The 57,671-nt window shown below is 51.5% G+C and carries 56 protein-coding genes and 2 pseudogenes (2 of these 58 only partly in view); 22 read left to right on the forward strand and 36 right to left on the reverse strand.

Going from position 1 to position 57,671, the window contains the following annotated elements:
- The 12 genes and pseudogenes from JQN59_RS25965 to JQN59_RS26015 form a co-directional block, all read left to right on the forward strand.
- On the forward strand, positions 1-48 hold the final stretch of the coding sequence (locus JQN59_RS25965; protein WP_048227667.1) for a hypothetical protein. 141 nt of this gene lie to the left of the window's left edge; the window shows 48 of its 189 coding nt (coding positions 142-189); its start codon lies off the left edge, out of view; the stop codon is at positions 46-48.
- Between the two features lie 804 nt (positions 49-852).
- Positions 853-1,185 carry a DUF905 family protein gene (locus JQN59_RS25970; protein ID WP_077223967.1) on the forward strand — a complete coding sequence of 111 codons (333 nt, stop codon included), beginning with the start codon at positions 853-855 and terminating at the stop codon, positions 1,183-1,185.
- A gap of 67 nt (positions 1,186-1,252) precedes the next feature.
- Complete coding sequence (locus JQN59_RS25975) at positions 1,253-3,241, forward strand: ParB/RepB/Spo0J family partition protein (protein WP_099530128.1); 1,989 nt, start codon at positions 1,253-1,255, stop codon at positions 3,239-3,241.
- A 43-nt stretch (positions 3,242-3,284) separates the two neighbouring features.
- Complete coding sequence (gene psiB / locus JQN59_RS25980; RefSeq protein ID WP_204528234.1) at positions 3,285-3,710, forward strand: conjugation system SOS inhibitor PsiB; 426 nt, start codon at positions 3,285-3,287, stop codon at positions 3,708-3,710.
- Positions 3,707-4,441: a plasmid SOS inhibition protein A gene (locus JQN59_RS25985; protein ID WP_048227664.1), complete on the forward strand. Its 735-nt coding sequence runs from the start codon at positions 3,707-3,709 to the stop codon at positions 4,439-4,441. Before psiB ends, JQN59_RS25985 begins: the two co-directional genes overlap by 4 nt.
- Positions 4,438-4,674 (forward strand): hypothetical protein, encoded by a 237-nt coding sequence (locus JQN59_RS25990; RefSeq protein WP_048227663.1) that lies wholly within the window; start codon positions 4,438-4,440, stop codon positions 4,672-4,674. Before JQN59_RS25985 ends, JQN59_RS25990 begins: the two co-directional genes overlap by 4 nt.
- A gap of 173 nt (positions 4,675-4,847) precedes the next feature.
- Positions 4,848-4,997 (forward strand): annotated as a pseudogene (locus JQN59_RS27140) (DUF5431 family protein); the annotation flags it as partial.
- Positions 4,939-5,064: a type I toxin-antitoxin system Hok family toxin gene (locus tag JQN59_RS25995; RefSeq protein ID WP_228719026.1), complete on the forward strand. Its 126-nt coding sequence runs from the start codon at positions 4,939-4,941 to the stop codon at positions 5,062-5,064. The pseudogene JQN59_RS27140 and the gene JQN59_RS25995, both read left to right, overlap by 59 nt.
- A gap of 906 nt (positions 5,065-5,970) precedes the next feature.
- Positions 5,971-6,327: a hypothetical protein gene (locus JQN59_RS26000; protein WP_040231230.1), complete on the forward strand. Its 357-nt coding sequence runs from the start codon at positions 5,971-5,973 to the stop codon at positions 6,325-6,327.
- A 42-nt stretch (positions 6,328-6,369) separates the two neighbouring features.
- The gene (locus JQN59_RS26005; RefSeq protein WP_053389747.1) at positions 6,370-7,188 is read left to right on the forward strand and encodes an N-6 DNA methylase; all 819 of its coding nucleotides are present in this window, start codon (positions 6,370-6,372) and stop codon (positions 7,186-7,188) included.
- A gap of 79 nt (positions 7,189-7,267) precedes the next feature.
- Complete coding sequence (locus JQN59_RS26010) at positions 7,268-7,759, forward strand: antirestriction protein (RefSeq protein WP_053389748.1); 492 nt, start codon at positions 7,268-7,270, stop codon at positions 7,757-7,759.
- 44 nt (positions 7,760-7,803) lie between these two features.
- Positions 7,804-8,106, forward strand: a complete 303-nt coding sequence (locus tag JQN59_RS26015; RefSeq protein ID WP_099530126.1) for a DUF957 domain-containing protein — start codon at positions 7,804-7,806, stop codon at positions 8,104-8,106.
- Here the strand turns inward: JQN59_RS26015 and JQN59_RS26020 are convergent.
- Positions 8,103-8,360 (reverse strand): helix-turn-helix domain-containing protein, encoded by a 258-nt coding sequence (locus JQN59_RS26020; RefSeq protein WP_040231225.1) that lies wholly within the window; start codon positions 8,358-8,360, stop codon positions 8,103-8,105. The two genes, JQN59_RS26015 and JQN59_RS26020, sit on opposite strands and share 4 nt — an antisense overlap.
- A 523-nt stretch (positions 8,361-8,883) precedes the next feature.
- Between JQN59_RS26020 and JQN59_RS26025 the strand changes: the two genes are divergently transcribed.
- The 3 genes from JQN59_RS26025 (at position 8,884) to JQN59_RS26035 (ending at position 10,893) form a co-directional block, all read left to right on the forward strand.
- Positions 8,884-9,030 carry a hypothetical protein gene (locus JQN59_RS26025; protein WP_048227658.1) on the forward strand — a complete coding sequence of 49 codons (147 nt, stop codon included), beginning with the start codon at positions 8,884-8,886 and terminating at the stop codon, positions 9,028-9,030.
- Positions 9,031-9,084: 54 nt separating this feature from the next.
- Positions 9,085-9,654 (forward strand): DUF5983 family protein, encoded by a 570-nt coding sequence (locus JQN59_RS26030; RefSeq protein ID WP_053069312.1) that lies wholly within the window; start codon positions 9,085-9,087, stop codon positions 9,652-9,654.
- 405 nt (positions 9,655-10,059) lie between these two features.
- Positions 10,060-10,893, forward strand: a complete 834-nt coding sequence (locus tag JQN59_RS26035) for a DUF932 domain-containing protein (protein ID WP_204528232.1) — start codon at positions 10,060-10,062, stop codon at positions 10,891-10,893.
- 163 nt (positions 10,894-11,056) lie between these two features.
- Here JQN59_RS26035 and JQN59_RS26040 read toward each other — a convergent pair whose 3' ends face one another.
- The gene (locus JQN59_RS26040) at positions 11,057-11,380 is read right to left on the reverse strand and encodes a molybdopterin-guanine dinucleotide biosynthesis protein MobC (protein ID WP_180956651.1); all 324 of its coding nucleotides are present in this window, start codon (positions 11,378-11,380) and stop codon (positions 11,057-11,059) included.
- A 243-nt stretch (positions 11,381-11,623) separates the two neighbouring features.
- Between JQN59_RS26040 and mobA the strand changes: the two genes are divergently transcribed.
- The 4 genes from mobA to JQN59_RS26060 all read left to right on the forward strand — a co-directional run bounded on the left by mobA (position 11,624) and on the right by JQN59_RS26060 (position 16,829).
- Entirely contained in the window at positions 11,624-11,959 is a 336-nt protein-coding gene (gene mobA / locus JQN59_RS26045; protein WP_099530123.1) for a plasmid mobilization protein MobA, read from the forward strand.
- 21 nt (positions 11,960-11,980) lie between these two features.
- Positions 11,981-14,680 (forward strand): relaxase/mobilization nuclease domain-containing protein, encoded by a 2,700-nt coding sequence (locus JQN59_RS26050; RefSeq protein WP_099530120.1) that lies wholly within the window; start codon positions 11,981-11,983, stop codon positions 14,678-14,680.
- Positions 14,681-14,775: 95 nt separating this feature from the next.
- Positions 14,776-15,927: a Fic family protein gene (locus JQN59_RS26055; RefSeq protein WP_048227653.1), complete on the forward strand. Its 1,152-nt coding sequence runs from the start codon at positions 14,776-14,778 to the stop codon at positions 15,925-15,927.
- A gap of 125 nt (positions 15,928-16,052) precedes the next feature.
- Complete coding sequence (locus JQN59_RS26060; protein ID WP_121572319.1) at positions 16,053-16,829, forward strand: hypothetical protein; 777 nt, start codon at positions 16,053-16,055, stop codon at positions 16,827-16,829.
- 30 nt (positions 16,830-16,859) lie between these two features.
- Here the strand turns inward: JQN59_RS26060 and JQN59_RS26065 are convergent, their stop codons facing one another.
- On the reverse strand, positions 16,860-17,129 hold the full coding sequence (locus JQN59_RS26065; protein WP_048227650.1) for a hypothetical protein: 270 nt from the start codon (positions 17,127-17,129) through the stop codon (positions 16,860-16,862).
- Between the two features lie 72 nt (positions 17,130-17,201).
- Positions 17,202-19,502 (reverse strand): F-type conjugative transfer protein TrbC, encoded by a 2,301-nt coding sequence (trbC, locus tag JQN59_RS26070; RefSeq protein ID WP_069325145.1) that lies wholly within the window; start codon positions 19,500-19,502, stop codon positions 17,202-17,204.
- A 108-nt stretch (positions 19,503-19,610) separates the two neighbouring features.
- Here trbC and JQN59_RS26075 point away from each other — a divergent pair, with 108 nt between their 5' ends.
- Complete coding sequence (locus tag JQN59_RS26075; RefSeq protein ID WP_145996428.1) at positions 19,611-20,741, forward strand: RNA-guided endonuclease InsQ/TnpB family protein; 1,131 nt, start codon at positions 19,611-19,613, stop codon at positions 20,739-20,741.
- A 55-nt stretch (positions 20,742-20,796) separates the two neighbouring features.
- Here JQN59_RS26075 and JQN59_RS26080 read toward each other — a convergent pair whose 3' ends face one another.
- The 25 genes from JQN59_RS26080 to JQN59_RS26200 form a co-directional block, all read right to left on the reverse strand.
- Positions 20,797-21,996, reverse strand: coding sequence for a thioredoxin fold domain-containing protein (locus JQN59_RS26080; RefSeq protein WP_099530116.1), 1,200 nt, complete (start codon positions 21,994-21,996; stop codon positions 20,797-20,799).
- A gap of 52 nt (positions 21,997-22,048) precedes the next feature.
- Positions 22,049-23,257 (reverse strand): secretion/conjugation apparatus DotM-related subunit, encoded by a 1,209-nt coding sequence (locus JQN59_RS26085; RefSeq protein ID WP_048227648.1) that lies wholly within the window; start codon positions 23,255-23,257, stop codon positions 22,049-22,051.
- Positions 23,258-23,559: 302 nt separating this feature from the next.
- A complete protein-coding gene (gene excA / locus JQN59_RS26090; RefSeq protein ID WP_087879562.1) occupies positions 23,560-24,192 on the reverse strand; it encodes a plasmid IncI1-type surface exclusion protein ExcA in 633 nt (210 codons plus the stop codon).
- Positions 24,193-24,253: 61 nt separating this feature from the next.
- On the reverse strand, positions 24,254-26,413 hold the full coding sequence (locus JQN59_RS26095; protein ID WP_099530113.1) for a DotA/TraY family protein: 2,160 nt from the start codon (positions 26,411-26,413) through the stop codon (positions 24,254-24,256).
- A gap of 56 nt (positions 26,414-26,469) precedes the next feature.
- On the reverse strand, positions 26,470-27,012 hold the full coding sequence (gene traX / locus JQN59_RS26100; RefSeq protein WP_145996427.1) for a conjugal transfer protein TraX: 543 nt from the start codon (positions 27,010-27,012) through the stop codon (positions 26,470-26,472).
- Positions 27,009-28,211 (reverse strand): conjugal transfer protein TraW, encoded by a 1,203-nt coding sequence (gene traW, locus JQN59_RS26105; protein ID WP_099530111.1) that lies wholly within the window; start codon positions 28,209-28,211, stop codon positions 27,009-27,011. The genes traX and traW overlap by 4 nt, the downstream gene beginning before the upstream one ends.
- Positions 28,212-28,223: 12 nt before the next feature.
- Positions 28,224-28,796: a conjugal transfer protein TraV gene (locus tag JQN59_RS26110; protein ID WP_161556285.1), complete on the reverse strand. Its 573-nt coding sequence runs from the start codon at positions 28,794-28,796 to the stop codon at positions 28,224-28,226.
- The gene (locus tag JQN59_RS26115; RefSeq protein ID WP_048227643.1) at positions 28,793-31,846 is read right to left on the reverse strand and encodes a conjugal transfer protein; all 3,054 of its coding nucleotides are present in this window, start codon (positions 31,844-31,846) and stop codon (positions 28,793-28,795) included. The genes JQN59_RS26110 and JQN59_RS26115 overlap by 4 nt, the downstream gene beginning before the upstream one ends.
- Positions 31,847-31,917: 71 nt before the next feature.
- Positions 31,918-32,649, reverse strand: a complete 732-nt coding sequence (locus JQN59_RS26120; protein WP_069325142.1) for a hypothetical protein — start codon at positions 32,647-32,649, stop codon at positions 31,918-31,920.
- A gap of 183 nt (positions 32,650-32,832) precedes the next feature.
- The gene (locus JQN59_RS26125) at positions 32,833-33,237 is read right to left on the reverse strand and encodes a DUF6750 family protein (RefSeq protein WP_048227642.1); all 405 of its coding nucleotides are present in this window, start codon (positions 33,235-33,237) and stop codon (positions 32,833-32,835) included.
- Positions 33,238-33,271: 34 nt separating this feature from the next.
- Complete coding sequence (gene traQ / locus JQN59_RS26130; RefSeq protein ID WP_048227641.1) at positions 33,272-33,796, reverse strand: conjugal transfer protein TraQ; 525 nt, start codon at positions 33,794-33,796, stop codon at positions 33,272-33,274.
- Positions 33,796-34,569, reverse strand: a complete 774-nt coding sequence (gene traP, locus JQN59_RS26135) for a conjugal transfer protein TraP (RefSeq protein ID WP_129719564.1) — start codon at positions 34,567-34,569, stop codon at positions 33,796-33,798. The genes traQ and traP overlap by 1 nt, the downstream gene beginning before the upstream one ends.
- A complete protein-coding gene (gene traO / locus JQN59_RS26140) occupies positions 34,550-35,866 on the reverse strand; it encodes a conjugal transfer protein TraO (RefSeq protein WP_099530109.1) in 1,317 nt (438 codons plus the stop codon). Before traO ends, traP begins: the two co-directional genes overlap by 20 nt.
- Positions 35,866-36,849, reverse strand: a complete 984-nt coding sequence (locus JQN59_RS26145; RefSeq protein ID WP_048227638.1) for a DotH/IcmK family type IV secretion protein — start codon at positions 36,847-36,849, stop codon at positions 35,866-35,868. Before JQN59_RS26145 ends, traO begins: the two co-directional genes overlap by 1 nt.
- A 10-nt stretch (positions 36,850-36,859) precedes the next feature.
- Positions 36,860-37,561, reverse strand: a complete 702-nt coding sequence (locus JQN59_RS26150) for a DotI/IcmL/TraM family protein (protein WP_204528233.1) — start codon at positions 37,559-37,561, stop codon at positions 36,860-36,862.
- 5 nt (positions 37,562-37,566) lie between these two features.
- Positions 37,567-37,917 carry a hypothetical protein gene (locus JQN59_RS26155; protein ID WP_048227636.1) on the reverse strand — a complete coding sequence of 117 codons (351 nt, stop codon included), beginning with the start codon at positions 37,915-37,917 and terminating at the stop codon, positions 37,567-37,569.
- A gap of 17 nt (positions 37,918-37,934) precedes the next feature.
- Positions 37,935-42,434: an LPD7 domain-containing protein gene (locus JQN59_RS26160; protein WP_099530106.1), complete on the reverse strand. Its 4,500-nt coding sequence runs from the start codon at positions 42,432-42,434 to the stop codon at positions 37,935-37,937.
- Positions 42,435-42,505: 71 nt separating this feature from the next.
- Complete coding sequence (locus JQN59_RS26165) at positions 42,506-42,793, reverse strand: hypothetical protein (protein ID WP_048227635.1); 288 nt, start codon at positions 42,791-42,793, stop codon at positions 42,506-42,508.
- Positions 42,790-43,950 (reverse strand): plasmid transfer ATPase TraJ, encoded by a 1,161-nt coding sequence (gene traJ / locus JQN59_RS26170; protein ID WP_048227634.1) that lies wholly within the window; start codon positions 43,948-43,950, stop codon positions 42,790-42,792. The genes JQN59_RS26165 and traJ overlap by 4 nt, the downstream gene beginning before the upstream one ends.
- 11 nt (positions 43,951-43,961) lie before the next feature.
- A complete protein-coding gene (locus tag JQN59_RS26175) occupies positions 43,962-44,768 on the reverse strand; it encodes a type IV secretory system conjugative DNA transfer family protein (RefSeq protein WP_048227633.1) in 807 nt (268 codons plus the stop codon).
- Positions 44,765-45,238 (reverse strand): DotD/TraH family lipoprotein, encoded by a 474-nt coding sequence (locus JQN59_RS26180; protein ID WP_048227632.1) that lies wholly within the window; start codon positions 45,236-45,238, stop codon positions 44,765-44,767. Before JQN59_RS26180 ends, JQN59_RS26175 begins: the two co-directional genes overlap by 4 nt.
- 132 nt (positions 45,239-45,370) lie before the next feature.
- On the reverse strand, positions 45,371-46,579 hold the full coding sequence (locus JQN59_RS26185) for a conjugal transfer protein TraF (protein ID WP_099530103.1): 1,209 nt from the start codon (positions 46,577-46,579) through the stop codon (positions 45,371-45,373).
- 102 nt (positions 46,580-46,681) lie between these two features.
- Complete coding sequence (locus JQN59_RS26190; RefSeq protein WP_048227630.1) at positions 46,682-47,518, reverse strand: hypothetical protein; 837 nt, start codon at positions 47,516-47,518, stop codon at positions 46,682-46,684.
- Positions 47,519-47,663: 145 nt separating this feature from the next.
- On the reverse strand, positions 47,664-48,140 hold the full coding sequence (locus JQN59_RS26195; protein WP_145996426.1) for a hypothetical protein: 477 nt from the start codon (positions 48,138-48,140) through the stop codon (positions 47,664-47,666).
- A gap of 19 nt (positions 48,141-48,159) precedes the next feature.
- Complete coding sequence (locus JQN59_RS26200; RefSeq protein ID WP_370450876.1) at positions 48,160-49,323, reverse strand: site-specific integrase; 1,164 nt, start codon at positions 49,321-49,323, stop codon at positions 48,160-48,162.
- Positions 49,324-49,818: 495 nt separating this feature from the next.
- Between JQN59_RS26200 and JQN59_RS26205 the strand changes: the two are divergent.
- A pseudogene (locus tag JQN59_RS26205) lies at positions 49,819-50,208 on the forward strand (phage tail protein); the annotation flags it as partial.
- A 666-nt stretch (positions 50,209-50,874) separates the two neighbouring features.
- A complete protein-coding gene (locus JQN59_RS26210; RefSeq protein ID WP_077223963.1) occupies positions 50,875-51,381 on the forward strand; it encodes a sugar O-acetyltransferase in 507 nt (168 codons plus the stop codon).
- Between the two features lie 6 nt (positions 51,382-51,387).
- Here the strand turns inward: JQN59_RS26210 and pilV are convergent, their stop codons facing one another.
- The 7 genes from pilV to pilP all read right to left on the reverse strand — a co-directional run.
- Positions 51,388-52,758: a shufflon system plasmid conjugative transfer pilus tip adhesin PilV gene (gene pilV / locus JQN59_RS26215; protein ID WP_102082901.1), complete on the reverse strand. Its 1,371-nt coding sequence runs from the start codon at positions 52,756-52,758 to the stop codon at positions 51,388-51,390.
- Positions 52,755-53,429, reverse strand: coding sequence for a prepilin peptidase (locus JQN59_RS26220; RefSeq protein ID WP_053389052.1), 675 nt, complete (start codon positions 53,427-53,429; stop codon positions 52,755-52,757). Before JQN59_RS26220 ends, pilV begins: the two co-directional genes overlap by 4 nt.
- Positions 53,414-53,896: a lytic transglycosylase domain-containing protein gene (locus JQN59_RS26225; protein WP_069325157.1), complete on the reverse strand. Its 483-nt coding sequence runs from the start codon at positions 53,894-53,896 to the stop codon at positions 53,414-53,416. The genes JQN59_RS26220 and JQN59_RS26225 overlap by 16 nt, the downstream gene beginning before the upstream one ends.
- An 84-nt stretch (positions 53,897-53,980) precedes the next feature.
- Positions 53,981-54,595, reverse strand: a complete 615-nt coding sequence (locus tag JQN59_RS26230) for a type 4 pilus major pilin (RefSeq protein WP_052463753.1) — start codon at positions 54,593-54,595, stop codon at positions 53,981-53,983.
- A gap of 13 nt (positions 54,596-54,608) precedes the next feature.
- Positions 54,609-55,703: a type II secretion system F family protein gene (locus JQN59_RS26235; RefSeq protein WP_040231337.1), complete on the reverse strand. Its 1,095-nt coding sequence runs from the start codon at positions 55,701-55,703 to the stop codon at positions 54,609-54,611.
- Positions 55,696-57,255 carry a GspE/PulE family protein gene (locus JQN59_RS26240; RefSeq protein WP_048227627.1) on the reverse strand — a complete coding sequence of 520 codons (1,560 nt, stop codon included), beginning with the start codon at positions 57,253-57,255 and terminating at the stop codon, positions 55,696-55,698. Before JQN59_RS26240 ends, JQN59_RS26235 begins: the two co-directional genes overlap by 8 nt.
- Positions 57,256-57,257: 2 nt before the next feature.
- Positions 57,258-57,671, reverse strand: the 3' portion of a protein-coding gene (gene pilP, locus JQN59_RS26245) for a type IV pilus biogenesis protein PilP (protein ID WP_053069306.1). Its footprint extends 87 nt past the window's final position; the window shows 414 of its 501 coding nt (coding positions 88-501); the start codon falls outside the window, past its right edge; it ends in the stop codon at positions 57,258-57,260.

The raw sequence follows: 57,671 nt of genomic DNA on the forward strand, positions 1-57,671 counted from the left end.
CAACTTTTTATCGGCGGCCAGTTTATCCAGCAAAAAGTTAAATATTAGTCCCGGAGGCGGCCAATGAGCCGCCTGTTCGCGCGCGGGAAAACCATGTCATCCCTGCGGGATGACGGCAGGGGAAAGCGCCTGCGGCGCATTCCCTCCGCCGGTGAAGCCGGTAATGAATCAGTTCTGAAATCTGCTTTTCCTGCTGTCGTTTCTGAAACATGCTGACCTGCGTGGGCGTGGGCGTGGGCGTGGGCGTGGGCGTGGGCGTGGGCGTGGACCGCGTGGCCAGAACCATAACCAGAACGATAAAAACCGGGGCTTTCAGATACTTTTTTTCCACGGGCTGGTTTACCCGGGCGACTTCCCTTCGGGAACCGGGGCTGTCATGCTTCGCACCGAGCCAGCTGCGCTGTCTCTGCCCGGCCCTCCGGTAAACCTTCGGGCAGCGGGTTTCCATCCCAGGCTGTCGCAACGTCAAAGGCTGGCTTGCAGCGACCGTTCCGGTCGCGCCGCCCTGTCGCGCCGTTCCTGCGCTCGATGCACCCCGTTCCGGGGTGTAAGGGGCAACGTTGTTGACGTTGCCGGCTCTCTCCCGCCACTTCCTCTGCGTTCATTCCCTGCTGAGTGCCTTTCCGGTCGCTGATACCGCCACAACCCGTCTTGCTGGCCAGGACCGCCGGGGCTTTATCAGCAAATTTTTTCCGGACGAGCCGGAATAAATTTCCCGCTAATCCTGGACAGCTTCACCGGGCCGTGCCCGTTACGCTCTCGCGGAAAGGTCCTCCGCAGTGTGTGAAAACACCAGAAAGAGGACGGCAGGAGAGGCTTTGCCTCTGAAAACCAGACCAGAGGGGTTTTGTGATGTGCAAATCGTTGAAGGATTTTCTGAATCAGCCTGAGTCATTACGGCAGCCTACGGCTGAGGATCATGCGCTGGCGGCGCTGCTGAATGGCGAAGTCGTCAATGCTCCTGCGCCACTGCTTCCGTTGGGCGCTTTTACACGCGAAGACGCGAAAAACGTGTCTGCGTATTACTCCAATGTGACGTTAGAAAACGATCAGTCATCGCATTTTCAGTTAGTTATGCGTGACGAACATGAGCAGTTGATTGAACGGGTCTGGAATTTCCAGCCGGATGCCGGACAGGTACTGAACGGCTACCTGAAAAGTCACGGCAGGGCAGTACAGCAGTAAACGAAAGGTGTTCTGCGGAGATGCACCTCCGCAGAACGCGACAATCATTAAAATGGAGGAAATAACGATGTCAGTAGCAAATGTTAAAGCAAAATCAGCCAAAAAGGCCAACCCGAAGAATAAAGTTATCAGCGCAGAACTGAAAAGCGCGCTTGATTCCGCTGTTATCACATACGTTCCGCTGTCCGATCTTATTAAATCTCCGCTGAACGTGCGTACTATCCCTTACACCGCTGACAGTGTTAAACGTCTGGCTAACTCGATTGAAAACCTCGGGCTTCTGCATAACCTCGTGGTTCACGTGCTGCCGGAGGGCAAATCCGGAGTTGCTGCAGGTGGTAGACGTCTCACCGCACTGAATCTGTTGTGCGAGACGGGACGTATTGGTGCTGATTATCAGGTTCCGGTTAAGTGTGTCAGTGACGAGTTGGCTGTTGAAGCGTCTTACGCTGAGAACAATGAACTGGAGGCGATGCACCCTGCCGAGCAAATTATGGCCTTTGGTAAGCTGGCGGCGCAGGGCAAAACCGCCGCGCAGATTGGTGATGGTCTGGGCTATGGTTCCCGCCATGTTCAGCGCATGTTGAAACTGGCAAACCTTGCCCCAGCACTGCTGGATAAGCTGGCACAGGATGAAATCACTGTTGAGCAGTGTCAGGCTCTGTGCCTTGAATCCAGTCAGGAACGTCAGGTTCAGGTGTTTGACAGCGTCTACGCGCAGTGGGGATCTGTTCAGGCTCATTTACTAAAACGTGCGATCACAGAAACCGAAATTTCTGTTACCAGTTCAGCCTTTCTCTTTGTGGGTCGTGAAGCATATGAAACCGCTGGCGGTGTGGTTCGTGAAGATTTGTTTTCCAAGGAAGAGGGGGCTGGAACGGCTGACAGCGTACTGGTTCAGCGCCTTGTACAGGAAAAACTGGACACGATTGCACTGCAACACGAACTGAGCGAGGGCTGGTCGTGGAGTATGGGTCGTCCAGAAACGGTAAGTCGTTATGGTCAGGACGTGCAAGACTACCTGCTGCTGGAAAAACCAGAAACCGTCTATACCGATGAAGAACAGGCGCGTCTGGATGAACTGAAAGAGAAATTTAGTACGTTTGACAGTGCCTGTGATGAAGCTGACGAGCTTGATGCCGAAATCTGTCGTATGCAGGAAGAAGCAGGACAACGTGCCTGGACGGATGGGATGAAAGCCTCTGCGGGTGTTGTGGTCAGCTACCAGTATGGCGAACTGGTCATTCAGCGCGGTGTCTGCCGTATTGCAGACCTTCCGACAAAAGAGAACGGAGAAACGGAAAGTGGGGAGGATCCTGTACCTGCGGTGACTTCGATAAAAAAAGATATCACCGAAGGGGTTACCGCGCCGCAACTGCTGAAAATGTCGTCTGAAAGGACGCTTGCTGTTCAGGCAGCGTTGATGAACCAGCCAACCAAAGCCGTGGCGCTGCTGGCATGGCGTATGTGTGCTGAGGTCTTTACGGGGCGTGGAGAGCAGGATAATCCATTTGGTGTTCGCGTGACTGTAGGTCATTACTCACAGACCATGAATGCACCGTCGGGCAAGGAGGGTAAAGCATATACCGCAATCCGGACCGAAGGTGAGCGTCTTGAGGCGCTGTTGCCAGAGGGCTGGCGACAGGATTTAACCTCGTTCTTCTCGCTGGATGGTGGCGTGCTCATGTCTCTTATGGCGTTTTGTACGGCCTGTTCCGTTGACGGTGTTCAGACTCGCGATAACGGTCATACCTCCCGAAGTAAACTTGACGCGCTGGAGACTGCGATCGATTTCAACTTTCGCGACTGGTGGCATCCAACCAAAGACGGATATTTCAAAGGCGTTAAGCATGACCAGATTGTCGAATCCCTGAAAGAGGCTGGAATGGAAGGGGCAGCGTCCGATGCGGCGAAGATGAAGAAGGGCGATGCTGCCGAGCTTGCCGAAGATCGTCTGAAAGACAGTTGCTGGGTTCCTGCGTGGTTATGCGCTCCGCAGCCGAAAGCGATTGAAGAAAACCAGACTGAAACTGACCACTCGGCATTAGCCGCCTGATATGGAGAGCCGCCCCGATGGGGCGGCAATAAGGAGATACCCTATGAGTATTCATCATTCCCGTCTTGCCGCGATGATCGCCGAAGAGTTTGAAGCCCATCGAGCAGCGGGTTTTCAGTATCGCAGTGAACTCACTAATGCCGTCATGAATTCCTTCGCGCTTCCTGACAAATGGGACATGAACGGAGAATTTCGCAGTGAGTTCGGCGGCTTGTTTCCGGTTCAGATTCGCTTTACCCCCGAACATGAGCGCTTTGAAGTGGTGGTATGCAGCCCTGGTGAAATCAGTGATTACTGGCTTGTGCTGATTTCCATGTCTCAGGGAGAGCGTCTGGCCTGTGTTCACCAGTCCTCGTTCTTCGATGCCAGTGAAATCAGCCGCATTTTGTGCCAGATCAGTGGCCTTCACTGGGATGGATACGGACTATGCGACATCATGTCTATTCTGAAAGAGGAGATACCAGCATGAGCATTCCACGCCATCTCTCTCTTGTGACGCAACTGCCAGAACGTGAAGCTGCACTCCGTGCCATTATGCACGTTGAGGAAACAACCCAGAAGGACAGGCGGTTCGGTAATCCGCCGCACCCTTATGCCCGGGCCTTTTTCCGGTTCCTGTGTGGGAGCAGCAAAATTAGCGGTCGCGCCATTAACCAGGTACGCGGCGTGTACTGGTACAAGGACGACAAAGTCCCGCTCGCTCAGTATGAGGAAGCATTTGATACTCTGATTCGCTCGCGGGGTCGGCATTGTTATTCACCGCTTGATACCTCGATGGTGACATCGCTGTTTCCGGAGCAGGCGTTCAGTGTGGGAGAGCGTCAGGCAAGCCGTTACCAGCGTGAAGATGATCTATACAGCCGTCAGGAGGCACGCCGAGAAAGAGAGCGGGAAGAGAAGTATGACAATCTGACCGGGCAGGCCGAAATTGACCTGGCATTTCACACACCGGAGACTATCCGCACCTGGTATGCCCACTGGTCACAACAGGATATCCGGGACTACGATCTGGAAAAAATGCTGTGGGCGTGGACAGAACGTTGTCCGTCACTGGCATCTCTGGTTCGCGGGTATAACCTGTCGGCGCTGGAGGTTGTGCTGGATGTTCACGACGTTGCGGGAGCCAGTTCGCCTGAAGAACGCGAGCTTGAACGCTGGATGGTACCGAACAAGATCACTCTTCGGGAGGTCTGGCCGTGAGAAAACGAAACCCGTTCCGCGAGGAACTGAAACTCGCACGCAGTCAGCGTAAGAAGCTGCAGACCATCGTCGACAAACTGAATGATATGTCTGCCGAATGGGCCGACTGGCATGGCGGACTGGAGACAGATTTTTATCTGTTGGCTGAGGCGGTATACCCGCAACTTGCCGTGCTGGATGAGCAGATTACTGAGTGGGCCAGAGGGGAGGGCGATCCCCGGGAAGACGGATAAGCAGGATAAATTAAGACAGTTAGCTGCCTATTCCTGGGCAGAAAGAGGGATGAACGGTATAATGGCGGTGGCGCTTGAGGCTTTTTGCCTCAGGATGTTCCGGTGGTTTGTACCTGTGTCGTGAGGCAGAAAGACAAAAGCCCCAGTTAATTTTCATTAACCGAGGCCCCTGCATGAATCGACACCATCAGGATAGCCTCTTAGATGCCGTAAGGCAAGGAGAAGAAGGCCATGAAACTGCCGCGAAGTCCCGTTATCTGGTGTGTGCTTATAGTGTGTTTAACACTGCTGGCATTCACATACCTGACCCGAAAATCGCTTTGCGAAATCAGGCTGAAGGACGGAGAACGGGAGGTCGCTGCAATACTGGCTTACGAATCCGCTAAGTAGCTAACCCCGGCGGGGGGAAACCCCCGCCATTCAGGGTATCGGATGTTGTCGGACCATTGCCGCAAGCGCTTTTAGAAGGGCTTCCCTGTTCGCAGGGAGGCCCTTTTCCCTGTCTGGCCTGGCATGAACAACCTGCTGCAGGGCGCCCAGCTGGAAGGGCGGGGGAGAGGCGCTGCGCGCCTCCCATCCTCCCCTCCGTTTATGTCCTCATTATGGTCATTTAGTCGTCTTCCGCTTTCTTCCTGCCGTCTGTTTCTCTTTACTCACTTCTGTACCACTTTCCCTGATAGCTGTGCCATTTTCTCCCGGATTTTTGCTGTTTCAAACCAGAAAGGCGAAGAACCCGACCACCTTCGGCTCCCCGTCGCGCCAGCGCGCCAGGTCGTCAGGCCACACTCCGCCAGGGCAGCTGCTTAACGCACCCGCCAGGCTCCGCCGAACCCCTGCGGGTTTCGGGCTATTCGCTAGTGTCCGATGGAGAAGGTCAACCCCACGCTTGCTGCGGCCGTTCCGGCCACGCCGCTCTCACCATCCCGTCGCCGGCGACGGGATTCTGCAGGGCAACATCGCTACGCTGCCGCGTATCGCCGTTGCGGCGGGTCCCGGCTCGTCTTCTCCGTTGTGCGTTCTCCCTTTGAGATCCTCCTCCTGGGTGCTGAATCACGCCACAGTCCTCCTTGTCATCCAGGGCCGCTGCCGCTCTCCAGCGAAAACTTTTTCCAGGTAAAAACTTTGCGCTTCCGCCCCGGATTCCGGCGTCGGCCGGTGGCGTGCTGCACCTGCGGCGAAGGTTCTCAAACGGGTGAAGTGAAACAACCCGGGAAACTTCAGCAGGTTCCCGCAAAACGTCAAAACCGCGGCTCCCGTAACTCAACGGGTGATGTGATTAAAAGAAAGGAGATCCTTATGCACGTATATCAGACCGAACCGACCCACACGCTGGACATGAACGCGACCGCCGAGGCCGAGCGCGCCTACTGGCTGACCCGCGAAAAAGCGGCTGTCACTGCACCCGTCGAAATCGACGTGTACAAGTTCCATGACGCGGCAGGGATGATGCCGCCAATGAACTGGCGTAGCGACACCGCGCAGGACACTGAAACGTTCATGATGCAGGAAATGTATTGCGGGAACGTGACTGATATTTTCGTGCGCTGCGGCAAGCGTTATTTCCGTCTGCGTGATTACAGCCACCTGAATCACGCCGTCATTGTGGCGAAGGTCAAAGCGACCTTCATTCCTGAAAGCCAGAAAACACACTGATACACGGAGCCGCCCCTGAAGGGGCGGCAAGCAGGGGGAACTATGTCACAACTGAGTTTTGCAGAATTTTTCAACCAGGCGCGTGAGTCTGACAACGTTATTCCAATTGTTCCGGTTTCCAAAAAGAAGCCGATTATCGGATTGATGCACGTGGATGCAGCACGTAAGCAGTTTATCCGCCTGTTTAACGATACCGCGCGTTATATGCGCCGCTGGGATGTGTTCTGCGATTTCATCACGCTTTCTGCCAGTGAGCTGGATCTGGCGCGGATTCTTACACCGGAGAATATCGAGCGTAGCCGCAAAGTCTGCGAGCGCTACGAGGCCGCAGATATTCAGAAAATGCATGATCTTTTCATCCTGATGGTGTGCGCGCTCGATGCCAAATTTCATGATTTTCTCGGCGCGATTTTCATGGAGCTGGAGCTGGGATCTAATGGCATGGGGCAATACTTCACGCCGTATTCCGTTCAGTCGATGATGGCACGAATGATGATGCCCGGCGTGAAAGAGTCGATCCGCCGCGAGGGTTTTGTCACCGTCAGTGACCCTGCGAGCGGCGCGGCGGGGATGATTATCGCCTATGCCGAATGCCTGTTAGATGCCGGATATGACCATTCGAATCACATGTTCGGAAGCTGTATCGATATTGACCCGATCGCCGCCGATATGGCGTTTGTTCAGCTTTCGTTACTGGGTATCCCGGCGGAAGTTATCACAGGCAACACGCTGACAATGAACCTGCATCGTGCGCGGTATACCCCGGTTTATTACTGGAACGACTTTAAAAACAAGCTGGAGTTCCAGAGACGCATGAAAGCAATGAAGGACTTTATGTACGGCCTCGATATTGCCGCCTGACATATAGCGTTTGCAGCTGCCGTTCCGGCAGCGCCACTTAAACTGGCCGCCACTGGCGGCCACTAAGGAAAGCCGAATAATGATGACTTCCACAATGATTGCCCCGACTGCCAGCATTGAAATCACTGACCCGCGCCAGCGTCTGGCCTTTATTCCTGAATTATTCTTCACGCCGCAGGGCGACCAGCTGGTCGCCTCCTGGTTACAGGTACATAGCCAGTATGACGGAGGTTTCTGGCGTTACTTTGCCGTTCCGCGTGGTATCAGCGGTCGAATTGACGGATGGACTGAGGACTGTATTACCCGACCGACCGGGTATCTGGTACCGCCGGAAGGGGTGTATCACGTGACCATGCCGGGAAATTACTTCGATGCTGAGGTTTCAGCGGAGGCCGCCGGGATCATTGCGACACTGATGTCCCTCAATCGTCTGAACTGGCAGGTCTATGAAATGGGGGAGCGCATGGCGAAAGTCTGCCAGGGGCTTGTCGATCGTCAGGACGCGCTGAAGGACTATATCAGCATCATCAAACACCCGGAACGCGATCTGATTTACCGGGCCATTGACTGAAAAATCAGGCCCGGCGGTTGCCGGGCCACACCGAAAGAGGACGTATGAGCAAACCCCACAAACTGGAAATCCTGCTGGCGTGGCTGGAGGATAACGTGGCGATGGGCACAGAGATAATTTTTGATGAAGGGGTCGATTCGGGTGATGTGCTTCCGGCAGTTCGCGCGGCGGTTGAACTGCTGAATATGCCCAAAGCGGTCAGTCATCCGCCGCCATGGGATGCTTACTATACTTGTGAAGCCATTGATTCAGAGGAACTGAGCAAAGATGAAGCGCGAGTCTGGAATATGGCGCAAAAATATGTGCAGGACACGTTGCAGGGGAGGTTCGCAGGGAAGGGCCGTTAATCCGGATGGATCGCATCATCGATCATCACATTGAGCATTTCACGCATTTTGTCGCCGCTGGTCCGGTTCTGTCTGAATCGGGGCAGCTGGTCCTGTAGTGATAGCGTCACTGTTGCCAGCGCAATGCTGCGTTTCAGGCGGGGCGCGTTTTCGTAGTCTTTATAGGTTCGCAGGCTGATATCCAGTTGTTCAGCCGCCTTGTCACGGCTCCAGCCGAGGCCTTTTCTCCAGAGTCGAAGCTCGTAACCTGTCATTATTTATCCTTAAAAAAGTGCAGAAATTGCACTTATTTTATAATGAAATTATGGTTTTTTTGAAGGTTAAAAGGTGCAGATATTGCACTTTTTTTGATGTTGAAATTGACAGCGAAAAGAGAAAGGAAAATGCGAAAGGCGCGCCCCCTTCGGCTCCCCTCCGCACGCACGAAAGCCTCTCATTGCTGATGCAGACTGGCATCTCCCGTAAGCGTCTGAAAGGGTCGCAGCAGAGCTGCTTAAGGCCTGATTTTTTCCGGTGTGACGCAGAAAAAATAAGTCCTTAACCCTTGCAGCCTCTTTCGGGCGCTGCCGAATCGTCTGCGCAATGAGGGCGTTTCGTTCTGGCCCGGAAGCCGAAGAAAAAAGAGACGGCAGAAGGAGCCGGGGGGGAACAACTGAAGGCTTGCGTCATCGACGCAGAAAGGATTGCCGGATCACAGGCAATAAAAAAGCAGAGCGCGAACTCTGCTTCTTCCAGACCAGATGCAACTGGTCCTCATCTAAACCAAAGGAGTTAACTATGATTTTCGACCCGCAAATAGTCGCACAGGCGAAGGCGTTTGTAAACGCTCTGAAGAGTGGCCGCCGCGCGCATGTACCTGCGCTGCGATTTGAATACTGGCAGCAGTTCATGACTACCGTGAACGCCGAGTTGGGCTACATCTGACAGCCGCCGCCCCGCAACGGGGCGGCTTTTGAGCGCCATAGCGGAGAATAACCAATGACAAAATATTATCTACAAAATGCGCCACGTGGCGTAACAGCTATTCAGCTTGATAACGGCGAGGAAGCCATTTACCTGAACGGTGAATTTATTGCGTGCTGTGACCTTAATGAACGTGATGATCCTGTTATCGGAATGGGAGAAATTCTTGCAGAAAAAATTGGTGTACCTTTCAGGTTGCTGACGCTTCCCGTTCCTGATGATGAAGAGTGGTCATGGAACGATGTTACCGACTCTCTGAAATGGGGACCTCGTGTTGTGCTTTCACGCATGATGATGCGCCCTGTCCTGGAGTGTTGCATCAATCACATCACACTGGAAGATCATAATATTCTCGACAACATCGTGTTCTGGGATGAAGACAGCGGGTGGTTAATGAATACCGGAGTGGGCTACCTGATTCGGCTCGATGCCGTTACTAACCCGTTACACAGACTGAAAAAAATGGGTATTTCGAGAACCACACGTGCATTCATCTTTTGCGCAATTCGTCAGGCCGATGTCAGCATGATCCACTTCTCTGCCGTGGGCGATCATGTGGAAGGCGCACCTGTTTTTGAATGGTAAGTATTCGCCCGGAAGAGCCGGGCATAATTCCCCACCTCCGGCGCACGGGCTTGCAGCTGCCGTTCCGTCAGCGCCGCCCTGACTGGGGCCGCTTCCGGCCCCAGAAAGGAAACGGGCTTCGCCCGCTGGCTTAATTCCAGCTTCACCTTTTGAGTACTTTGCTCACCGCGTGCTGCCTTACCCGTGAAAGACTCTGGCCCGACCCGGAGTCTATGCAAGGGGACATCACTCACCCGTTCGCACTCCCTCTGGTCGCTTGCGCTGCGGCTTCCTGCTGCACCCTTGCATCTCCTCCTTGCAGGTCAGGCCGTTCGCTTTATCACGGGAACGGCCTCCCGCGATGGTGAATCATCATCAAAAAGGCGACGGCAGAAGCAATTTTTTATCATCATGAGGAGAATCACTATGGCCCGTTTAGCATCTCGTTTTGCATCAATGAATGCCATCCGTCGCGAGCGTCCACTGACGAACGATGAACTGATGCATGTTGTTCCGAGTATTTTCTCCGAGGACAAACATGATTCACGTAGCGAACGCTACACGTACATTCCAACGATTACCGTTCTGGAAAAATTGCGCGAAGAAGGTTTCCTCCCGTTCTTTGCTTGCCAGACACGCACTCGTGATGAAGGAAAACGTGGTCACACCAAACATATGATGCGTTTGCGTCGTGCCGGGCAAATTGCAGGTAAAGAGGTTCCGGAAATAATTCTTTTGAATAGCCACGATGGTAGCAGCAGTTATCAGATGATTCCGGGAATGTTCCGCTTCGTCTGCACCAACGGGATGATTTGCGGGCAGACGTTCGGTGAGATACGTGTCCCGCACAAAGGCGATGTAGTAGAGCAAGTTATAGAAGGCGCATACGAGGTTCTGGGAATTTTTGACGAAATAACAGAGTCACGAGAAATAATGAAAGACACCGCGCTGACACGCGAGGAGCAGGAAATTTTTGCACAGACCGCTCTGGGCTGGCGTTATGATGAAAACTCAGAAGGAAAGCACATACCTCTGGCACCATTCGATTTGCTCAATGTTCGCCGAAATGAAGATAAATCTAATGATCTTTGGACGACGTATCAGCGTGTTCAGGAGAATATGACAAAGGGTGGTTTACTGGGAAAAACAGCGCAAGGAAAGAGACAGCGTACGCGTGCAGTGACTGGAATTGATGGGGATGTAAAACTGAACCGTGCATTGTGGGGAATGGCTGAAATGATGCAAAAGTTGAAGTCATGAATGATGCAATGCGGGAGGAAACTCCCGCTAATTATGGTGCTATACGTGACAAACACAGGTATTGAATCAGTTTTAAACTAATTACACAGTTCGGAATTATCTAACCACTATCGTGGTAAAATAATGCCTCTCATCAGGTTCCAGTTGCTCTCCGTAAAAATTCTTAACTTTCTTTATTCACTGGAGTTTGATTAGAATTTTTATTCGTTCTGTTACGAGATAAACCTGCCCCTTTTGTTGTTTTTTTCTGCTTACTTAATATTTCACGAATAGCTTTAACACTTGTTTGGATACCCACACCCTCTAAAGCCGAACGGATATCATCTACAGAATAGCCTTTATGACCAGAAAGCAAAATTATCTGGTCTTGCAGTTTATTCAATACGTCGGATTTGGTAAGACGTTTCTCGGTTAAATCAGGTAGAGAATCTAACGTCATTTTTGCCATTTCAACGTCTTCCGTTGTGAACCATTTTTTATCTGCCATATCAAATTATTCCTTTCACATATTGCCGCTATGATTTTCATGTAAATCATACCATTGCCAAATGAAAAGTGGCAGTGTCTCGCACTGCCGATGCCGTCAAATCGCCACTAGGCGAAACAGCCAGCGAAGCGTATAATGGCCGAAAAAACGGGACAGGATGTGCATTTGTAATACCGCGCACGCACGATATTACAAATGCCACCTGGTCAGGGCTCCGCCCCGACACCCGAGTAAGGAGCACACATGAGCAACAAAGTATCCCGAAGAGGAAGTGATAAACGGCAAAAAACCGTTATCAAGACTCTGAGGTTTACCCCTGATGAAATCGAAGAAATTGAAGGGAAAGCGGAAGAGGTTGGGCAAAGCGTATCGGCTTACATTCGTAACGCTGCGATGAACAGAAAGGTCATTTCACTCATCGACGACAGCTTTATGACTGAGTTATTGAGGCTGGGAAGACTGCAAAAGCATCTGTTTGTTGAAGGGAAAAGAGTCGGGGATAAAGAATACTCCACGGTCCTTGTAGCAATATCAGAACTGTCCACCACGCTCAGAAAAAAACTTATGAGCAACGACTAGTACGGAGAGAATCAGAACATCATGATCGCGGTTATTCCACCTAAACGACAAGACGGCAAGTCCTCCTTTGGGGATCTGGTGTCTTACGTTTCAGTTCGTGATGAACCGCGCGATGATGATTTGATGGAAGCTGTTAAAGCTTCCGGAACAAAACCAGAAATGCCGCACCGTAGTAGGTTTACTCGTCTTGTTGATTACGCGACTAAACTGCGCGATGAGTCGTTTATCTCACTGGTTGACGTTATGCCAGACGGCGGGGAGTGGGTAAATTTTTATGGTGTGACCTGTTTTCACAATTGCACATCCATTGAAAGTGCAGCCGAAGAGATGGAGTTCTCCGCCCGAAAAGCTAAGTTCGCCCACAACAAAAGCGACCCTGTATTTCACTATATTCTGAGCTGGCAATCTCATGAAAGCCCACGCCCTGAACAGATTTATGATTCGGTCAGTCACACACTTTCCCGCCTCGGCTTAACCGGACATCAGTTTGTCGCTGCCGTTCACACTGACACAGATAACCTGCACGTCCACATTGCTGTAAACCGTGTACATCCGGAGACCGGTTATCTCAACCGTCTCGCTTACAGCCAGGAAAAACTGAGTAAGGCCTGCCGTGAGCTGGAGCTTAAGCATGGTTTTTCGCCCGATAATGGGTGCTATGTGATTGCACCTGACAATCGTATTGTTCGTCGTACTTCGATTGAACGTGATCGTCAAAGTGCCTGGAAGCGTGGTCGTATTCAGAGCCTGAGAGAATACATCGCTGACACTGCTATAGCCGGTTTACGGGAAGCACCTGTGACTGACTGGTCTTCTCTCCATCAGCGTTTTGCTAAAGAAGGTTTGTTCCTGTCAGCGGATAACGGCGAGTTGAAAGTGAAGGATGGCTGGGACAGTGAGCGTCCTGGCGTAACGCTTTCGGCATTTGGTCACGCTTTCGATACCGAAAAACTTATTCGTAAACTGGGTGAGTTTACTCCTCCTGCACAGGATATCTTTTCGCAAGTCCAGGCTGTTGGCCGTTACGAACCTGAGAAAATTACAGTGCCGTCGCGTCCTGAACGAATGACAGAGAAAGATACCTTAACTGACTATGCGACCGCACGTTTACGCGCACCGCTGATTGCACTTGATCAGGACCCGTCGCAACGAACTATACAGTCGGTACATACACTCCTCGCAAAGTCGGGTTTGTATCTTAAAGAACAACATGATCGACTGGTTATCTGTGATGGATATGATCCAACGCGCACACCAGTCAGGGCAGAACGGGTATGGCCTGCGCTAACGAAAGCGGTCCTGGACTCGTATAAAGGTGGCTGGAAGCCGGTACCAAAAGACATTTTCCAGCAGGTTCCTCCTGCAGAACAGTTCACTGGTGGCGGTCTGGAAGCAACTCCAGTTTCCGATCGGGAATGGCGAAAATTGCGTACAGGATCGGGTCCACAGGGAGCCCTGAAACGCGAGATTTTCTCCGATAAGGAAAGCCTCTGGGGCTATGCTGTTTCGCACTGCCGTCAGGAGATTGAAACGCTTATAAGCAGTAAACACTTTTCCTGGGAACGCTGTCATGAACAGTTTGCGAAACAAGGGTTGTTGTTAGTTCGTGAGCAGCAGGGGCTGGTTGTGATGGATGCCTATAATCGCGAACAGACTCCTGTTAAGGCAAGTCATGTTCATCCGGATCTTACACTTGCGCGTGCGGAACCTCATGCTGGTTCATTTGTTCCAGTGCCGGCAGACATCTTTGAACGTGTTAAGCCGGTAAGCCGTTACAATCCGGAACTGGCCGTGAGCGATCGCGATATTCCTGGTATGAAACGTGACCCTGAATTGCGTCGCCAGCGCCGTGAAGCGCGCGCAGCTGCAAGAGAAGATCTGAAAGCCCGTTATGCAGCCTGGCGGGCTAACTGGCAGCGTCCGGATTTGCGTGGTCGTGAGCGCTACCAGGCTATACATGATGAATGCCGGATGCGTAAAGCGCGCATCCGTATCGAACATCGAGACCCTCTGGTGAGAAAGCTGTATTACCATATTGTAGAACTGCAGCGTATGCAGGCTCTGATTACACTGAAAGAAGCTATGAAAGCTGAACGCGCTGAACTCATCGGACAGGGAACATGGTATCCGCCGTCTTACCGGCAGTGGGTTGAAGCTGAAGCGGTGAAAGGTGACAAGGCTGCGATATCACAGCTAAGGGGATGGGATTACAAGGATCGTCGTGGTAATGCAGTGAAATCCACTACAGACAGCAGATGTGTTGTTATCTGTGAACCTGGTGGTACGCCGATGTATTCCGGTGTACCTGGCCTACAGGCTTCACTGAAGAAAAATGGTCGCGTCCAGTTCCGGGATCCGGAGACAGGTCGTCACATTTGCACTGACTATGGCGACAGGGTTATTTTCAGAAACACCGGCGATTACGATTCGCTGAAGCGGGATATGGTCAAAGTCGCACCGGTTCTCTTCAGTCGTTCTCCGACCGTCGCGATGGCACCAGAAGGGAATGATGAACAGTTCAATACAGCATTTGCCAAAATGGTGGCATGGCACAATGTGAACCACCGCGATGAAGCTGAATACCATATCGCACGGCCGGATGTAGACCAGCTACGTGTTGAGCATGAGCAACAATTCACAAATGTGTTGAATCAAAGCAGTTATGCTCCGGATGCTCAAGCTTCACATCAGAATACCTGGGAACCACCGACGCCAAGATAAACAGAGTCAGCCTCTGTATTAAAGCTTTTTTTAACTAGTGATATTGTTATTAAAGGATGTTTTAATAACTATCTAGCTTATTAAAAGGAGCTTTAATGAATCGAGTAACAGGCCACTACAAAACCACCCAAAGCCACAATGAGGCTGTTCATGCCTTTGTGCCATTTCCTCTGCCACCAACGAAACCAGAACTGGATCCCCATGTATGGCAAGAACAAAATACACGAGCTGAACTTGCCCTGGCCAGGCTTTCAGGTATGTCTGGTCTCGTTGCCTCCGGAGAGTGGCTCATTTACAGCGCCTTGCGCCGCGAGGCATTGCTAACTTCCCAGCTGGAAGGTACCCAAGCTACCCTGACAGACGTTTTTGATGACGAAGCAGGTTTATCCGTTGCCAATGCGGATGATGTTGAAGAAGTTACACAATATCTGCAGGCATTCCGGTATGTCCGGGAACAAATTAACTCACCTGAAGGTCTTCCTGTATCGGTGCGGTTGATTACGGAAGCGCATAAGGTTCTTCTCAATGGTATTCGTGGCGCTAATAAACAACCCGGCAACATCAGAACCAGCCAGAACTGGATAGGCGGAACTCGTCCTGGTAATGCGGTCTATGTTCCTCCTCCCCCGGAAGAAGTCACGAACCTCTTGTCTGATCTGGAGCTGTTTATTCACGACCAAAATCAGACGTTACCTCCACTCGTTAAGATTGCCCTGGTGCATGCGCAATTCGAAACTATTCACCCCTTTCTGGACGGTAATGGACGCATTGGCCGACTGCTTATTGCAATCCTGCTGGAAGAATGGGGTGTCCTGCCCGAACCTCTTTTATATGTTTCCGGGTACCTGAAAAGCCATCAGGAAGAATATTACCGGTGTCTGTCAGAGATACGGAGCTATGGGAACTGGGAGCAATGGGTATCGTTCTTCCTGGAAGGGGTGGAGATAGCTGCTGAGGAGGCTCAACGGAGTATTATTCAGATAGCTTCTCTCATCGCCATGCATCGAAAGATGCTACTTGCGAACACCTCGACGTCCTTGCAAACCATGCGTCTTTTTGAGTTACTGCCAGTTATGCCAAGATTAACTGTCGAACGTGCTCAGTCTGAACTTGCGGTAACGTTTCCTACTGCCAGTACTGCGATCAAGGTACTCGAAGCTACAGGCATTCTTGTTGAAACGACTGGCAGAGCTCGCGGGAAAAGCTATGTCTATAAGGATTATGTCGACCTCTTGAGAAATGAGTGAGGGTTATAGCTACTCCAATACTTTTTAACGTCGCCTGCAAGGGTTTCTGTGCCTTGTCTTAGCTTTTTCTTCACGAATACACTGTGGCCTCCACCGCGGCATAGGGTATGTCCAGGAAATATGATTTGAAAATTGATGAGCAATTTTTCTGGAAAATATTTCGCGTTTTTTTTCCAGAACTACGTAAGTGGGTCACCAGGGCGCTGATAGCTGCCGGTATATCGATGTTGTCAGGGCCACTTTGGGTCCCCTATGTGAACGCATTTTTATCCAGGTACGCAAGCATTAATATACCAGATACGAGCACGAGTGGATGGGTATGTCTGGGGCTGGGTCTGCTCTGTTTGATAGCGAACGAAACACTGGATCGCTGGCCATCAAAAAAGAAGATGACTGCAGAAGACAAGGAAGATAAAAATACTCTTTATGAGTTATTCAGCCAGATGCACTTGCCTACTTATGACTGGTTTTTCCATCACGGAAAAATAACGTGGGTATATATTCCGGCACTTCATTACCACTACGGTGTTGAGGGTTATATTCAGGCTACTCAGTTCCATCTTCATGACAAAGAAATCAGGAAGTCTGTAGAGCTATTTTACAAGTCATGCTCGCGGGCATTTTCTTATGCATGGTACTTCGTTGAAACCAATAACCCTCATCTGCAGAAGTTCGGCCATCAGCACAATGTACATACTGATCCGTTGGCAAAGGCTGCTCATGATGATTTCCGGAACGCAGTATGTGAAGCAGAAGGGCACCTGAAAGACCTGTGCAAAGCGGTTAAAACAAAATATCCGGACTTTGATATGGAAGAAACGAGCAAGATCGCTAAGGATGAGCAACGGTCGTATTCGAAAGCACTGAATTTTGACTCAGCTACCTCCAAAGCAGAACTATAAAAACAAAAAAGGCCGCTTTCGCGGCCTTTTTTAGTTAAATGCAATGCGTGGAACTACTTCCCATTCCGCGTGGTCATTCTTTAAAACACATTTGTATTCAGAACCATCATGTTTAATCTGCAAACCGACGGTATAAAGCTTCTCGCCATCGGAGCAGGCGTACGCCTTCTGCTGGTTCGTGAGGAGGATGTTACGGATTTCAGTCAACTGCGCCACGGCATTGGCGTCTACAACAGGTTGGGGCGCTGCAGCGGCAACGGCTGAAAAACCAAAGAGTGCGGCAAAAATTAGTTTCTTCATTTCATTTCCTTTCGTGCTATATCATTTTGATTATCGGCAGTTGTTCCTAAAACCCGACAAATTTTTGAACTGTCACTCTGGCCATTCCATATCTGGCTGTGGTGAACTTGTCTGTTTTGGGGAGAAGAATGGCTCGTTTCTGTGCCGGGCAGGAGGAACATAGGCAGGTTGTGGAAGTGTCAGGTTCCTCAATATTGCATCCGGCGCCAGCTGAATTTCTTCAGCGTTTACTTCCGTCGATTCTGACTCAGGTTTATTGAGTGTGATGTACCGGATTGTTCGTTCCGCCATAGTGGTTGTTCTGATGATCTCCAGCGCTTCTGCCCAGAGGTTTTCTTCCCGTCCTCCGTGGTCCATGTCATATTCTGTCATCAGATTGTGTGCTTCCTGCCGATTGGCCAGCCGCTGCTGGAAGGTATCGATTATCTTCCAGGGTTCAGTTCTGGCCGCTTTACGCCGGCGCGAGGGTTTTTCTGTAAGTACACCAATGATTTTGCTGACGTTCTCCGCTGCCGGCAGACGGCGCTGTGCTGTTCGTGGGACAAGTTTGCGCAGTTGCTTAAGATTCGGTGGGTTAATCGTGATATATCTATTGATAATGACGGGGGCATTGCATGTTTTATCCTGAGGTTCGATGTAGAAAGATGCTCCTGGAACTGGATCACCTTGAAACACTGTGTAGTTCTCACCGGGTTGTAGCTTAATCAGGTCCTGCACATTGATTTTGTTCTCCATCTGGATATTGATGTGGTCACCATCGATCCAGGAAGTGCCAATGAGACCGTCTTGCCGCTGCAGGCTGACCATATTCGCCCGGGCTTCCTGCCCTGCAGCATTACTGATTGTTCTTGCCGTTTTATCATCACTCACGATTTTTCCGGCGACTTTGGTGCCTGCGTTCTGCATAAGGGTTGCGACGTTGGCCGCTGAGGTCTGATTTTCAATGCGCTCCTGGTCCTGACTCATCATTACAAGTGCAAACTCAAGAGAGCGTACCTGTGTAGCCTGAACGGCTATTCGCTCAGTGTAGTAGGCTCCCACCTCATCGAGATAATTCATGTAGGGGAATTTGCCTTTGTATTTGGTGATTTCAAGCGCTTCTGAGTCCAGTCCCTCCAGCTTGTGTCCAAGGTCCCGGGCCAGGATCATGCTCTGCTGGGTAACAAACATTCTCCCCAGTGCAGAGGTTGTGTGCTGCGACGTGTTCATGGCCGGGATCAACACCAGGAGTATGCGGTCGCTGTGAATACTGTCACGAATATCGATGTCGCCGGCATCCTCAGCGAAGATATTGCCGAACGTTTCTGTGAATGTGTTGAAGGTTTCCAGAAACTGGCCCGTCAGGTAGCTGTGCTGCTTGCGCGGCTCTTCTGTCCAGGCTGAAGGCTGCCGCACGGTGGCCATATCGAAACCCGGTACGTCTACCAGATAATTATAGAGCGGAGAGACAGCTTCTTCTGGCCACTGATCATCCACGGCACGGCAGTAAAGCCCGGCCAGTTTCTCCAGCGGCATAAACTCGCGGAGCAACTGCAATGACATGGTTTTGTTTTCACGGACACAGTAAAACTTTGTGCCAAAGACCAGCGCCTTGTTCATTGCAATAGCTCTGGACTGCCATTCTCCACCCTGTACGTTGGTCGGCAGCATTGATTGCATCGTCTCAGCCACAAAGGCCTCAGTGCTGTAGCAGAAGGGGTTCCACTGGTGAGACTGTGGCCGACTTTTATCTCCGTTCTGGATCATCTCACTGCGGGACATGCCGCTGTTCATGAAGTTGATGTACTCCACATCGTCCTCACGCCCAAAGCGGCGAGCCAGATAGTAGCAGGTACGTGCAGTGTCGTTCTGCGCCTTGCCGTCAACAAAGGTGAATCCCCGTCCCCAGCAAAATGAATTGAGCATCCACGCATAGATGGTTTCGGTTTTCCCGCCACCGGTCGAGGCAAAGAACATTACATGGCGGGTCAGATCGTCAAGGGTGAGCCACAGCTCGCGTCCGATATCATTCATTCGCTTATAGCCAATGTAGAATATCCCCTTACCTTTGCTTTCCTGCGTTGTTTCGTACTGAAACAGTGAGGGAAATGCTCTGAAAAAACTGCGTCGTACCTTCCTGTCTTCAGACGGATCTACTTTATTGAGGTGGACTGGCATTCGCATCGGCATGCGCCAGCGGTGGGTACCGAAGCTGATGCTGGCCACTATGGCCAGCAAAAGAAAGAGCGGTATGGCGAGTGGCCAGATAAAACTCGCCACCACACTTCCAGCCATAATTCCGGCATACAGCAGGTGGTCGCGCATAAGCTCAAGAACAGGGGAATTCCAGGCATTGCGCTTCATTAGCGCCTGATTTACGGGCGTATTATTCATCAGAATGCCTCCGGGAAACCCCGGCCTTTAGGCCGGGGAGGAAAGGAAGCGGTTTTCCGGCTAACTGCCTTTTGCATAATCAAATTGTCCTCTTTAGTATGTGAAACGATGAAACGCGCCTATAAATACCGGTTTTACCCGACACCAGAGCAGACTGAGCTTTTAGCTCAGACGTTTGGCTGTGTACGTTTTGTCTATAACAGCATCCTCCGCTGGCGCACGGATGCGTACTACGAGCGAAAGGAAAAGATCGGCTATATACAAGCCAGCGCGCGATTAACTGCACTGAAAAAAGAGCCAGAATTCGCCTGGCTGAATAACGTTTCCTGCGTACCCATGCAACAGGCGCTACGCCACCAACAAATGGCCTTTGCTAACTTCTTCGCCGGACGAGCCGCATATCCAGCCTTCAAAAGCAAACGCCACAAGCAGGCGGTTGAGTTCACTGCGAGCGCGTTTAAATATCGTGACGGCAAGTTGTACATGGCAAAGAGCAAGGCGCCGTTATATGTGCGCTGGAGCCGTCAGTTGCCGTCTGCGCCATCCACTGTCACTATCACCAAAGATGCCGCCGGACGATATTTCGTATCCTGTCTTTGCGAGTTTGAACCTGTATCACTGCCGATTACCGTTTCCACGGTCGGCATTGATGTTGGTTTAAAAGATTTGTTCGTCACCGACAGCGGATTCAAAACCAGCAATCCACGCCACACGGCTAAATATGCGAAGCGACTGGCTTTGCAGCAACGCATGTTAAGCAGGAAGAAAAAAGGCTCAAAGAATCGTGCCAAAGCCCGCTTAAAGGTCGCCAAACTCCACGCGAAAATGTCCGATTGCCGGATGGATAACCTGCATAAGTTGTCCCGCAAACTGATTAACGAAAACCAAGTTGTTTGCGTCGAATCCCTTAAGGTGAAAAACATGATCCGCAACCCAAAGCTGTCAAAAGCGATAGCTGACGCAAGCTGGAGCGAACTTGTTCGCCAGCTACAGTACAAAGGGGAATGGGCAGGGCGTAGCGTTGTCGCTATCGACCAGTATTTCCCTTCTTCCAGACGTTGTAGCTGTTGCGGCTTTACCATGAAAAACATGCCTCTTGATATTCGTCAGTGGCTCTGTCCTGAATGCGGGGCAGACCATGATCGTGATATCAACGCGGCCCGTAATATAAAAGCTGCCGGGCTGGCAGTGTTAGCCCATGGAGAGCCTGTAAATCCTGAACCGCATCACGCGGCTTAGGTTCGGCTCGTTGAAGTGGGAATCCCCGTTCTTCAGGGCTGGGAGCAGTCAAGGGTTACTCCTGGATGCTAAGGGAACTCACAAAACGGTCGACCTGTTCTTGTGTCATTGGATCGGTAATTTTCATGAAGTGAGCGATTTTATCAGGTGCGGCCAGCATGCCTGTTGCCAGACGAATGCCTGTGTCAGTCAGCACTGTCGGTGTACCTGAGAAACCAAATGCGCGGAAGCCTGTATCGTTTACGGCCACTACGGCTTGAGCCGACACGGAACAGTCTGAACTCACCTGTTGAGAGGTCGCCTGTCCAGGAACCTGCATGCCTGCGTCCGGGCGAAAAAGGTCGCTCCATGCTAAAGCACGGGCAGTCAGGTCTTTCTCGCACAATACCGGAACGATTTTATCTACGGCATCGCCACCGTCATTGACTACAGATACAGGGAAAATGACCACGTTGTAATTTTGTGCCAGCTGTTCGATTGCTGGTTCCATGCTTTTGCAAACCGCACAGGTTGGATCGAGGAATGCATACAGCGTACGTTCATGTCCGTTTGAGAGTGGGATGGTGAACAGACCCCGATCGGCGCTGCGCTTCAGTATGGCTACCATCTTCTGTCGGGCTGACTGTTCCGTCGCTTCTGTTGTTACTGGCGTAGGGGGAGTTACCGGTGTTGCTGCCGTCTGCAATGCTTCAGCAGGAGAGGCCGGTAAGGATTCATGGCTTTCCTTCATAATATTCTGCATATTGGCGGATTCAGCCTGTGCAACGTGGCTGACTGTATTGTCAGTCGGCGGGAGAACCGTCATTTTAGGTTGTCCCTGAATAGCGGCAGACTGTCGTGGCTGAACAGGGACAGGCTCTTCAGGTATTGTCAGTTCTGTGCTACTGAAATTAAGTGAGGTATGGTTGCTTGTACCCATGAACCATAACGAGGACGCAATCAACGCACCGCCAACAAACAGGGCAAGGGCTTTAATTCGCCGTTTTATCACCGCCTTACTCTGAGTTTTGAGTTGCAGTGCAATGGTGTTGAATACTTCTACCGCATCGTGCATCGGGTCATCAAGAAGTGTCACGGCTTCTTTTGAAAGCTCATAAAAGGCAATGAGTTTTTTATCATGAATGGCCATACGCTGTGGTTCGCGGAATATGAGCAGGGCCTGAGGATCGCCTTCTCCGCTTTGATGTAAAACCACAATTGTGTCGTAAATGAAATCGTTACAACGAAAGGTGGTGTAGGTGCTTTTCTGTGACATAAGGAGACTCCAGTAGACGGTATGTTAATTCGCGTTAGATATGTTCGGATTTTCAGAAGATGGGAGCGTCGTCGCCTCCCGGGCGAGTGATAACATCTTCCGTCAGTGACCAGTTGGTCCGGATGCGGCGCTTGCGGTCTCGGTCTGGCTGAGGTTCGTCCCAGATTAGCCCCAAGGACAGCATATCGATGCGCAGTCCCTCAATGGCTTCATCGACGCAGGCTTGCGGGCAGGGCAGGCCAAGTCGTATAGCCTCACTTTCGGTGCGGGCGACGGCGACGATACCTGCTCCTTCAATAAATCCTTTGGTGGTGTTTGCCCGGTGCAGGGCATAGAAGAGGGGACGATCCACTCCCTTGAGCCATAACCAGTTAGGCGGTGTCAGCCGTAAATCATGTGCGTACAGCCAGACCATGCCACTTCTGACGTAGCGGTGCTCATGCAACCACTTTTTCGCGCCTTCGCTCTGGATGACACGCTTAAAGGCAGTTCTGGCCAGCGCATAGACTGGTACTGAGAATTTCCCCTTATCACGGCGACTTTTGAGACGGCAGGAACGGTTCAGTTCATCCATCAGCGCTTTTGCTGCCGGGCGATCGTCCAGGAAAAACTGAAGGCCGAATATTGCGAACAGAGTTTTTTCATGCGGCGCAAGGCTTTTCCATCCATTCAGCGGACGTCCCAGCTGCGCCATGAAAACAGCCCGGCAGCGGGCAACATCGAGCTGCATGTTACTGATGAGTTGATGTTCTTCTACGAAACCTTCCGGGGTTTGTGCCGGACGTCTTTCCGGGCGACGTTTATCCAACAAGAGACGACTGGCATCTCCCTCACTAAGGATGGGGGAAATTGCAGGAGAAATAGCTTCCATGGCGAACGGCAATGTACTTATGTCGAGTACCCGCCGAGTTTGCCAGTTGCGGGCTGGATGGTGTAACCAGCTCCACAGGGAAGCGGTGGACAGGGGAATGAGGAATATCATCAAGATCCCTGTAGTTTGCTCCATCACGTTGATCCACTGATCGTACGTGATGTATTGGGCATTGTTGGCGGTGACGGCCAACAGGTTATAGCGCGGTGCGGCCCAGGTATGGAATGGTCCAAAGTCAGCCATACCCCACAGGATATGCAAAATGAAACATGACCAATACACAAACTCGGGCAAGTACAGCCAAGCGACAAGCAGAACCATAATGCCCAGGATGGCGAGGGCGCCGAGAAATTCAAGCGGGTCATTCGATCCCACGCGAGCGGATGTCATGGATAAACTCCCAAGATGAAGACTAACTAAATAAAAAAGGGCAACAACGCATGGACTTATCTAAAGTCTGTAGGCGTGTTTACTGATGAAAACGGAAGGTGAAAATATATTGATTGGTTAAAAATTAAATTATTGTGGATCTGATATGGATCCCCTTTATTTGAGTAATAATCAATAAGGAGTCAGATTGTGGTTTTAATTATCATTGTCTGTTTTAGAGTGAATTTTCAGGGCAATGATCTTCGTTAATAAAAATAGCCGGTAATTAAACCGGCTATTTATTGGAGGGGAGTAGATGTGTTTTAGGCAAGAACGGGAACTGGTAGTCCTGTCAGAGCTTCGATCTCGGCACGTTTTTTATTCACGACATCATTGAAGTTAAAGTTATAGCTGTATCCTTTATTGTTCATTGCGTGCAAATGGTTAGCAATACTGGATGCAGCGCCGGTATCAATAAGAATCATCGGCAACGATGTGAACTTTGTGAACAGGCGCAGCTTTGAGTCTTCAACCTCTGTACGGGTTAGGCTGTAAGCATCGAAACCAATGACATCCATAACGTTGCCAGGATAGATTCTGATGTACAAAAACGTTCCTTGCTGGAAGTCGAAACCCAGATAGGTACTTTGCCAGAAGAGCCAGCCTTCTGAGTTGATGTCCGGCTTGAAGTGCCCTGTATCCTTGATTTTCTCAATAACAGCAAGGATCTTTTTTTTGCGATTATTGGCTATAGCATAATTGATAGCAAATGGAGCGACTAACAGAAAGCAACTCGCTAATGCGTATAGATACGCCTCCGCGCGAACAAACTCATCCATTGAGATAGAAAGTGAGCAAAGCAAGAAGATCAGCACGAATGAGATAATGCCGAACTTCAAAAATAATGATTTTGCTACAGAGTATAAAACCCACCACTTAGGGAATCTATCTTTCATAGTCAACCCTCCTTATGTTTTGTTATCTATATTATAGCGACACTGTATAGATGTCCACTCATTAGCTTTTTATTCCATCATTATTATTTTCACCAGGACCATTCATTCCCTTAGTATTAACTCCAGGTGTATGCCGTATATTTCTCCCACCGGCTACAAACATATCTTTCACTGAGCCAGCCATACTTCCAAGGGTATTGGCTGCATCCCGACCACCAAGGAAGGAAATGACGTAGTCAGGTAAATAGGCCTGCAAAGCGAATATGCTAGATACAAGAGTTGTGCAAATCCGAGCATAAATCATTAAAAAACCGGCCATGCTGAATAACCCTGTCAACGAGTTTGCTTGAACATTGACCAGAGCTGCGCCAAAAAGTGCATGAAGGATAGTTCCGGTCGCAACAATAGCAACGGAAGCAAAGAAAAATCCAAAAACCATGAGTGAGGGACGAATCATGGTATCGATAAAGTAGATGTAACCATATGCTGCTCGACTACCTCGGTCCTGAGACGTACCCAGATGTGTGGCCCCCCACAGAGGCCCAGCTGCACAACCCACCAAAACACTTACTATCCAGTTACCAATACCAGTCATCCAGTAGATAAACGGAATAAATGGCAAGTAAATTGAAAGTGTAAATCCAGCGCTAAACATAAGTAATAACAAGAAGTAAACTGCTGGGGAAATGGCATCAAGCCCTTTATCTACAGCACTAATTGCACCTGTCATATTGACAACTTTTCCAAGAAGCGATGATTCCCCCCCTGCAACCACAGCACGTAGGATGGTGTAAGCTGTCAAAGTACCTTCAGCTGCAACAAGAGTGTAATCCCCAACATTTTTCATCTTAACTAAAGGGTTTACTTGTCCTGTTGTAGTACCAGTTCCACTATAATTTGTTGCAATATTGCTTGTTAAACTTACGAAAAATGGGGAAATGGAGTTCATGAGTATGCTATTTGGATCATTACCCTCTGATGCGTTTAACTCATTTTTCGATGTTGTTGTGCCTGCAGGAGGAACATAACTGGAGTTTTGCAACTGAGTTCGATAGGCACTCATTAACGCGCTGAAAAGATCACCGCTGCCAATTTCCCCTAAAGAGGACATCCCACTGGTCGCCGGCGCGCGACTGGCAACTTCAGTTAGGCGTTGGTTGGCCGTTGCGAAAGTTTGATACCAAGCGCCGAGAGCCGCCCAGCCGTATGTATCGAGGTAATTCCTGACAGCATCCTGAATGCCATTTTGCTCACTCTGTGCCGGCAGCGCACGCTGTACTGTTTGTTCATAGTTGCTGGCAGCGCGTTGAATGCGGGTTTCTATATCCGGGAGTGTGCCGTTTCCGGTCGTTCGCTTATTCATAAATCCTGTAACAAACTCGCTGGCAGCGCTATCCATATCCTGAATCATTGCTTCCATCGCTTTGTTTTGTGCGTCCACGACTTCACGTGTGTCGCTATTACTGAAGGGATTAAAGAAGCTCCCAGAGCCAGACGAGGAGCCTGATTTCTGTTGTTCCGGAATTGTTGCTGTGCCACACACTCCACTGCCATTAGTGACCCGGTAGGTATAATTCCCTCCAGACGAACTGGATATCTCCATCATTTTTGCTGTGGTGGAATTGGCAGTGCTGCTGTAATCGTCTAGTGCTGTATTGATGGCGTATTTACACAGCTGCATCTCAAAAATGCCACGTGCAGAAGTACGGGTTGAGGCCTGTGTGGGCTGCACAGTCAGGGAGTAGCCGCTGGCAATATCACTTGCTGCTTTGGACACCATCAGGTTGGCAGAACCTACCCCCATAATCGATGCGCCCCAGAGGATGATGAGTTGTGACATACTCCAGCCATTGGCTGTCGGAATAATCATCAAGAATCCTGAGACTGTACTCAGCGTACTGGTGATATCGCGATCTCCACTGAATACCTTGCCCTGATGCCCCGTTTTGTTGATGTACTTTAAGCCAATAATTACAAACCAGACGACGGCAAGGACGGCAATAATTCCGTTAAAGAGAGCAAACAGATTCCCGATCATCGTGGTATTACCGGCGGCGAGAGGGTCTAGCACCACGTCGCCGAAGATAGTGACCAGAGCCTGTCGGGAAAGGTCCTGGGCATTGGTCGCAGCAGAGACTATATCATCGTAAGTGACACCGGCGCGTGCCGGGATAGCAGGTATAAGCAGCCCTGCACAAAGCGCACGAATGAGATTTTTCACGGTAACTCCGGATAAAACATGAATGCCGGGATGGCGGTTGGGGCAGAAGAGGGCCGTTATTTTCCGAGAATGGAATCTCGTAAGGCATGTGTTTCCGTCCTGAAATGCTGAAAGGTGCCTCCTTCAGCAAGACTCACACGCCGGTTGCGTAACTGCCACAGTCGATAGGTTACGATTAGCGCTTTTGACCACGCCACGCCAGCGCCGGAAAACAGCACCACACAGGTGCTGATCTGGTGTGCAGTGATACTCCCACCGATGATGAATGTTGTCAGTGGTGCAAGCGGAACGAGTATAATCATAAGCCAGAACAGAAATCGCCAGCGCCGGCGCTGGCTAACATACCCCTTATCCAGCTGTTCGGTAGTACAGCCGGATTCCTCAACGGCTTTTTCCCAATCAGGAGAAGCAGGCAGTTTGTCGTCGGTGTTAAGCTCAGGAAAGGCATCACGCATTCGCTCCAGATTGCGTGATGTCATGTGTTGAGCTGATCGTAGAAACCACTTCGTTTCCTGCACAGGTAGAAAGATGCTAAGCAATCCGATGGTGATACGCCCGGTGAGGCTTTTTTTTCGTGAGACTATTTTTTCAGATGTCATTTGGCCGCTCCCTGGTTCATGGCTGATTCGAGTTGTTTTAGTCGTGGGGCATAGGACTGACGGGCAAAGGCAGCGAGCAACTGGCCGTCGATAACGTTCCCTTTGCGTATCAACTCTTTAATGTCATTAAGTTGCCAGTTCATCTGCGCCGTGGTTCGGATGAGTTCGCGCATAAGGTTATCTCCGTTCATTTGCTGCAGGTCAGAGAGATAGGCTGTATTGGCATATCGACGTCCGGCCTCAAAGGATTCAAATTCTCGCTGGCTCATGTAGCCTTTCGCTTTCGCCTCCGGTGAAGCCACATCATCAAAATACTGCGCTGCGGAAGGGGACTGCAGTGCTTCTTTCAGGGCATCACGGGTGGTTTCACTAGGCTTACTGTCGGCAATCAGCGAGAGCTGAGGTTCAGAGGCGGCATCGGTGATACCGTTGTACTCGTTGAGCAATCCTACATACGTCCGTCCGGTTACGGTGTTGACTTCACCTTTACCGGGCGTGCGACCGGCCGAAGGGCGCGATGTGTTTTTCATGTAGGCCATTGCGGCGTCGGTCTGTTCCTGTGTCCAGGACAGTGCTGGTGCCGTCCCTTCCGGTCCTGCTCCACCATAGATCGAGCGTACTTGGCTGTCACCACCGGGCATTTTGCTGACGGCTGGGCAGATCCCCGTCCCACCAAAACGCTCATATTCTGCTGCTGTGCAGTACGCTGCATGCACGTTCGCACCGTCATAAGCGTCGCGGGCCTGCTCTTCTGATGCAGTGGAAATCCTCTTACGCACCGCTGAGCTGGAAACGCCTTTGCCGGAAGAGAGTTTTGATGCAGTACTACCTGACGCACTTTTACTTTGTGCAGCAACGCCGGAGGCTGAATCACTGCAGACCGAATCCGGTACCGAAAAACTCTGTCGAGCTTCTTCCAGCCGCTGGGTTTCATTATTGAAAATCATTTGCTGACGGGTGGCCTGTCCATCCTGATTAATCAGCGCACCGAGCTTGTCAGCATTCTGTGTGATTGCTGTACCGGTGGCCTGCTGCATCTGTAGTATTTCGACCAGCGTTGCCTGGATGGTGGCCATCTCAGGCAGAACCTGAGTAGTTATCGGAACACTGGAGTTCACGTTGACTGTTAAAGCACTGGCAACTGTGGGAAGGCTGGACGCGATGGCAAGCGCCAGCGCGGGGAGATGGCGTTGTATCATGAAATTCTCCATTTAGTTGAGCGGGGTAAATACGTTGGGAAGGCGAGCTGACTGTGGGTCGGGGGCGAGGGCTACCAGAGGGAAGGTCTGAAAGCGTCTGCTGATACGTCCTTCCCGGCTGCGGGTGTCTATGATAGTCAACCCACGACGAGCGATCCGTGAGTGAGTTGAAGGGGTAATATCCAGTACCGGCCAGTCTCCTGGGCTGAGTTGTGGGGTCTCTGCCCCCTCCGGCCATAACCAGGTATCATCACTTAACACCGTCCTTATATCCTCAGGTAACAGCCACTGGACCACATGACGCGATTCTCGCACCTGTTCGCCTGGCTCTTTTACCTGCCATATGGCCGTAGTAACCAACTGGCGAGGACGATCTTTGATCGTAAGAAGAACGCCACAGGCTTCTTGTGGAGCCCGACGATCAGTAGCGTATACAGCACGAGAGTTCACTGCACTGTCTGTACGAAAGTGACGAGATGGTAGAACAAACTCCACGCCGTCAACATCGATCATCAGGCGTGAAAGTCTGACCTGTCCCTTTGCCGGGCGACGGCAGCGTGGCGTCAGGTGGATGGAACACATCACAGGTCATACCCCAGTTCGTTAATCATTTCGTCCGCCATCAGTTCGATGACACCCTTATCACCACGGACGCCACTGTTACGCTCTCTGTACTCAATGAGTTTTTTTGCAGACCCACGTGGGAACTTATCTGCCAGCAACTGACGGGCACGGGCAGTGCCGATCGTCGCGGAGAGATTTTTGCGTAGCGCACCGTCTTTTTTGTCTGAGTTAAGCGACCACAGCTCCAGCGGTCCGAGCGTAAACCGGACAATCCGCGCCAGCGTGCCCTGGGTCGTGCGCATCATACACAGCATCGGTACTCCACTACCGTCTGCAGCAGGACCGGCTGGCATACGCAGGAAAGCATGGAGATTGTGTTCGGGGATCTTAAAACTGTCCCGTAAAAGAGGGATGTCTTCCTGGCGGTAGCGCAGCAGCCAGAGGGTGTTGGCAGAATCGAGCAGGCTTTTCGGGTAGTCGGTAAGGAACTGGGTACTTAACACCGTGCGGATGCCAAACTTACGCTGTTCCCTGTCCTGCGTGTCCAGCGCTTCGAAGATGAAATCAATGCCCTTGACGTTGTGTAACTCGTCGTAGATTTTGGTTTTCATTTCGCTGTCGAGTTGGTTGATACGCCGCATAATGCCCGGGAGATAGGCTTCCGGCACCGTTTTCACTATCTCTTCCTGATACTGAGGAAGCGTAAAATCACCAGCTGTTATGTGGCCAGCAAAGAGGAACATTATGCCGGTTTTCAGTCTGCCTGCCGGAGTCTTATCGCCGGCGACGTTGTTTAAGTCTACGGCAATAATGCGTGTGTTCGGGTTCAGCGCGAAACGAGTCCGACTGGCCATCATCGGATAGTCCTGACGAGCCTGAATCATGCAACGCTCAATGTATTCCAGCAGTGGCTCCTGTGAACCGTCACGCTGTACTCTGCCAAAACTCTCCTGAATTGCCTCACTGCGTAGTAGCGCTGGCATATCAGCGAGTTCGGGTACTGCCTGATAGTGCGCCCGTTGAGCCGCGGATAACTGCCCGCGCTCATGGAGGAGATCACGTACTTCATACCATGGCGTCGCAGTCCACCATTCCTGATCGTGCTCATCTCTCAACCCGGATGACTCCAGTGCCTCATCCACTTCTGGCTCTACGTTTGACCGGAACATGTTTGGCTCAATACCGCTGCGCATGTCGAACGCCAGATCAATCAGGCGGTTCACTATCTGCCGGGTATCGGTCGGGTTAGGAGGCGTCCCTTTATCCGGTTCTATACAGAAGGCCATCAACATGGACGCGATAAATTGCTTCTCCGGCGTTACTGGCTTATGGGCACCGTACAGGATATCGAAAACATTGCGCGACTTAGACGGGTCGTTGCTGAGAATAATACCGACGGCTTCGTCCTTTCGCTCCTCCGGCAGACTGTCACGAATCAGCTGGATGAACCCCATAGCGCTGAACCCTTTATCGATATGCGCCACATAGGGAAGTGAAACTTGGGCGGAAGATACCTGTATTTCCGTCAGGGTATTAATCAGTACCGACTTACCAAGACCTGAGTCACCTGGTGCAAGTTCGGTGTGCTTGTTCTGTCGTGAAGAACCCAGCCCAACTTCCCAGGCGCAGCCGTCTTCAGTGTGCAGCATCAAATTACCTTCCCCGCGCCAGACGGAACCTGGTCGGTTGAAGGGCAGCATAGAAAGCGCATGGGATAGTGGCGGATAAAGCGGGACGGGGCCTGAACCTGCTGACGCTGCCAGCATGCTGTTTACCCATCCCCGACGTGGATCACCGAAGGTTGTGGTCGTGTTACAGACTCCCCATCCCTGCATAGCTGATTCAAGCAGCATCTGATTACGGGTGCATATTTCACGGGTACGCCCCCAGGTGGAAGCCACAATGGTCATCACACAAACTGGATCTCGTTCATCCGTTTCAGCCAACTGCGTAAAAGCGTCGTAAAGAGGACGAATGGAGGGAATAAATTGTCCAAATGATGAAATATTCTTTTTCCAGCCCAGCGCCTTCATCCCACCCGGCATTATATCGATCCGAATACGCCAGGGAACGGCACGTGGAACCAGTTTAACCAGTTCATTGAAGGGGCTGGGGTTCTGAGGAGGCAGAGTTATGGCTACCATGCCATGCCATAGTCCCTCTGCAAACACAAGATTACCTTCAGTTTTTGGTGTACAACCAAAAACCTGAAAATTCAGGAAGGGAGCAAGCAGAGCCGTGGCGTCATCATCCTGAAGCGTACCCGAGGGTGCGGCTTTCCCCGGCAGTGCCGGGCGCCATGCTGCCGATGTGCTGTTACGTGCTGTTTCACGTCTGATTTCGTTACAGAACTCAGGCACGTCTAGCAGGCGGACAAGTAAGCCGTCTCCGCCGCGTACGAGTGCTTTTTCAAGAGTAGAGATAAAGCTGTCATGCCTGATCTTCAGACCAGACATTTGCCAGCGCCAGGGCTCCTGTCCAAAGCGCGCGACCGGCGCTTTATCCTGGATAGCCCGAACGGTGGTATTGAAATCTGCTCTTTCCTGATGGCTCACCAGTGTCGGTGAACTCCAGACGGCAAGCCAGCATCGCTCACGGACAAGCCAAGGTGAAATTACGTTTACCTTTTCATTGAGCAGGTCATCCAACTGGATGCCGATGTGCTGAATTGAGCGTTTTTGTGGGGCGATCATGGTGCTGACTTCGTCACGCCCTTTTTCCGGATCTCGTTCAAAAATGAAGGCCAACTTATGGCCGGTATTTTTCCAGGTCGTACTGAGTGTGGATGTGAGGTGCGCGATCATTCCTTCAAACGCATCCGGATGGTCGGCTGAGGCGGTTTCTGATAGTTCACGCAATGCCCCGGAAATTTCAAATACAGAGAGGTAATAACCATGATGGGTTACGCCAATATAAGGTGCTTCCAGCCAGGGTCTGAGTTCCAGGTCGTGTTTGTCCAGTCCGATCACAGTGCGAATGTCGCAATAGTCGACAAAGTCAGCAGAGATGGTGAAACGGGAAAAGGTGTTCATAACGTCTTCAATGGCGAAGACAAGGCGGTTGATATTCATAGCAGTGAAGACTCCACCAGGATGGCGTGTATTGATGGGCTCGATGGCGCATCTGTGTGACGAGGTGCGCTTCAGTTTTGTGTGACAGTGGTGCCAGTGGGCAGCGCCGATACTATTTTTTTCTGCGGGATTTCTGACAGCACGTCACTGTCCGTTACTGAATCCGGTGTAAGGATCAACGCCACTCCATTCATTTTCTGTCGCATGTCATCGCGAATGACTGGCGGGAAGCGTTTAAGCGCATCGGCATAATCAGCAGGCCGCCACCCTCCGAAACGTTCTTCCAGAGGCAATCGATGCCGGGTCAATTCCGACAGCACCCGGCGACCCTCCCGAATTTTGTAAGGAATGTTGCTGAAGACGGCCTGCAGCGCTTTTCGGTTCAGGGCGACGACATTACGTGGATGCAGATCCGGTAACCAGACCATTACCCCCTGAGCAGCAGCAAACCCGTTGAGGGCATGCCAGGCGTGGCAGATAAAACAGAGATTAAACGGCTGCGTGAGCCGTTCGAACTCAGCATATTCAGTATCAGACAGTAAACCGGTATCGGTCAGAAGCGCGGTGGGAATCTGGCGCAGGGCAAGGCGGCGGGCTGCAAGTGATGCGTGCTGCATCCCGGTTTGTGCGGCTTTCAGTGCACGAGTATGTTTTTCGTATTCAGCCGGTACCTGTGGCGTGGGGCGGGACGCCAGCTGAGCCAGCGTATCTTTCGCTCTGACGAGTCTGGCCTTTGCATCATGTGCTTCTTCCGCAAGTCGGGTTAAGGGCAGGGATTCCGGTAACATAAACAGATGTTTCATATCAGCACCGCAGCAATAGCAGCGTCCCCCTGAAACGCTCACAGGGGCAGGAAGCTGGGGGGCTGTGGTATGGACAACATCAGGTACTGGAAGTGAATGTAGCCACCGAAGGTCAGGTGTCTTTTTCTTATTACTCATCGTTTTCTCCTGAAAGGGTCGGTAAACACCGACCCTTTCCTGTGCTTAGCTGATATTGACGGAGCTGGTACCAAGCTGTTTCTGGGTACGACTCATAACTTCAGGGACAACGGCCAGCAGACCGCCAATAGCCAGACCTGCACAGCAGCGGCCCACGGTGATCTGCGGGTTGGTACCAACTTTTTTGAAAGCCAGCAGGGAACCGATGAAGATGAATACTCCGATCGCCTGGGCAATTTCCAGGCCAGAAGTTTTACCACTTTTAGCACCGGCAGCGGCGCTGCTAAGCATGTCAGCAAGATCGCCTTCGGCGAAGGCCATGCCGGGTAACAGGAACGTGGCCAGGGCACACAACCCCTGAATCATTCGCTCACGGCACTTCATCATGGTCAGCTGACAGAAAATAACAACGGCATAAATACGCGCGGAAATAGCACGGAAAAGTGACATGGTGTCTCCTTGGGTTATAAAAAAACGAATGGTGTTAAAAAGCGAGTCCGAAGGTGGCGAGCGCGGCATCGATGAGCTGAGGTGAAAAGACCATCGCGGTTCCGGCCATCAGTTTTACGGTCGCGGCACGAATGCTTTCGCTTGAACTGAGCGCGGTATGCCCTTCAAGTTCTGAACGTCGAAACATATCTAGTGCTGCATAGACAAATCCCACACCTGCGAGCCGAACCAGGGAAAGCACGGCGTTAGCGGCCCCTGCAGCAACGCCGTAGGTGGCGGGCTGCACATAAGCGATTGCATCAAAGGATGTAGCGCCAAAACCAAGCTGAGCACCACTGGCATTAATTATGGAGGGAAGGGATACCAGTGCGGCGCAGGAAAAAAGGCCAATAGCGAACCTGCCCGGGGATAAGGGACCACGACTGGAACGTTGCCGGACCAGTAGGGCGATGAGGCCAAAAAAACCAATCATCTCAGACCAACTGAACAGTAAATCCAGTCCAGCGGTGAAGATGCCCGAAGCCAGGTTCTCTATTAGCGTAATGGCATCCAGTGCCATTAGCGCAGGGTTCCTCCTGTTGTCACCACAGAGCGTGTGGCGGGATCAATCTGACGAATAGTGACTTTACCCAGCGTATCCCCCTCCCGGACGGACCAGGTACTGCCCTGCCATTTAATCCAGGCCATTCCCGACTCCAGTGACATGATTTTCATGCCTGAAATAGCACTGGCTACCTGCCGTTTTTGGGACCTGGAAGCGGGTTTTGAGGTATCAGTGACGCTTGCCCGGGCTTCCAGTACTGCCAGCTTTTGTATCAGGTCATTAAGCTGGGCACGCGTTTCTACCGCGTATGCCTCATCCCTCTTGATAGCATCAGACAGACGGGTGACGCTGTCTTTCAGTGACGTCATAGAGTCATTTATCTTTCGATCACGGTCGTTCAGCTCGTCACGAATATCCGTCATCATGCTCGCCGTATCGCCCTGGAGCATCGGAGGTGCAATTTGTGTCGCTGGCTGCGCTACGGGGATCGAAGCCCTCGTGTGCTGGATAGTCTCAACTGCATTTTGCGGTGCACCGTCGAGCGTACTTTCAACCTCACTGAAGCTGCTTTCAGACGGTGTGTTATTTGTAAATGACAGTGACGGACCGAACAGATACCAGAGGCTGGCCACTGCCAGAAGAGTTATCCCGAGAAGCCACGGTAGAGAATAGCCAAACAGCAGCTCCCGTTTCCATAAAGGTGGTTTCTGACGGGGGTCTGGCGCGCCAAAATCATCCTCGTTTTCCAGCGTATCTTCTTCAGGTATGTCAATTTGCTGATTCATCATTGTTCCTCACGGGTACGGTGTCGCCATATTGACGACGGATTTCAGCCTGGCGGCGCGCTATAGCTTCCTGCAGGCGGGATTCAGTTTGCTGCTCTGCTGCAACAGGTGTTGGTGCTGATGTACTGGCAGCGGAGAGTGCGGCCTTCTTATTACTGATAATGTCGTCTGAAGTTACTGATTCAACGAAGAGAATGGAGATAACCTCTTTCTGCTTAACTGTTACCTGGCGGAACGGCTCGCGGGCCATCTCCTGTTTGATGACTTCCGCACCTGTCTGTGCTGTGCCACCGACCATTACGCCAGCTACTGTGCTGCCGTCAGGTTTCCCTACGCGTCCGGTGACTGTTCCGACGCTGGACTGCATGACTTGAGTATTAGCATCCTTGTACAGCCCCCCCAGATCTCCAAGACCACCTAATACAGCTGGTAGAACGATGTGTGTCCCCCATCGATGGTTGACATCGGAAGCTATTGAAGACATCAGGTTTTTCTCGCTCTGTGCGCTTGCTTTTACGTTCAGTTCCATTCCTTTCCAGCTCATACTGGTGAATTTGATATCGAGTCCATTTCCGGCAAGTTTTACTGAAGGGCTATGGAGTCTGGCGCCAGCCAGCGGCCCTGCAGGTATGACCGCAACCACCTCTGAGTTGGGGTTATCCGAATCCACGGCAGTCTCCATATAACCGGACGCACGAGTGAGTGCAGGGATGAAGACCTGTGCGCTTTCTGTTTTAGCTGTGGATTCTGCCTGGCGGCCAGCACCAGACTCTGGTGAAGTCCGCGTAACGCTGGCCAGTGCAGTGGCCAGAACCGGTGCGTCACCGCCCGCCTGCGCGGCACTGATTCTCGTGAGCAGTTTCTGGAGTTGAGCCTGGCGCTTCTCGTTTGCCTGCTCTTCTCCTGCCGTGTTTTCCGTGCGTCGTGACGATTTTCCCGACTGTGGAGATGGCGGATCTTGTGATGCCGGCTTTGTTACCGGCGGCTTATCAGGCGGGGGGTCCGTGACTTCAAGGCCTACCGGGAGGCTGGCGATAAAAGATGAATCAGTCCGTGCGGCTTCTTGCGCACCTAAGTCGTTTGAGGCTTTCAGTAGCTCACGGTATCGCGGGCTTTCTGTTGTGGTGGTTACGGCACTTGAGGCAGTGCCGTTAAGATTGACGGCAGAATCCTTTCCTGAAGGGTCATGTGCCAGCCATGACACTAACCAGTAACCGGCAGTTAGTAAAACCAGGGCTCCAAATCCGATTATTGAAATAAGTTTTTTGCCGTTATTTCCGGCATCCTGTTCTGCGCTCATTACTGAAGCTCCGGCGTGACGTGAACGGATTTCCCGTTCACTGAGAAGGTCAGTAACGGGGTGAGGGGGAGTTTCCAGAGATGTGTGCCGTCCGCTGAAGAGAGTGTCTGTTCAAACTCATCGCGAAGCATTGCCCGGGAACGGACCATCAGATCATCACCGCTTTGCCATATAACAGTGTCAGGAACGTTGCCCTGGAATTTGAGGCGGTGGGCATCTTCTGGTGGAGTGCCATCCAGAAAGGCCTGCAAAGTGGCACTATGGAGTGCGATTTTATCGACTGGCGCGCCTGGGGCCATGGTGCCGGGACCCAGGCGTGGGACGCGTAAATCCAGTCGGCTGTCGATCTCCTGGCTGGCTGTACGGGTGTCTGTCTCACCACTTGTCACGTTAATCATGACCGGTACATCGAGTCCTTTAAGATAGACGGATATGTTCCCTGCCGCCCACGGACGCAGTGGGGTGATAGTCAGCATGTTGCTACCAGCATTGAACTTCACATCAAAATTTTTCGGACTGGCATTAATTGGCGGATCCGACTGTGGCCACGGCGCACCACTGATGTCTGTCAGGGTAACGACGCTCTGGTTGTTCATGGCCGTACGTACCAACGGGATACTGGCTCCTGGTGAAAGATTAAGGGTTAACGAACTGATGCGCGGAACCACGCTTATCATTGGAGCATTTACCGACCGCTCGTTGTCTGTCAGTCGCAGACGCAGTTCGCGTATCTCATCCGCTGACAGAGGCGAGTCCATGCTTGCCGCTTCGTCTACCAGCGGTGAGCTTTGTCCTGGTGCCGGTAACTCCCCACTAATCCGGGTTGCGGGTACGTCCGTTGTATGTGGTTCAGCACCTTGCTGGGCTGGAGCTGCACTTGTTGCGCCAGGTGTCCTGGCGTTCTGCCAGCCAGTATTGTCAGCAGCGACTGCGAGAGCCGGACCACACAGCAGTAGCGCGGTCATGAGATAACGAAGTTTCATGGCGGGAGCCTCAGAGGTTGCGGGGGGCGTTGCGTGAGATCATCTGGCGGATTTCCATCCCGACAGGTTTCTGTCGTGGATCTACGCGCTGGATGGTGATTTCGAAAACAAAAGGTTGTTCGGGCTTGCTGGTTGTCTGACCAACCAGACGCAGACGTACCGGATATTGCATAGTCCAGAACCAGGTTCCATCAGACAAGCGTCCACGCCGGATGACGACACTAGCCCCAACGGAGCCGGTAAGGTTCATACGTTCACGCTTCAGGGCATCATAGATATTGGAGTTAGTGAGCGCCTGGATGTAACTGGCGTGCCCTTCTTCAGAGAATAGCGAGGCCGTAGAAGATACCTGCTCACGATAGTGAACGAAGTCCAGGTTAAAGGCCCGCATCAGCGCCTTGCTGCCAAAGGCGATTGCATCGTCCTGGCTCCATGCCGGTTCGGATGTGGGAGCCAGGCGAACCAGGCGTCCGCTGTCGGTGGCAAAGTAATCTCGTGGCTGTTGTATCAGAGCCCAGGTTAAACCGGCGTTGAGGATTATGCTGATAAGCAGGCCAGTCCCCAGTCGGAGATTACTTTTCATAAGCTCCGGTGCCATTTTCTGGCGTTTTTCTGCCGTGATCATCATTTTCACGGCGTCGTTCAGCGGATCCTCCGCAGGGGAGGTGGCCCGCCCCTTTGCAGGGGGGGCCGGTTGAGTCAGTTTTGTCATAGGTTTCAGGAGTTGAAGTTTTTCCAGGGATCGATGTTGTCTGGAATCTGTTCGTTGACCTTATCAAGGGCAGCTTCGCAGACCTTATTTTCCAGTTGAGAAATGATGTCATCGAGCCCGGGGAATTGCGGCAGGCTCACTTTGACGCTCTTGATACGGGACAGACAGGACTGCAGGGAGGATGAGACATTGCTTTCGCGCTGTTCCCAGGCTGTTGCGGCCGCCCTGGCTCGCTCATAACCAGCCTGACTACCCGCTTCAGCGGCACTTCCTGCTCGGCAGGTCGCCGCCGTAGCGGTGGTAGAAAAAAGCATGAAGCCGGACAGGAGTCCGGCTTTAAGCATGTGATATCGCATTCTCTCTCCTTATCGGCTTAGCGGCCGGGGCTGTGGGAGTGTTCCTGATGAAGCGCCTTTTCCTGTCTGCCCTCCGGCTTTCGTGCGTCATCCCATTGTTTCCAGGTCTGTTCAAAACCCAGACGCTGGAACAGGGTGTCTGCCTGTTTTTCCGGTGTGTAGAGTCGGGCAGGAAGTGGTGTATCTTCTTCCCGACCTTTCAGGTGGAACTTCATCAGCTGGGGAGCGGCACGGGTGGTGCCGTCGGGTTCGAAATTCACCGCCTGCCCGTAACCCGCAAAGCGGGGGCCGTCGTCGGTGATGGCATTGATAACCAACTGACTATTGTCGGTAGTTGGTGTGGCAAGTGCCGGATACAGTGTGCCATCCAGTCGCACCATACCCTGTAGGTGTTCCCCCGCTGACTGTACAAGCAGCAGGTCTAACTGGTTTGACTGTGTGTCCATGGAGGCCATAACGGGTATCAACCTGTCTGGGGCGTCTGTGGATGGTGGCAAAATGCTTGCTGCAGCTACCGGTGACTTCACCGGGTGCCTGTCTTCACCCAGATAAAACTGACGTTCTTCCAGGCGAGGTGGCAACTTCAGGTCTGTGGTGTACTCGGGCCAGGCCTGACGGATTTGCTGAGTGAGACGGCCAAACGTATCGACCGGAAAAACTTGCAGGGGTTGCCCCTGCTCTGGCCGATCGTGTGCCACGGCAAGGCCCGTCGAGGCGGATGTCAATGACCAGTTATTCTTTACGCGTTCATTTTCCTCTCCTGGTACATGCCAGCTGTCACGGGAGTTAAGCGTCAGTGTAACCACATCACCGGTTTTGTGGTTTTCGATAAGTTTTCTTAAATCCTGTCCCCAGTAGGTATGACTCCCTCCACGGTTCTGTAGCTCGATAAAGAAGCTCCCACCCTTTTTCTCTTTATTTTCGTAGGTCGCCTCGCCAAAGTTTTTCAATACCGCCGTGATGCTTTGCCCTGGCTTCAGTGCGGAGGGCGCTGGTTCAGCGGGCATTTCCGGGACCCGGATACTGTCGGCAGCCTTTGACGCGACAGCCTCAGTAATAGCCTCAGTAGAGGATGAAAACGCCGGCTGAGGCGCGCCGGGTTCTTGTGCCTGTGATACCGGGTTCGGTGATGCAGGGGGTGTTGGTGTGTCTGGCGCGTTAGAGGAAGCAGCTTCGGGTGCGGCTGTTGCCGATGACTGTGGTGGTGCGGCATCAGGTGATGGTGTCTGCCGATTCAGATCTGGCGTAGGTATATGCGTTGTGATTGAATCACTGGTCGTCCCCATCTGTTGCCGAAGTGCCTCAAGTTGAGCGCGCTGTGCAGGCAACTTCATGCGGATATCGAGGTCATTTTCGATAATGAGCCGCATAGCCTGCTCTTTAAACTCCATACTGCCGGTTAGCTCCACCACGCCGCCGTAAAAGCGGGATGCAACCGCCAGCGCGGCGAGTACCCTTCGTTTGTCCTGACTTGCACCGTTACACATTTCGAGGCGGTTGCCGAGATCGCGAAAGGCATCTTCTCCGTCGAGGCGGTAGAGCACCGTGTTGTCGCGCTGCTCTTCTGTTGACAAGGCTTTGATGATTTTATCCAGATCTTCCCGCTGCAGCGGTTCCGGTCTTCGCGGCCCATAGACAAGCCCATCCGCTTCATTCACCTCATTCTCTGCAGTTTTCGTCGGGTTTGGATTCAGTTCTGGCATGTCTGCATCTGCGTTGGCTGTCTGTGCCTGTTCCTGTTTTTTCCCGGTTAATGGTGCTCCGGGGGACTGTGGAGGGATTGGTAATTCAGACGAGACCGGCGCCGTGGGCTCAGCGTTTTTATCATGCAATGCAGCCTCAGGTTTTACAGCCTGTTCATCCGTTTCCTGCAGTTCCTGGGCTGTAAATTGTTCCTGTGCAGGCTTATGGGGTAAGTCGTCAGACTGACTGTGCATCCATTCACCAAACTGTGGGTCGTCCATTTGCGCGCGTATGTCTGCATAATCATCCAGGTCAGGTAACGGTGCATACGATCCTGCTTCGGCGACGCTCTGGCTACTCTGACCGATATCATCGGGAGATGTCACGAGCGTCCCATCCGGGTTGCTCTGCGTATCAGGAATTAAAACGTCAGATTCTATTGGGGGCATGGGGGATGGCTCATCGCGTACATCTGCAGGTTGAGGTTGTTCCGGCTCAGTCGGCGCGGGATTCTGTTCGTTGGCAGGAATTGCCGGCTCTGGTTTATTGGGTTCAGCAACGAATTTCTGGTCAGGGTTTATGTTTACAACAGCACTATCAATAATGCGACCCAGTTGCGCAGCGCTATCATCGTGATTCAGGTCAAGGCTTCTTATTGCCTCCGCATATAGTCGGTTTAAGGGGGTAATATTTGTTTTTCTATCAGGGGGACTATCAATAGTTTTAACGAATGTATGTGTAAGTAGAGCTGTCAACCTTTCAGCTTCTTCGGGCCGGTTTTGAGCCACTGTAAGATTTATTAGTTCAGAACGGATGGCTTCATAATGTATTGAAAGATTCTGTTCCTTTTGCAATATATTTGACAATCTTGATGCATCCTGAGCAACGTTACTTAATGCCTTGTCTATATATTGCGTCATTTCTGCTTTTATATTTCCACCTGCTGAGCGCAAACGAATATTATCAATTAAATCCGTATTGATAATAGCGACATAACTATTGTCTTTTAATGCATCAATTCCTGCTTCTTTCAGAATGCTCATCCCCTGAGGGCTGCTGGCGAAGTTAAGAAAGGTGTCATCTATCGCCTTGCTGTCAGCGAGTTTATTTCCAAGCTCGGAGCGAGAAATGCTCTCGTTTTCATTGAGTTGCTGATGCCCCGAATTTCCAGCTTCTCTGATTCGTGCCCGCAGTTCTTCTGTTAATGTGGAATTATCCCAACGGTCTAAAACAACAGACTCAGAAGGGATCTCTAATTCATATACGTGATAGTCCTTATGATTTATTTCCTCCATTACATAGTGCACGCCTAAAACAGACGTATCAGTATAAAAACCTCTCCCCACGAGGTTTTGACCTAATCCTATTTTTTCAGAATCAATGGCACTGAAGGCTGCAGGTGAACCATGAAACAAAGTTATCGTTTCACGCCCGGCTTTATGTGACGCCTGGTTTTCTGGAGGCTGCACTGGTGCCTCCGTCGCTGGTTTTTCTGCTGCAGTGGCCTCGGCCAACTCACTGACGGTATGTTCACGGGCGATGTCATTATCGGATATATGTGCGATATCCGGAGATTCATGATTATCCATAGCAGTTTCCTGAACAGGGGTGAAGACGAGACCGCCCTCTACAAAGGCGTTACGGGTTTGTGAGTTTGTGTTGAATGGGGTTTCTATCCCCATAGCGTGAAGCTGAACATTGATGAGATGCCTGGCGAGGTCTTTTCCTCTGCTGAGGATTAAATCGTTGAAGTCAGTAAGGTTTTGTTCAAGCTCCGTCGGTGTAAATGCTGGTGCTATTACCTCTCCGTTCGTCAGTTCGGCGGCCTTGGTGGCACTTAGGATGCCCTTATTCTCTGGCTCACCAGTCTGCGGGTTTTTTAATTGATGGTCGTTGTCAGCGCAGAAGATAAATTGACTGTCTGGCCAGACGGCACGGGCGTTCTGACCAACGGCAATCATGTTTCCCGCATCAATAGTCATCAGTACCGGCAGGCCTGATGCCTCATGTATGGAGGCTGCTGTGGCATATCCTTCAGCAAACAACAGCGGCTTGCCGTTCTGCGGGGTCCCGAGAGCAAACCAGTTACCTGTTTTCTCACTGTCTTTAAGGATCCGGGCGTCTTTCCCACCGGTAAGTGGAATACGCTGGTAAGAACGAATGTCGCCATGCGCGTTGCTGAAGGGGATAACAAGCTCTTGTTTTTCGTTGATTCTTATACCCGGAGCGGCCTCTACTCCCTTGCGGGTCAGATAGGTGTTTGTTGTAGCCTGCGGGTACCGGTCAACGTATCGGGCTGCATATTCCGCCTGACGGTTATACTGCAGCTCAAGAGCACGTGCATTGTCTTCACGGGTTTGCTGGGCATGAGCACGGAGATGTAGGCGCGCAAGCGGGTCCATCTCGCCACCACCTGAAAACACCCACTGCGTTGGTTTAGCGTCGGCGCTGCGATAATCGCGATACCATCCGGCAGGGCGCCCGTCCAGGTATGCTTTGTAAGCTCCGCTTTTGGAACCCTTCCTGTCCTGTTTCGTCGGTACACGCTGAAGGCTGCCATCCATCACGGGCAGCCCTTTAACCATCAGCCCTGCTTCTTCGAGTTTTTGTGCAAACTCTGTTACCGGGTCTTCTGCATTCATCGACAGTTCGTGTGGTCGGGGCATCCATCGTTCGAACTTGTTCAGGTCGGCACCTGGTCGGGCATACCAGAGCCGGTGTTCATTGTCCCATTCAAGTGCTTTCTGGCCATTATCCAAACGCGGATGGGCATTGATGGCGTCGTCCTTCTCTTCGTGAGGTACGGCAAGCCATATACGGTGACTTTTTTGCATGGTCACAATCCTGGAAGATATAGAGGGGGAAGCGCGTAAGCGCTGTGGAGAACTGGCGTGTCAGACTGGGCTCAGAGACCGGTCCAGTCTCGCGGCGTTTCGATGAAGTGTCGGTACCACCAGGGGCGACCGGAGGCAATCTTTCCCCTGAAGGTACTAATCACGCGCAGGCAGATGGCACGTACACTCCAGCCAAAGAAATTCAGTGCAACAAAGAATCCCAGAATGGCGGAACAGATATACAGCGTGTTCATGGATGGCCAGCGAAACCAGATCAGATACAGCAGCAGGAACGGCAGCGGAATACCAAAAAAGCTGACCGGCGGAGTGGCATAACGCCAGAATCCTTCTCGTTTCATTGCGTGAGTTCCTTACCTGACAGATAGAGCGCTGCTTCATCTCTGTCTATGTCCCCTGTTACGAAACCTTCCCGCACTTGATCGACAATACGCCGCTTTTCCATCCTTAGAATGGTGTCGATGTGCGCCGGCCACTTTTCTGAAGGAATATTCTGAAGCGCATCGCGTAAGTCATCGTCGAATACGATGTATTCCCGAAGGGCACGACGTTTGCCGTCAGTCGTTTTGACAAGTACCTGGACTGCGATGAAACGCAACATACCAAGCAGCTCCCACGCACGCGCATCTCGAATTTGAGGCGGGAACAAACCAAGTAATCGGTTCAGGGTTTCACCTGGCGACTTAGAGTGCAGAGTCCCGATAGTCATGTGCCCGCTTTCCCCGGCCTGAACAGCGGCTTCTGCTGTTTCAGTATCGCGGATCTCCCCGATACCGATGACCTCCGGGTTACGGCGCATGGCGGAGCGAAGCCCATCGGCAAAACTTGCCACGTCACGGCCTACCTGAGCCTGATGTGGTGGCAGAAGGTCATCGGGACGGCCAAGAATGTACTCAACCGGATCTTCGTAGGTCACTATCTTGCGGTCAGGTTGAGTGTTCTGACAGTGTCGATACAACGCCGCCTGAAGCGTTGATTTTCCGGAACCTGTTTCGCCGCAGATGAGACCCAGCCCTGTTTTTGGCAACATGGAGGCTGCCAGTACAGGCTCTATACCCATCTTCAGAAAGTCGGGAATGATATGTGGGATAACGCGCAGAGTGACGGATAATGCCTTTTCTTCCCGGGCAGAGGTTCCCTGAATAATGTGTGCGCGCAGTCGCACGCGTTCACCCCGCTTCAGGCCATGACGCCCGTGCATGTCTCCGTCGATCTGGATGGCTCTGTCCGACGGTTTACCTCCCTGCACTCTAGGGCGCACTTCTGGTCCCAGCAGGTCATCAAGCATATTGCCGAGCATGGTATTCGGCAGTACGGTGTCGGAGACTCTCTCACGCCGACCATAACGACTAACAGAAACTGGAGAGCCACCGACCAGGTCCACGTCACTTACAGCCTGTGCTGAGCACCAGGCAAAAAATGCCCTGAACTCGTCGGCGGTGAAGGCTCCACTGAATGGAAAAATCCCGAACTTATCTGGGATAAGAGATGTGTTCACTAGAAAACTCCTTACTGAATGGTAACAGACGGGCGCCAGCGGGACTTCTGGAGTTCAAACGACGCATGTGATTTGAGTCGGCGTACGCGATCGCCAGTAACGAGTTTCTGGCCACTGCCGGTTACAGTCTGTTGTTGTTCGGTAACTTCCGGTCGGGAAATCATGCCCCGACGCCAGAGCAGGGAGTAAAGCATCATGCCCCGATAATCACGGGTGAGCTGATTCATACTGGCTTCAAGGGTCAGGTCGGCATTTGCGCGACCTTCCTGCCAGCCTTTTTTCAGCGCGTCTTCCCATACCTTTCTCTGAGAGCTGTCTTCCGGCACGACCAGTCCTTCTGTGCCCGGGGTTGCCGTGGTGGCCAGCCCGCGAAGTAACCAACTGCGCCAACTGGGCGGGTTACTGACAAATCTCTCCGGTCGGATAATGGTCCAAACCTTTGAGGCGGTGCGGATTTGATTAGGAGTGATGTGTGCAACGTCCTGCGCTTCATCGATAACCGGCGGCAGCCAGCCCTCAGGGCTGATAAGCGGCCGGAAATCGTAAAGGGCATTGAGGGTGGACTCGCGGGCATTTAGCGCCTGGGTCAACTCCCACGCACGCTGAGATTTACCCCCCCGAAATCCCAGTGTTCTGCCGGCATCAGTAAGCATCTGCCAGCGAGTTTCGGAAATACTGTCTGGTCTTTGTCGCTCCGGATTGAGCCAGGCCTGCATATCCGGTGGAGGAACACTCGCATCAGTTGTTGGCGCAGGACGCTCGGTGGCACAACCGGTCAGGAGCAGCGCAGGGAAAAGTAATAAGAGAAAATATTTCATTTCTTACTTGTCTCCGGTTGCATGAAATTGAGCTGCAGCAGTCCTGGATACTGATTCAGGGTAGCTCGCCATGCTGTCTGCGCTTCAATCACGCGCAGCACGTTGCTGAACGTCATACCCCGAACGTGTAGCGTTACGGGTAAGGGCAGACGCACGCCGCTGTAGTTGAACTGCAGGCCGCGTGCACGCGCCAGTTCAGCCAGCAACTCCACAGCATCACCTTCCCAGTCGAAGGAAACGTCAGCACTGTTGGTACGTATGATTTCCATGGACGATGGTACAATTTTCGAACCGGACCAAAGACCGTTATTCCACATCTGATATTGCGTGTGACGGGCAACGGCGACGGATGATGCTGCGCCGTAGCGGTCAGGAGAAACAGAAGCTGGAGGCGTCGATGGCGGAATCCAGGGCTGGCAGCCGGCAAGAAGAGAGATAGCCAGCACGCCGGGAAGAATTAAGTAGTTCATAGTAGTTACCTTGCCGGGAGGGCGACTGAGGTTAAAGCCAGAAGATTCAGGGATACGGAGTTTTGCAGACGGTTGAGATATTGATCGGAAGTAAACGGCAGAGGAAGCCCATTGCGGGCTTCCCTATGATTATCAGAACGTGAACTGCAACTGCGCAACCGCGCCGTAGGTACGATCAGTTCCGGCTATACCGGTAAGGTCCAGGTGTACTACATCAAACGGTGAGAAGCCCAGACCTGCGGTGAAGGCGTTACCCTCGCTGGAGACCATGTTCTGGCGATAACCAGCACGAACCTGCATCCAGCTCCAGGCGTTCAACTCAGCCCCTACACTGGCGAACTGGCGTTTGTCATCTCGCTCAAAACGGCTGGCTTCGGTCAGATCCACATCGAGTGCGGTAGTCAGGACGTTGTTGCTCCAGGCGACGCCAGCAGTGGCTTGAGGTTTCACTTTGAACGTTTCTTTCTCGCCGTTCACTTCTTTAGTGTCAACACTGCGGGCAATGATGTTCTGTACCGCCAGACCTAGCATCCAGTTATCTCCGAGGTTTGTGGCCAGACCGATGTCGGCGTTAAATCCGGTTTTGGTGTTGTGGTAATCGTCTGAGTTCACGTCATTTTTGTCGAAGTCGTTTACCGTTGCGCTGTAATTGAAAAGATCGATTCGCTGATACTTGGGTGTAATGCCTAGTGACCAGCTGTGTCCTGCCGTTTCAAATTCATGCGCCATAGCCACACCTACGTCGGTGATGACGGCCGCCCGACCATAGGCTCGGGACGTTAGTGCATCTTTGTCTACCGCATCCGCCGGTATGGCCCCGCTTGCGATTTTGTCGAGATACTGCAGATCGTGGTCGCTGACCGTGCCATTTACGGAAACGGTGCCCCAGGATTTCACGACAACAGCAAATGGGAGTACTTTATTCGGGGTGGTGGCAATAACAGATGCCCCGACCTGCCCGTTTGCCTTCACATCTTTCAAATCTTCCAGCTTATTGCGTAACGCGGCAGCGCTTTCGCTAACACCGCTTTGGCTGTCGACAGCATTGTCAAAATTGTTCCACAGATCTTTCACGTCATCGGCAGTATCTATGGCCTTATCGGGGTCTGCCACCTGGACACCCACGGACGGCAGCACCAGACTGAAGTCATCATTCGCGCCAAACTTCGTCAGGAGTGCCGGGTTGGATAAGGCAGCAGTGCCGTAGTGTGCAGAGGCCACGCCGGTGCCCCCCATGGCATCGCTGCGGGCTTCCATGTAGGAGGTTGCTGCACCTGCATGAAAAGCCATCATGATGGCGGAAGAAATCAGTGTTTTTGCAATGTAAGTCTTTTTCATCATTAAATTTCCTGTAATCAAGTCTGGATTTTGAGCAAAAGAAGGTCTTGATGCGGCAGCATCAAAAATTTCTTTTTCTTTTTTAATTCAATATTTCTGCGTGGTTTAAAGCTGTTTGAATATAAGTGCAGGTAGCGTTATTCCTTGTTCAAGCGCTGTGGATAGTCCCTTGCTGACCGTGACGGTGCGCAGAGTGCCTGTTGCGGCATGTTCCATGAGGAGGCGTTCTTTCCAGTATTTTTGCTCTTTATTCAGAACGAGCGGAATAATGGATAACACCGGGAAATATGTCAGCAGTGATGAAGAAATTTTCTTCTTAATTAATATGCCGGTTTGTTCCTGATATTCATCCTCACCTGTATGTTCGGTTGTCCAGAAAATAACGCTGTCATTATTATTCTCATCTGAAGGAATTATTATCTTCCGTAAGGCATCTTCCGTTTGTGGCCATTGATGTCGAGCCAGGGTGGTGTCGACCGTTGGAACATTCCTGCCTAACAACCAGTCCGGTGAAACGAAAAACCACTGAGCGAGCGCCTGCAGGAGCGGAGTGGACAGATAGTCCATCGTTCGTTCCCTGTCCTGCAGTACGCTCACCCGAACATTCCATGACGAAAGCAACTCTGCGATATCAGTCGGGTCAAGCTCATGTGCCTGCATTAGCACCTCAAAGCGATCGATGATACTAAGCGCGGTATTGCTGAACGGCAGGAAAATATCTCGCAGAGAACCTTCTATAACCAGATTCAGTAGCTCCGATTGAGATATCCCAATCTTGCCGGATAACTCATCAATCAGCTGGCGGGTGCCGGGCCTCATTCGGAGTGACGTGGTCTGCATAGGCTTCTTTTCATTGCGTTGAAGCAGTTCTGCAATCCTGTTCCGATCAAGGTCGGGGAGCGCCAGAAGCGAGGTGAAAATTGCGGTAAGACTGTTTGCCACGTGGCCCCCTTAAGTAAAATTACATCTTGCGGTTCAGTGAGTTAAAGAATAATTAATCGTGACGCGCATGTATAACGAGTTAATTCGATCTTGTAGATCGACTGCGTTTGCGTGTGCGTTTTAATTGCGTTTGTGTATTGTCGTTTTAACTCGTTCTCCGGCGCGGTCGAATGAGCACAAGCACGCCGGTTTCCGGTACGGTAATCCAGCGCCATTCCTGTACCAGTGTTTGTAGCCGTATCCCGTTCCTGACGGCAGGAGGAATCGATACTGTGGTCCAGCGCCAGCGGTGTGTATCGTCCATTTTTCCCATCAGGAGGGTCATGCTTTTCATGTGTGCCGGGCGCATCAAATGGGATGTGAAGTACACGGGGGCGCTGTCCCTTTGTAACGCCAGTTGCAACGTGGCAAGAAAACTACGGTGAAAGCGCGCTGCACGATGAAGATTAAGATGACCAACCCGGTCAAATGTCGAAAGGTGCAGGGTAGTGTAATGCTTCTTTCGATGACGAACCGAGGCCGTGCGAAACCCTGTCCAGGGCGTCACGGCACTAACGACTGTCATTACCGGGCAATACAGCAGTAATGTCAGCGGTACTGCTGAAAGGATAATCAGATACACAGTCCCTCCAGGATAAAGGTTACGCCCGGGCCGAGAGAGCCTGGTCGGGGTTAAGCGGACAAATCATGATGTGGTCATTTGTCTTGATAGGGAGTTCCCCTGGTGCAGGGACTCGTTCGCCGCGCTGGGCAGCAAGTGCCAGAGTGCGTAGTAGCAGTTCGCTGGCGCGGGTCAGGGCAAGTTCGCGGGTCGGCGCCGACACCATCAAGTTTTCGAAGTCGCATATCATCACTCTTATGTCACCAGTACTTCCGCAATCCTGTTCTACCAGTGCGGGATAAGGTACGAAGTAGGGGGCAATCTTTTGAGTCTGGCGCCGTCGCGCGTCCAGCTTGCTGACTAGTTGGTAAGCTCTCAAATGGGTGTAGCGTTTAAGCATATTCATCGACCGATGACCCGAAATGGCAGCGACCTCCATAACGTTCAATGTACCGAGCTCGAAAAAGCGACTGATGGCCTCGTGCCGAAGATCATGAAAATGCAGATTTTCGATAGTGAGGGCCTTGAGGGCGAGCCGCCAGGCGCTTTTGAAACCGGATGACGTATATGAAAATACTTTACCTTTGAGCAGGGCCGGCATCATCTGAAGCAGATTGCGTGCCTTACGTGAGAGGGGGACGTCACGCGATGACCCATTCTTGGTGTCTGGCAGGTGTGCGACACCATGCTGCAGGTCAATATATTCCCATTTCAGGTTAAGGATTTCACCCTGACGCATGGCCGTCTCCAGCGCGAGATGAAAGATTATATACAGCATTAAGTTTCGCTCGCGGAAATACCGGGACAGTCTGCGCTCTTCAGTGGATGTCAGGCGGCGATCACGACCTTTTGATACTTTTGGTTTACGCACTAATTCGACCGGATTGCTACGGCAGGTTCCCCATTCCACACGTGCAATACCGAAAAGTGATGACAATAGCGCCAGCTCAAGTCTTACTGTATTACCGGTGATAGGGTTCCCCGTCCTGGGGTTGCGCTGGGTCAGTCTTTCATCACGGTAGGCGGCAATATCAACCGTGGTGATTTCGTCCATATTCCTGCTGGCCAGTGGGTGGCGCTTAATGACGTTGGTTCGGTAAAACTCCTGAAGGTGGCCCTTTTTATGAACAGATACTGATTCGTAATATTTATCGAGGCCACGACTGAGGGGCATTTTTCTAATACGCGCAACGGAAGACATCATTACTCCTAAAAAGGTGAAGAAAATAAAGCCTTAAGAGAAAAATGCAATAATTCTGTCAATCCGGTGCCTGGGCTAATTCTGGGGAAAAAAAAATACAGCGTTACACATGGTCAGTAAATTCAGGGAATAACTACGGCGATATTTGCCAGACTTCCTTGAATTCGAGCGGGTTAACGGCACAAGGTTGGGTCGCCACTGGATCTGATGCTTGTACAGAAGATAACCAAACTTGCACTATAGATAACGTTAGATGTTTTGCAGTCAGACTGAATTAATTAATCTGTCAATCCGGCGTGTGGAATAGTGGTTTGAAAATCGGTTTTTTTTCTGTCGCTTCTCCAGTTGGTGTCAACAATATTACATGGGCCAGATATTGTGCTTTAGGGCATTACGGACAAGGTGGTGGATCGCAGATCTACCCAGTAGCCGGGCCGGATGGTGAAGGTAAGTACCTCTGGCAAACTAATACATTAGGCGGTGCTGTTATGATCAACTGTTTCTAACTGTCAATCCGGCGTGTGGGGCGGATCTGACAGCTACCCTGTTGGTAGCCCTATTCCGTGGCCTTCCACAACACCCCCACCAGGTTTCTTTTTAATGGCAGGGCAGAGCTTTTCATGCGGTTCTAACCCTAAACTGGCTATTGTTTATCCTGGATGTGTATTACCCGATCTACGCGGCACATTTATACGTGGTTGGGATAATGGGCGCGGCCTCGACAATGGACGAGCTATTCTCAGTTACCAAAAAGACCAAAGTAATATGATCCTTAATACTGGTGGTAGGCTCGAAGGCCATCATAACGGTATGGATCATTACTACTCAAATGGTAGTGAAGTACGCCCTAAGAACGTTGCGTTTAACTACATAGTCAAAGCCGGTTGAGGAAACTGTCAATCCGGTGTCTGGCGCAGGAACATAGGGAGTACAGTTTTAACGGGTTTAATCGGCAACGGGCAACAGATTCCGCTGCCCACAGGTTTTAGCCAAAACCAATGCACCTGGAGTGTCAGCAATAGCGAAAATCCACATGGATGGAAACCAAATTACTTCGCCGGTCAAGTTGCTGCCGTAGATGCAAACCGAGTGGTTACATGCGGCTACTATGATGAATATGTCTTTCACCCAGGCACTAACCGAACGGATTTAACAGGGAAATGCAGCTTCATAATTAGCTGCTCATAAACATGAACTCAACAGAGTCAGTGTGACTGTCAATCCGGTGCGTGGACGTCCAGCGGCAAGGTATCAGCATTTGAAATGATTCAAGGAAATGATGCTTGTGGCAAATACGTCTACTCAAAAGCCTACTGTCCTGCCGGAAAACAATTGATTTCGGGTGGCTGGGTTCTCTCAAACTGGACAGGTGGTAACGGGTGGAACGCCCCAGATTCCTCAATGCCATCACCATCAGATAATGCCTGGCAACTTGTTACTGGAGGTGGTGTTACGGGTGGAACGTGTATGCGCGCAATAGCGTGGTGTGCTAAAAATTAACTGAATGATAAACTTGGATAAATCCTCAAGCACAAGCAAAGGAAGCCGCTAATAATGCTTACGTATCTCTTCAGTACATTAAGAAACAGGTTGAAAGTACCGACTGCCAGAAACCTCTTCAACACAACAAATCTTCGAAGAAAATCACGCAACAAGTTGCTCAAAAAATCAGGGGTTGTCATAACTGGCGAAAGCGCAGTAACCCCCCCATTTTTTTATGAATATGGTCGCATAACGATCGGTCAAGGTGTCTACATCAACACTGGATGTGTCTTCCTCGATCATGCGTCAATTTCGATAGGCGACAATACCCTGATTGGACCGAATGTCACACTGACGACAGCCAGCCATGAAACTTCGCCTGAATTGAGATGTAGTGGCGTTACTCAGGCTCCAATCAGTATTGGCCATAAGGTATGGCTAGGAGCAGGCGTCGTCGTTTTACCGGGCGTTACAATTGGCAATAACAGCGTTATAGCGGCAAACAGCGTAGTACGTTCGGATGTACCAGAAAATACGTTGTACGCAGGTTCTCCTGCTGTTTTTAAACGCAACATATGATATGGGTTACTGGAAACGAAACACATTAAAACTGCCGTAATCGCACCCATAAGCCATCATTCCATTTGATGTAATCGAGAACGATTGGCCATCAGGAACATCAAATGAAAAACTTCCAGATTTCTGCCACTGAGAGTTACCATCGATTGAGTGTGCAACAGTAAGGCCGCCAACTGTAGCTGTCAGTGAAAACGTATTGGCACAGTTATCTGAGTTACCAAAGTTGATTTTTTTGGGGGGGGGATTGCCTCCCCAGGCATATATTTTAAACTGCTTTCCAGTTGTGTTGCTGCTACTAAAAAAGCCTTTAAACGCTCCGAGAGAGGTGTAAATACCATCAGATGGAGAGGGGGAACGCCAGGCACCGGATTGACAGGAAAGTACGCCGCCATTGGCATCGCGGCTTATCTGCCCATTCGGGTAACAAGCGATGCCTGCAACATTGATCCGATCCAACTGCAAAACCCCACCTGCTGACAAGTTGCCTGTTGCTTTGACTGTGGCACCAGAAACCTCGTTAGTTGCCGTAATATTGCGTCCGGCGCTAATGTCGCTGTCGGCACGGACCGTTGCTCCTTTTACCTGTGCTCCGGCTGTAATGTTTTGGGTGAAACTACCGTTTGCACCGCTGACATTACTGGTAAAAATACCGTTTGACCCACTGACGTTTCCGCTAAATGTTCCAGTCTGGCCATTAATGGTGCCGACACTGTTCAGGTTGTTACCACCCATGTCGATAGCAGTGTGCATTTTATTCAGATCGGGACGCCCATTTACCTGAAAACGGTACAGCCTGTCGTTGTCCTCCTGCGCACCAGACAGCTCATCTGTTGAGAGGAGTACTGCAATATGTCCATTACCAGAGGTGGCACCGTAACTGCTCAGCAGGATTTTCCAAGAACGCAGGGCACCTGTGGCGGTTTTACCATCATCAATGTAGCCCCCGAAACCGGTTTTGATATCCCTTGATATCAGCCTCAATGCCTTGTCCGGGTATACACTGCCACCGCTGGATACTACCATGCCCTGTAGTAACTCCGTGTTTTGCCCATTCCTGACCAGATAAGTGTTCAAACGCTGACCCTGACTGTTTGTTTCGGTGAAACCGGACGGCAGGAAACCCGTGTTTTTAAGCATGGCCGTAGTTATCACTGTCGGCGCGGTGGTACTGGTTGCGCTTAACAAAGTGGCGTAGTTACGACCGACGTATCCCCGTGCAGCAGCTGCGTATGTACTGATATGGGAGGCTTCAACCTGCCAGTTTTTCTCCTGCTGCCAGTCTTTGTATTTAGTGAGTCCAAAGACGGTCATTGCCATCACAACTATGAGCGCCAGAGCAACATCAAGATTCGCCCAGCCACGATCGTGCTTTTTCATAAGATTGATATCCATACAGGTTGATACAGATTGGATAACTGGAAGAGACTCCCGCTAAGACACAACCAGGGGCCAAGGGGCCCCTCTTTTTTTCCGGACAAATGCCAGGTTAGCAGCCAGAGCATAAAGGCTGCAGCACCAAACAGAGTGGCCAGTGCTGCATCTTTCCCCCCCATCCAGGCCGTCAGACCTGTTATCAGCCATAAATCTCCCCGACCAAGACGCTGATCGCCCCGGTTTATCAGGATACTCAGCAACGTCATCAGGCCGCCCACCACAGCGATTTCCACCAATTGCGTATATACACCTGCAATCGAAACGTCTTTTGTTACTCCCCAAATAAGTCCTCCAAGTAACAGACGTGCTGTGAAAGTACGTGGCAAATATCCACTGACTGCGTCGGTGATACCGGACTGAAGCAGGAAGCCCATCATCATGATGGCAGCAGCCCGATCGGCAATTGGAGTCGGTGACAGGGCAGCGATCATACTGAACGTGGCGAAAAGCCAAATCCCAGCAGTTAGAAGCGAGTTCCGCTCCTTACTATGAGCAGTGGTATCTTCCAGAAAGTCGAGTACTCTCCACATCAGGCATCTGCCAATTAGCGCAAAACCCAGCAGTAACGGCAGGCTCCATGCTGTTGCCAGGCTGGTGACTATGATGGTTCGCATATTCGCTTTCCTTTCTCCTGCCGACAGACTCGAAGGCCTTTCAGTTCCAGATAGAACCCCCAGATACGGTTGGCATACTGTTCGCGAGTTTCGTGCCTGTCCTTACGAAATCCAGCGTTGTAAGACCCGAGGCAATTCCATGTCACACCACATACCTGAAAGTGGCTGGCCAGTATCCACGCCCCGATCTGAATATTCAGACAGGGTCGTTTCAGCAGGTCTTCTGCACTCTGGATGATGCCCATTCGGATGAGCTTTGGCACATGGGTTGAATTTATCTGCATCAACCCATAGTCCGTGCTGACCGGATTGCCCTTTTTATCCCTGTTAGTGTTTGTGACCCATGGTCGGAGCCAGGACTCCCCTTTGGCCATTGCCTTAAGCAGCAGTGGCTCTATCTGGTATCGGGCACCGGCACTATTAAAGCAGGCATCAAACGTATCAGGAGGGGAGTTCGAACTGGCCATCAATGGACCTGGGGAAAGGGAAAAAATGAGCAGCATCATTGCCAGGTAGCAGGAGAGAATGCGTTCCCTCCGCATATCGTCTCCTTAGCTGTTAAGCGTGAAGATCAGCTTGTTAGTACCGGTACTCCCATTGTCAGCTGTGCATTGTGCGCTGGCTTCTTCGGTTGTCACGATTCCATCACTGTGTGCCGTGGAGTTGACGGTAATGGCATCAGCAATTTTGGCTCGGCTGAGCTGTGTGGCGAGCGAGACGCAGGCATCCTGAGGAACCATTTCGTAGGTCAATGAGAATCCGTTTGAGAATCCAGACACGGTTACAGGTGACAGTGTCACTGCACCACCCCATCCATTGTAAAGTGTGGCAGTCCCTGAAGAGGCTGTACCCCGTACAGTCATACTTTTAGGCTGGACTTTCATCTGGATAAGCGCGCCCATCATTTTGGCTCCGGAAGTGAATGTGTAACCATCTCCCCCTTTCAGCAGGTTTTGTGTACTGGTGATGAGAGATTGAATATTCGATGATTCCTTACCCACGTTGACGTTATTTTTGAGGGCGAAGTATCCCGCCAGCACAAGGCCGATGACGACCAGGACGATCAGGGCAATACTCCCCTGTTCCAGAAACCCCCAGCCTCGATGGTGCAACACTGTCTTAACCGGTTTGTATGTCTGAGAAGTTGATTCGGAATTAAATTGCATGATTTTTCCTCGTTTAAAAAGCGCCCGACGAGCTGTTAAGGGCATTGATATCCATAACGACAAGGACCAGAAGCAAAAGCATCAGGATCATTGCCAGGAACATGAGACCGCGGATAACGACTGCACGTTTTGCTACTCGCTCCAGAGTTTGTTCAAGCCAGCGCTGGCCGTAGTTAATTATGATTTCATCATCGCCGTCCCCCTGTAGAAGGGAGAGAAAGTTGGCAGCTTCCTGCGACGGAAAGTCATAACCGCAATCTTTCAGGGCCAGCCCGAAATGTTTACCTTCACGAACGTGTTCGGTAATTGCTTCGATACGCACAGCAAGCCAGGGGGATGCCGTTTCCTGCAGAATCTCCAGCGCGTCTTTAGTTTTGACACCGGACTGCAGTAGTGCACCGATGTTCAACAGGAAAGTTGCACCCTGAATATCCTTATAAACCGACCATGGCATCAGACCGTCGAATGCACGGCGAAGTTTGTCGGGGCGGTGCCAGCGGGGGAGTGACCAGATAGTCCAGATAGTTGATGCGATAGTAGCGATGGCAGTTATTACGCCATATTCACTGAAATACAGCGAGATACCATAAAGAAAGCCGAGTGCACCGGTCCAGTTCTCTGGCGGGCTGATTTCTGTCAACGTGGGAAGTAACTCAGTATTCAGCACATAAATGGTGCTGGCCATCATGATGGCAAAGCCGATCGGATAGATGGCCATCTGCCATACTGCAGCACGAATACGCTTACCGGCGCTGGTCAGAGCACAGGCGTATCTTAGCGCGCGTGGTAGTGACTCACTGCGTATGCCTGCGCTTATGACGGACGCTTCTGCGGCCGGTAGCCATCGGGAGAGCGTACGCTCCAGCGTTTTTTCCCCGCTGTTTTCCCTTAAGGCATCAACACAGTCATCCGTCAGCTCAACGTAGGGATGCCAGTTCTGGCCGAAGTTTGTCCAAGCATTGCGCATTTTCTCCAGTGAAGGCTTAAGTTGTTGCTGGTTTTCAATCAGAAATCGCAGGGCATCATAGAACTGAACACGGTATCGACCGCTGAACGTCTTGCGAACCAGGGTATATCGGAGTCGTTTCAGGACGTGCATTTCACGCATCATCCACCTCCAGACGTTCATCTTCATCGAGCGGAATGATACGGTTGGCCATCAGCGGGTCGACCAGTCCTTCGTTGATTTTATGCAGGACGTGCCGGACACGGCTGATCCCCTGCATGTGATTTATCCAGTATTGGCGCGCCGCGACTTTGCCGTCTGTTTTCAGCAGCTTAAAAAGACGGTTATTGGTCTCGATAACCTCGGCAATGACGGTACGCCCCCTGATCCCCTGACCGACTTTACCGCGAACCTGACCGTTTATCTCCACCACTTGTGTACATGCTTCACATCCCTCTGGGTTGTGGAAATAGAGCTTATCGGTCGAACAGATACCTTCAATGTTGCAGTATTTCTCCAGCCAGTCCTTTTCCTCGAGAGTCAGGCTGGCGACCTTATCCTGCCAGGATATACGACATTCAGGACATAGCGTGGGCACCAGGCGCTGGCTGATAAGTCCAATCAATAACTGGGCATCACACAGCAGATTTTCGTTAATGCCGAGCGTAACCATGCGTTCCGGGATACCGAGTGCAGAGTTTGTGTGTAGCGTAGTCATCACCAGGTGTCCGGTCTGGGCGGCATAAATGGTGGCCAGCATCGAGATAAGGTCGCGCATTTCCTGCATCATGATTGAGTCAGGGTCCAGTCGCAAAGCTGACGAGATGGCTTTTCCCCAGGCGATATGTACTGCTTCTTCATCAGATTTGTCGCAGATGATCGGGGTCTGAACAGCACCCACGACCTGTCCCTCAAGCGGATCTTCAATGGTCAGAAGGTGTTGCCCGGGGTTGGTATCGAGGTATACCCGACAGGCGGTACGCAGCGTAGTGGACTTACCAGAACCGGTAGGTCCCGAGAGAATGATTTTCCCTTCAGGGCGGTCAATCATGCGTATCAGTAGCTTGATTTGTTCGGGCAAATACCCCAGTTGTAGAAAGTCAGGTACGTTATTGCCGTCATCCGGGATAAGGCGCATTACCGCAATCAGACCATCGCCAGTTGGACGGTGGCTGTAGCGGGCACCAAACAGGCCTATTTTCCGCATCATGGCTGGAGAGAGTCGTGCATCCTGCTCACGGTGTGGGTAGAAACTGGTTTCTGACACATCCGACATAGAGAGAATACAGGTGGCACAGAGGGACATTCCTTCCTCTCTCTGACGTTCATCCACCACATGTAAATAGCCGTGAACCCGCATTTTGACCTGGAAGAGCGAGTCTGAAATCAGGAAGTGAATATCTGAGGAGCCGAGCTTTCTGGCCACTGAGAAATAGTTCAGGATCCGTTGCTCACTGTGGCTGCTGTCGCCACCCAGATCTGCCAGCGTCAAACCAGCCTTATCGCTGGCCTGAGGTTGAGCAGCCTGGTTTTTTTTCGCCTCACGTAAGTCCGAGAGAGTAACAAAACGATGTTTGATCCCTGGATGCTTATTCATTAAATCCATCAGCGCGGCCTGTACACCTGGGTCGCCTCGCTGGTTGGTGTCGATAAGGATTTCTTTCTTTTCTCCGTCATCAAACAGCAGGAGGGATTCTGCAGTAATAGCGTTCATGGTTAGTCTCCGAAAGCAAGCAGAGTGCCATCGCTGAGTGTGACACCGGCAAGCGTAATACTCCTGACAGTGCTCTCCAGACCAGGAATACGGCTCCCCGGCGATACAACCAGTGACTGTCCTGATGGTAGTTGTAGTGTGGCGCGGAGTTTTTGGTCGCGACCGTTGATTTCCAGCACGACAGGACGATTATTTGCGGGAACTGTGCGTGCAGGTTGGCCGGGCAGTGAAGTCTCACCGACGATAGCTCCAGGAAGGGAAGGGGCGACGGTACCGGCACCGGCTTGGTTTTCCTCCAGCTGGCGCTGAAGTTGCGCCCCCTGCACTTCTGCCTGGAGGATGATGTTTCGGATATGCAGTTGCTCAAGCTGACCTTTTGTCACTTCGGCTGGTTGTGATACCTGCTGGTTAGTTGA

It is taken from the genome of Citrobacter sp. B72 (assembly GCF_016894305.1).
Lineage (GTDB): Bacteria > Pseudomonadota > Gammaproteobacteria > Enterobacterales > Enterobacteriaceae > Citrobacter > Citrobacter portucalensis.

What these genes read in the sequence shown, in the direction of transcription:
- JQN59_RS25970 (WP_077223967.1), top strand. Translation starts at nt 853, where the DNA reads ATGTGCAAATCGTTGAAGGATTTTCTGAATCAGCCTGAGTCATTACGG.
- JQN59_RS25975 (WP_099530128.1), top strand. Translation starts at nt 1,253, where the DNA reads ATGTCAGTAGCAAATGTTAAAGCAAAATCAGCCAAAAAGGCCAACCCG.
- psiB (WP_204528234.1), top strand. Translation starts at nt 3,285, where the DNA reads ATGAGTATTCATCATTCCCGTCTTGCCGCGATGATCGCCGAAGAGTTT.
- JQN59_RS25985 (WP_048227664.1), top strand. Translation starts at nt 3,707, where the DNA reads ATGAGCATTCCACGCCATCTCTCTCTTGTGACGCAACTGCCAGAACGT.
- JQN59_RS26000 (WP_040231230.1), top strand. Translation starts at nt 5,971, where the DNA reads ATGCACGTATATCAGACCGAACCGACCCACACGCTGGACATGAACGCG.
- JQN59_RS26005 (WP_053389747.1), top strand. Translation starts at nt 6,370, where the DNA reads ATGTCACAACTGAGTTTTGCAGAATTTTTCAACCAGGCGCGTGAGTCT.
- JQN59_RS26010 (WP_053389748.1), top strand. Translation starts at nt 7,268, where the DNA reads ATGATGACTTCCACAATGATTGCCCCGACTGCCAGCATTGAAATCACT.
- JQN59_RS26015 (WP_099530126.1), top strand. Translation starts at nt 7,804, where the DNA reads ATGAGCAAACCCCACAAACTGGAAATCCTGCTGGCGTGGCTGGAGGAT.
- JQN59_RS26020 (WP_040231225.1), bottom strand. Translation starts at nt 8,360, where the DNA reads ATGACAGGTTACGAGCTTCGACTCTGGAGAAAAGGCCTCGGCTGGAGC.
- JQN59_RS26025 (WP_048227658.1), top strand. Translation starts at nt 8,884, where the DNA reads ATGATTTTCGACCCGCAAATAGTCGCACAGGCGAAGGCGTTTGTAAAC.
- JQN59_RS26030 (WP_053069312.1), top strand. Translation starts at nt 9,085, where the DNA reads ATGACAAAATATTATCTACAAAATGCGCCACGTGGCGTAACAGCTATT.
- JQN59_RS26035 (WP_204528232.1), top strand. Translation starts at nt 10,060, where the DNA reads ATGGCCCGTTTAGCATCTCGTTTTGCATCAATGAATGCCATCCGTCGC.
- JQN59_RS26040 (WP_180956651.1), bottom strand. Translation starts at nt 11,380, where the DNA reads ATGGCAGATAAAAAATGGTTCACAACGGAAGACGTTGAAATGGCAAAA.
- mobA (WP_099530123.1), top strand. Translation starts at nt 11,624, where the DNA reads ATGAGCAACAAAGTATCCCGAAGAGGAAGTGATAAACGGCAAAAAACC.
- JQN59_RS26050 (WP_099530120.1), top strand. Translation starts at nt 11,981, where the DNA reads ATGATCGCGGTTATTCCACCTAAACGACAAGACGGCAAGTCCTCCTTT.
- JQN59_RS26055 (WP_048227653.1), top strand. Translation starts at nt 14,776, where the DNA reads ATGAATCGAGTAACAGGCCACTACAAAACCACCCAAAGCCACAATGAG.
- JQN59_RS26065 (WP_048227650.1), bottom strand. Translation starts at nt 17,129, where the DNA reads ATGAAGAAACTAATTTTTGCCGCACTCTTTGGTTTTTCAGCCGTTGCC.
- trbC (WP_069325145.1), bottom strand. Translation starts at nt 19,502, where the DNA reads ATGAATAATACGCCCGTAAATCAGGCGCTAATGAAGCGCAATGCCTGG.
- JQN59_RS26075 (WP_145996428.1), top strand. Translation starts at nt 19,611, where the DNA reads ATGAAACGCGCCTATAAATACCGGTTTTACCCGACACCAGAGCAGACT.
- JQN59_RS26080 (WP_099530116.1), bottom strand. Translation starts at nt 21,996, where the DNA reads ATGTCACAGAAAAGCACCTACACCACCTTTCGTTGTAACGATTTCATT.
- JQN59_RS26085 (WP_048227648.1), bottom strand. Translation starts at nt 23,257, where the DNA reads ATGACATCCGCTCGCGTGGGATCGAATGACCCGCTTGAATTTCTCGGC.
- excA (WP_087879562.1), bottom strand. Translation starts at nt 24,192, where the DNA reads ATGAAAGATAGATTCCCTAAGTGGTGGGTTTTATACTCTGTAGCAAAA.
- traX (WP_145996427.1), bottom strand. Translation starts at nt 27,012, where the DNA reads ATGACATCTGAAAAAATAGTCTCACGAAAAAAAAGCCTCACCGGGCGT.
- traW (WP_099530111.1), bottom strand. Translation starts at nt 28,211, where the DNA reads ATGATACAACGCCATCTCCCCGCGCTGGCGCTTGCCATCGCGTCCAGC.
- JQN59_RS26115 (WP_048227643.1), bottom strand. Translation starts at nt 31,846, where the DNA reads ATGAATATCAACCGCCTTGTCTTCGCCATTGAAGACGTTATGAACACC.
- JQN59_RS26120 (WP_069325142.1), bottom strand. Translation starts at nt 32,649, where the DNA reads ATGAAACATCTGTTTATGTTACCGGAATCCCTGCCCTTAACCCGACTT.
- JQN59_RS26125 (WP_048227642.1), bottom strand. Translation starts at nt 33,237, where the DNA reads ATGTCACTTTTCCGTGCTATTTCCGCGCGTATTTATGCCGTTGTTATT.
- traQ (WP_048227641.1), bottom strand. Translation starts at nt 33,796, where the DNA reads ATGGCACTGGATGCCATTACGCTAATAGAGAACCTGGCTTCGGGCATC.
- traP (WP_129719564.1), bottom strand. Translation starts at nt 34,569, where the DNA reads ATGATGAATCAGCAAATTGACATACCTGAAGAAGATACGCTGGAAAAC.
- traO (WP_099530109.1), bottom strand. Translation starts at nt 35,866, where the DNA reads ATGAGCGCAGAACAGGATGCCGGAAATAACGGCAAAAAACTTATTTCA.
- JQN59_RS26145 (WP_048227638.1), bottom strand. Translation starts at nt 36,849, where the DNA reads ATGAAACTTCGTTATCTCATGACCGCGCTACTGCTGTGTGGTCCGGCT.
- JQN59_RS26150 (WP_204528233.1), bottom strand. Translation starts at nt 37,561, where the DNA reads ATGACAAAACTGACTCAACCGGCCCCCCCTGCAAAGGGGCGGGCCACC.
- JQN59_RS26155 (WP_048227636.1), bottom strand. Translation starts at nt 37,917, where the DNA reads ATGCGATATCACATGCTTAAAGCCGGACTCCTGTCCGGCTTCATGCTT.
- JQN59_RS26160 (WP_099530106.1), bottom strand. Translation starts at nt 42,434, where the DNA reads ATGCAAAAAAGTCACCGTATATGGCTTGCCGTACCTCACGAAGAGAAG.
- JQN59_RS26165 (WP_048227635.1), bottom strand. Translation starts at nt 42,793, where the DNA reads ATGAAACGAGAAGGATTCTGGCGTTATGCCACTCCGCCGGTCAGCTTT.
- JQN59_RS26175 (WP_048227633.1), bottom strand. Translation starts at nt 44,768, where the DNA reads ATGAAATATTTTCTCTTATTACTTTTCCCTGCGCTGCTCCTGACCGGT.
- JQN59_RS26180 (WP_048227632.1), bottom strand. Translation starts at nt 45,238, where the DNA reads ATGAACTACTTAATTCTTCCCGGCGTGCTGGCTATCTCTCTTCTTGCC.
- JQN59_RS26185 (WP_099530103.1), bottom strand. Translation starts at nt 46,579, where the DNA reads ATGATGAAAAAGACTTACATTGCAAAAACACTGATTTCTTCCGCCATC.
- JQN59_RS26200 (WP_370450876.1), bottom strand. Translation starts at nt 49,323, where the DNA reads ATGATGTCTTCCGTTGCGCGTATTAGAAAAATGCCCCTCAGTCGTGGC.
- JQN59_RS26210 (WP_077223963.1), top strand. Translation starts at nt 50,875, where the DNA reads ATGCTTACGTATCTCTTCAGTACATTAAGAAACAGGTTGAAAGTACCG.
- pilV (WP_102082901.1), bottom strand. Translation starts at nt 52,758, where the DNA reads ATGAAAAAGCACGATCGTGGCTGGGCGAATCTTGATGTTGCTCTGGCG.
- JQN59_RS26220 (WP_053389052.1), bottom strand. Translation starts at nt 53,429, where the DNA reads ATGCGAACCATCATAGTCACCAGCCTGGCAACAGCATGGAGCCTGCCG.
- JQN59_RS26225 (WP_069325157.1), bottom strand. Translation starts at nt 53,896, where the DNA reads ATGGCCAGTTCGAACTCCCCTCCTGATACGTTTGATGCCTGCTTTAAT.
- JQN59_RS26230 (WP_052463753.1), bottom strand. Translation starts at nt 54,595, where the DNA reads ATGCAATTTAATTCCGAATCAACTTCTCAGACATACAAACCGGTTAAG.
- JQN59_RS26235 (WP_040231337.1), bottom strand. Translation starts at nt 55,703, where the DNA reads ATGCGTGAAATGCACGTCCTGAAACGACTCCGATATACCCTGGTTCGC.
- JQN59_RS26240 (WP_048227627.1), bottom strand. Translation starts at nt 57,255, where the DNA reads ATGAACGCTATTACTGCAGAATCCCTCCTGCTGTTTGATGACGGAGAA.